55 protein-coding genes (2 of these 55 running past the window's edge) are annotated in these 57671 nt (G+C 45.4%); 17 read left to right on the top strand and 38 right to left on the bottom strand.

Annotation, left to right across the window (positions count from 1 at the left end):
• The 3 genes in view from C8N47_RS00935 to C8N47_RS00925 are tightly spaced (at most 19 nt apart) and all read left to right on the top strand, a layout consistent with a single transcriptional unit that may run on beyond the window.
• A protein-coding gene (locus C8N47_RS00935) for a glycoside hydrolase family 31 protein (protein WP_107820638.1) crosses the window boundary here: on the top strand, positions 1-946 show its end. The gene continues 1331 nt to the left of window position 1, outside the view; the window shows 946 of its 2277 coding nt (coding positions 1332-2277); its start codon lies beyond the left edge, outside the window; the stop codon is at positions 944-946.
• A gap of 15 nt (positions 947-961) precedes the next feature.
• The gene (locus tag C8N47_RS00930) at positions 962-2299 is read left to right on the top strand and encodes a SusF/SusE family outer membrane protein (protein WP_107820637.1); all 1338 of its coding nucleotides are present in this window, start codon (positions 962-964) and stop codon (positions 2297-2299) included.
• A 19-nt stretch (positions 2300-2318) separates the two neighbouring features.
• Positions 2319-4982, top strand: a complete 2664-nt coding sequence (locus C8N47_RS00925) for an alpha-L-rhamnosidase-related protein (protein WP_107820636.1) — start codon at positions 2319-2321, stop codon at positions 4980-4982.
• 108 nt (positions 4983-5090) lie between these two features.
• Here the strand turns inward: C8N47_RS00925 and C8N47_RS00920 are convergent, their stop codons facing one another.
• The 11 genes from C8N47_RS00920 to C8N47_RS00870 form a co-directional block, all read right to left on the bottom strand.
• Positions 5091-5966: a carbohydrate kinase family protein gene (locus tag C8N47_RS00920; RefSeq protein WP_107820635.1), complete on the bottom strand. Its 876-nt coding sequence runs from the start codon at positions 5964-5966 to the stop codon at positions 5091-5093.
• 7 nt (positions 5967-5973) lie between these two features.
• Positions 5974-7332 (bottom strand): sugar porter family MFS transporter, encoded by a 1359-nt coding sequence (locus C8N47_RS00915; protein ID WP_107820634.1) that lies wholly within the window; start codon positions 7330-7332, stop codon positions 5974-5976.
• A gap of 31 nt (positions 7333-7363) precedes the next feature.
• Positions 7364-8917, bottom strand: a complete 1554-nt coding sequence (locus C8N47_RS00910; RefSeq protein WP_107820633.1) for a glycoside hydrolase family 32 protein — start codon at positions 8915-8917, stop codon at positions 7364-7366.
• Between the two features lie 18 nt (positions 8918-8935).
• Entirely contained in the window at positions 8936-10486 is a 1551-nt protein-coding gene (locus C8N47_RS00905; RefSeq protein ID WP_107820632.1) for a glycoside hydrolase family 32 protein, read from the bottom strand.
• 130 nt (positions 10487-10616) lie between these two features.
• A complete protein-coding gene (locus tag C8N47_RS00900) occupies positions 10617-11777 on the bottom strand; it encodes a DUF4960 domain-containing protein (protein WP_107820631.1) in 1161 nt (386 codons plus the stop codon).
• Between the two features lie 33 nt (positions 11778-11810).
• Entirely contained in the window at positions 11811-13547 is a 1737-nt protein-coding gene (locus C8N47_RS00895) for a RagB/SusD family nutrient uptake outer membrane protein (protein ID WP_107820630.1), read from the bottom strand.
• A 12-nt stretch (positions 13548-13559) separates the two neighbouring features.
• Entirely contained in the window at positions 13560-16970 is a 3411-nt protein-coding gene (locus tag C8N47_RS00890) for a TonB-dependent receptor (protein ID WP_170111253.1), read from the bottom strand.
• 186 nt (positions 16971-17156) lie between these two features.
• A complete protein-coding gene (locus tag C8N47_RS00885) occupies positions 17157-18197 on the bottom strand; it encodes a FecR family protein (protein WP_107820628.1) in 1041 nt (346 codons plus the stop codon).
• Positions 18198-18334: 137 nt separating this feature from the next.
• Positions 18335-18961 carry an RNA polymerase sigma-70 factor gene (locus tag C8N47_RS00880; RefSeq protein WP_107820627.1) on the bottom strand — a complete coding sequence of 209 codons (627 nt, stop codon included), beginning with the start codon at positions 18959-18961 and terminating at the stop codon, positions 18335-18337.
• A 392-nt stretch (positions 18962-19353) separates the two neighbouring features.
• Positions 19354-20643, bottom strand: a complete 1290-nt coding sequence (locus C8N47_RS00875; RefSeq protein WP_107820626.1) for a DUF4861 domain-containing protein — start codon at positions 20641-20643, stop codon at positions 19354-19356.
• Positions 20644-20669: 26 nt separating this feature from the next.
• Complete coding sequence (locus C8N47_RS00870) at positions 20670-22220, bottom strand: glycoside hydrolase family 28 protein (protein ID WP_107820625.1); 1551 nt, start codon at positions 22218-22220, stop codon at positions 20670-20672.
• 421 nt (positions 22221-22641) lie between these two features.
• On the opposite strand from C8N47_RS00870, the gene rplM reads away from it, so the two are divergent.
• From rplM to tsf, 4 genes are all read left to right on the top strand, one after another.
• Positions 22642-23100, top strand: coding sequence for a 50S ribosomal protein L13 (rplM, locus tag C8N47_RS00865; RefSeq protein WP_107820624.1), 459 nt, complete (start codon positions 22642-22644; stop codon positions 23098-23100).
• A gap of 2 nt (positions 23101-23102) precedes the next feature.
• Positions 23103-23489, top strand: coding sequence for a 30S ribosomal protein S9 (gene rpsI / locus C8N47_RS00860; protein WP_107820623.1), 387 nt, complete (start codon positions 23103-23105; stop codon positions 23487-23489).
• Positions 23490-23600: 111 nt separating this feature from the next.
• Complete coding sequence (gene rpsB / locus C8N47_RS00855) at positions 23601-24425, top strand: 30S ribosomal protein S2 (protein ID WP_107820622.1); 825 nt, start codon at positions 23601-23603, stop codon at positions 24423-24425.
• A 34-nt stretch (positions 24426-24459) separates the two neighbouring features.
• Positions 24460-25287 carry a translation elongation factor Ts gene (gene tsf, locus C8N47_RS00850; protein ID WP_107820621.1) on the top strand — a complete coding sequence of 276 codons (828 nt, stop codon included), beginning with the start codon at positions 24460-24462 and terminating at the stop codon, positions 25285-25287.
• A gap of 501 nt (positions 25288-25788) precedes the next feature.
• Here tsf and atpG read toward each other — a convergent pair.
• The 18 genes from atpG to pyrH all read right to left on the bottom strand — a co-directional run bounded on the left by atpG (position 25789) and on the right by pyrH (position 40307).
• Entirely contained in the window at positions 25789-26667 is an 879-nt protein-coding gene (gene atpG / locus C8N47_RS00845) for an ATP synthase F1 subunit gamma (protein ID WP_107820620.1), read from the bottom strand.
• A 38-nt stretch (positions 26668-26705) separates the two neighbouring features.
• The gene (gene atpA / locus C8N47_RS00840; RefSeq protein WP_107820619.1) at positions 26706-28286 is read right to left on the bottom strand and encodes a F0F1 ATP synthase subunit alpha; all 1581 of its coding nucleotides are present in this window, start codon (positions 28284-28286) and stop codon (positions 26706-26708) included.
• A gap of 13 nt (positions 28287-28299) precedes the next feature.
• A complete protein-coding gene (gene atpH, locus C8N47_RS00835; protein ID WP_107820618.1) occupies positions 28300-28848 on the bottom strand; it encodes an ATP synthase F1 subunit delta in 549 nt (182 codons plus the stop codon).
• Positions 28849-28852: 4 nt separating this feature from the next.
• Positions 28853-29347, bottom strand: coding sequence for a F0F1 ATP synthase subunit B (gene atpF / locus C8N47_RS00830; protein ID WP_107820617.1), 495 nt, complete (start codon positions 29345-29347; stop codon positions 28853-28855).
• Between the two features lie 70 nt (positions 29348-29417).
• Positions 29418-29684, bottom strand: coding sequence for an ATP synthase F0 subunit C (gene atpE, locus C8N47_RS00825; RefSeq protein WP_107820616.1), 267 nt, complete (start codon positions 29682-29684; stop codon positions 29418-29420).
• A gap of 26 nt (positions 29685-29710) precedes the next feature.
• Positions 29711-30829, bottom strand: coding sequence for a F0F1 ATP synthase subunit A (gene atpB, locus C8N47_RS00820; RefSeq protein ID WP_107820615.1), 1119 nt, complete (start codon positions 30827-30829; stop codon positions 29711-29713).
• A 54-nt stretch (positions 30830-30883) separates the two neighbouring features.
• Positions 30884-31261: a hypothetical protein gene (locus C8N47_RS00815; protein WP_107820614.1), complete on the bottom strand. Its 378-nt coding sequence runs from the start codon at positions 31259-31261 to the stop codon at positions 30884-30886.
• A 1-nt stretch (position 31262) separates the two neighbouring features.
• Entirely contained in the window at positions 31263-31484 is a 222-nt protein-coding gene (locus C8N47_RS00810) for an AtpZ/AtpI family protein (protein WP_107820613.1), read from the bottom strand.
• A complete protein-coding gene (locus C8N47_RS00805; protein WP_107820612.1) occupies positions 31462-31836 on the bottom strand; it encodes a bactofilin family protein in 375 nt (124 codons plus the stop codon). The genes C8N47_RS00810 and C8N47_RS00805 overlap by 23 nt, the downstream gene beginning before the upstream one ends.
• Positions 31837-31946: 110 nt before the next feature.
• Positions 31947-32414 carry a MaoC family dehydratase gene (locus C8N47_RS00800; RefSeq protein WP_107820611.1) on the bottom strand — a complete coding sequence of 156 codons (468 nt, stop codon included), beginning with the start codon at positions 32412-32414 and terminating at the stop codon, positions 31947-31949.
• A gap of 24 nt (positions 32415-32438) precedes the next feature.
• A complete protein-coding gene (locus tag C8N47_RS00795; RefSeq protein WP_107820610.1) occupies positions 32439-33434 on the bottom strand; it encodes a beta-ketoacyl-ACP synthase III in 996 nt (331 codons plus the stop codon).
• A 241-nt stretch (positions 33435-33675) separates the two neighbouring features.
• The gene (gene rpmF, locus C8N47_RS00790; protein WP_107820609.1) at positions 33676-33861 is read right to left on the bottom strand and encodes a 50S ribosomal protein L32; all 186 of its coding nucleotides are present in this window, start codon (positions 33859-33861) and stop codon (positions 33676-33678) included.
• Positions 33862-33873: 12 nt separating this feature from the next.
• Positions 33874-34416 (bottom strand): YceD family protein, encoded by a 543-nt coding sequence (locus C8N47_RS00785; RefSeq protein ID WP_107820608.1) that lies wholly within the window; start codon positions 34414-34416, stop codon positions 33874-33876.
• Between the two features lie 122 nt (positions 34417-34538).
• On the bottom strand, positions 34539-35723 hold the full coding sequence (locus C8N47_RS00780; protein WP_107820607.1) for a sensor histidine kinase: 1185 nt from the start codon (positions 35721-35723) through the stop codon (positions 34539-34541).
• Between the two features lie 114 nt (positions 35724-35837).
• A complete protein-coding gene (dxs, locus tag C8N47_RS00775) occupies positions 35838-37742 on the bottom strand; it encodes a 1-deoxy-D-xylulose-5-phosphate synthase (protein ID WP_107820606.1) in 1905 nt (634 codons plus the stop codon).
• Between the two features lie 121 nt (positions 37743-37863).
• Positions 37864-38628 carry a histidinol-phosphatase gene (locus C8N47_RS00770; RefSeq protein WP_170111252.1) on the bottom strand — a complete coding sequence of 255 codons (765 nt, stop codon included), beginning with the start codon at positions 38626-38628 and terminating at the stop codon, positions 37864-37866.
• A 294-nt stretch (positions 38629-38922) separates the two neighbouring features.
• The gene (gene frr, locus C8N47_RS00765; RefSeq protein ID WP_107820604.1) at positions 38923-39486 is read right to left on the bottom strand and encodes a ribosome recycling factor; all 564 of its coding nucleotides are present in this window, start codon (positions 39484-39486) and stop codon (positions 38923-38925) included.
• 110 nt (positions 39487-39596) lie between these two features.
• Complete coding sequence (gene pyrH / locus C8N47_RS00760) at positions 39597-40307, bottom strand: UMP kinase (protein ID WP_107820603.1); 711 nt, start codon at positions 40305-40307, stop codon at positions 39597-39599.
• A 206-nt stretch (positions 40308-40513) separates the two neighbouring features.
• Here pyrH and C8N47_RS00755 point away from each other — a divergent pair, with 206 nt between their 5' ends.
• The 3 genes from C8N47_RS00755 to C8N47_RS00740 all read left to right on the top strand — a co-directional run bounded on the left by C8N47_RS00755 (position 40514) and on the right by C8N47_RS00740 (position 43278).
• Positions 40514-40750 carry a DUF4834 domain-containing protein gene (locus C8N47_RS00755; protein WP_146161396.1) on the top strand — a complete coding sequence of 79 codons (237 nt, stop codon included), beginning with the start codon at positions 40514-40516 and terminating at the stop codon, positions 40748-40750.
• Positions 40751-40818: 68 nt separating this feature from the next.
• Entirely contained in the window at positions 40819-42369 is a 1551-nt protein-coding gene (locus C8N47_RS00750) for a glycine--tRNA ligase (protein WP_107820601.1), read from the top strand.
• Positions 42370-42804: 435 nt separating this feature from the next.
• Positions 42805-43278 carry a hypothetical protein gene (locus C8N47_RS00740; RefSeq protein ID WP_107820599.1) on the top strand — a complete coding sequence of 158 codons (474 nt, stop codon included), beginning with the start codon at positions 42805-42807 and terminating at the stop codon, positions 43276-43278.
• 163 nt (positions 43279-43441) lie between these two features.
• Here the strand turns inward: C8N47_RS00740 and C8N47_RS00735 are convergent, their stop codons facing one another.
• The 4 genes from C8N47_RS00735 to C8N47_RS00720 are packed head-to-tail and all read right to left on the bottom strand — an operon-like array spanning position 43442 to position 47336.
• Complete coding sequence (locus C8N47_RS00735) at positions 43442-44371, bottom strand: Gfo/Idh/MocA family protein (protein WP_107820598.1); 930 nt, start codon at positions 44369-44371, stop codon at positions 43442-43444.
• A gap of 1 nt (position 44372) precedes the next feature.
• A complete protein-coding gene (locus C8N47_RS00730; protein WP_107820597.1) occupies positions 44373-45683 on the bottom strand; it encodes a nucleotide sugar dehydrogenase in 1311 nt (436 codons plus the stop codon).
• Positions 45680-46246 carry an acyltransferase gene (locus C8N47_RS00725; protein ID WP_107820596.1) on the bottom strand — a complete coding sequence of 189 codons (567 nt, stop codon included), beginning with the start codon at positions 46244-46246 and terminating at the stop codon, positions 45680-45682. The genes C8N47_RS00730 and C8N47_RS00725 overlap by 4 nt, the downstream gene beginning before the upstream one ends.
• Positions 46236-47336: a DegT/DnrJ/EryC1/StrS family aminotransferase gene (locus tag C8N47_RS00720; protein ID WP_107820595.1), complete on the bottom strand. Its 1101-nt coding sequence runs from the start codon at positions 47334-47336 to the stop codon at positions 46236-46238. Before C8N47_RS00720 ends, C8N47_RS00725 begins: the two co-directional genes overlap by 11 nt.
• Before the next feature lie 356 nt (positions 47337-47692).
• Here C8N47_RS00720 and C8N47_RS00715 point away from each other — a divergent pair, with 356 nt between their 5' ends.
• The 6 genes from C8N47_RS00715 (at position 47693) to C8N47_RS00690 (ending at position 52685) form a co-directional block, all read left to right on the top strand.
• Positions 47693-48829, top strand: a complete 1137-nt coding sequence (locus C8N47_RS00715; protein WP_107820594.1) for a glycosyltransferase — start codon at positions 47693-47695, stop codon at positions 48827-48829.
• Positions 48826-49860 (top strand): GHMP family kinase ATP-binding protein, encoded by a 1035-nt coding sequence (locus C8N47_RS00710; protein ID WP_107820593.1) that lies wholly within the window; start codon positions 48826-48828, stop codon positions 49858-49860. Before C8N47_RS00715 ends, C8N47_RS00710 begins: the two co-directional genes overlap by 4 nt.
• Positions 49842-50426, top strand: a complete 585-nt coding sequence (locus C8N47_RS00705; RefSeq protein ID WP_107820592.1) for a D-sedoheptulose-7-phosphate isomerase — start codon at positions 49842-49844, stop codon at positions 50424-50426. Before C8N47_RS00710 ends, C8N47_RS00705 begins: the two co-directional genes overlap by 19 nt.
• Positions 50426-51139, top strand: coding sequence for a nucleotidyltransferase family protein (locus C8N47_RS00700; RefSeq protein ID WP_107820591.1), 714 nt, complete (start codon positions 50426-50428; stop codon positions 51137-51139). Before C8N47_RS00705 ends, C8N47_RS00700 begins: the two co-directional genes overlap by 1 nt.
• Positions 51111-51677 (top strand): D-glycero-alpha-D-manno-heptose-1,7-bisphosphate 7-phosphatase, encoded by a 567-nt coding sequence (locus C8N47_RS00695; protein WP_107820590.1) that lies wholly within the window; start codon positions 51111-51113, stop codon positions 51675-51677. Before C8N47_RS00700 ends, C8N47_RS00695 begins: the two co-directional genes overlap by 29 nt.
• A gap of 105 nt (positions 51678-51782) precedes the next feature.
• Positions 51783-52685, top strand: coding sequence for a glycosyltransferase family 2 protein (locus tag C8N47_RS00690; protein WP_107820589.1), 903 nt, complete (start codon positions 51783-51785; stop codon positions 52683-52685).
• A 2-nt stretch (positions 52686-52687) separates the two neighbouring features.
• On the opposite strand, the gene C8N47_RS00685 is transcribed toward C8N47_RS00690, so the two are convergent.
• From C8N47_RS00685 to C8N47_RS00670, 4 genes are all read right to left on the bottom strand, one after another.
• The gene (locus C8N47_RS00685) at positions 52688-53497 is read right to left on the bottom strand and encodes a LicD family protein (RefSeq protein ID WP_107820588.1); all 810 of its coding nucleotides are present in this window, start codon (positions 53495-53497) and stop codon (positions 52688-52690) included.
• Entirely contained in the window at positions 53494-54540 is a 1047-nt protein-coding gene (locus tag C8N47_RS00680) for an NAD-dependent epimerase/dehydratase family protein (protein WP_107820587.1), read from the bottom strand. The genes C8N47_RS00685 and C8N47_RS00680 overlap by 4 nt, the downstream gene beginning before the upstream one ends.
• Before the next feature lie 6 nt (positions 54541-54546).
• On the bottom strand, positions 54547-55272 hold the full coding sequence (locus tag C8N47_RS00675) for an IspD/TarI family cytidylyltransferase (protein WP_107820586.1): 726 nt from the start codon (positions 55270-55272) through the stop codon (positions 54547-54549).
• A gap of 84 nt (positions 55273-55356) precedes the next feature.
• Entirely contained in the window at positions 55357-56574 is a 1218-nt protein-coding gene (locus tag C8N47_RS00670; protein WP_107820585.1) for a polysaccharide pyruvyl transferase family protein, read from the bottom strand.
• Between the two features lie 489 nt (positions 56575-57063).
• Here C8N47_RS00670 and C8N47_RS00665 point away from each other — a divergent pair, with 489 nt between their 5' ends.
• Positions 57064-57252 (top strand): hypothetical protein, encoded by a 189-nt coding sequence (locus C8N47_RS00665; RefSeq protein ID WP_107820584.1) that lies wholly within the window; start codon positions 57064-57066, stop codon positions 57250-57252.
• Positions 57253-57463: 211 nt separating this feature from the next.
• On the opposite strand, the gene C8N47_RS00660 is transcribed toward C8N47_RS00665, so the two are convergent.
• Positions 57464-57671 carry the end of an FkbM family methyltransferase gene (locus C8N47_RS00660; RefSeq protein ID WP_107820583.1) on the bottom strand. 542 nt of this gene lie beyond the right edge of the window, so the window shows 208 of its 750 coding nt (coding positions 543-750); its start codon lies beyond the right edge, outside the window; its stop codon occupies positions 57464-57466.

The raw sequence follows: 57671 nt of genomic DNA, 5'->3' as shown, positions 1-57671 counted from the left end.
TTTCACAGCTACAGCCGCTAATGTTGGATATGGTTACTGGAGTCATGATATTGGAGGACACATGAAAACGGCTGATTCAAATAATCCTGAACTATACCTTCGGTGGATCCAATACGGGGTTTTTTCGCCAATTCTGCGTACCCATGCTACTAATGATCCGTCAATTGAACGCCGCATCTGGGTGTACGACAATTTCCCGTTGATGCGTGAAGCTATTGAGTTGCGATATGCCCTGATCCCGTATATATATACTAATGCACGTTATTCTTACGATACCGGAATTTCGCTTTGCCGACCGATGTATTATGATTATCCTGAATCAGAGGAGGCTTACACTTTCGAAGGGGAATATATGTTTGGTAACGACATTCTGGCGGCTCCTGTTTGCAAGTCTGCTGAAGGCGAACCAACGGTTGACCAAACCATCTGGCTGCCGAGGGGGAAATGGTATGAAGTGGCAACCGATACCCTACTTGATGGTAACCAGGTTGTTACACGTCCATTTACAGAGGAACAGATTCCATATTATTATCGTGAAGGCGCTGTTATCCCACTGTACCCACCCATAAAACATCTTAGTGACAGGCCCACGAAGATTATTGTGCAGTTTGCCCCGGGAGAAAATGGTGAATGTTCGTTATACGAAGACGAGAACAACAACAGCAACTACGAGTCAGGGAGTTTTACCAAAACGCCTATTACACAAACAACAGTTGATGGAGTTAGTACTTACACGGTGAATGCACGTACCGGATCATTTGCCGGAATGCCTGATTCACGTTCGTTCCAATTCGAAATGCTCGGCAAAAATGAACCTGCAAGTGTAACCGTAAATGGAAGCGATGTAGCGTATGACTACGATCCGGACACTCGGAAAATTGTAGTTGAGGTTGAAGGTGTGCCGTATAGTTCATTACCATTACGTGTTGTAGTCGTCAATAACTAGTGAGAAGATAATCAAATGAAACGAATTATCTTATTCCTGTTGGCTACATGTGCTGTTTTTACGCTACAAGCTAAAAACTGGACCATTATCGGAGAAGCACTGGAAAATGACACTACGCTTTTGGAGCAAGATGCTACCAATACCAATGTGTATAAGTATATGGGCGAAATAACTACCGGGGAGTTTAAGCTTTCGGATGGAACTAATGTTTATGTCCCTGTCTGCGGTATAAATGATCCAATGGGGCAACAGATAGGAATGGAAATACAAGCGGACACGAGTCAGGTTGGTTTTGGTGTTAAATATGTAAGCCCGTCAAAAATTTACATAATGACAGTAGTCGATGGGCCCAATCCAACATTAGAAGTAGAATTGGCCGAAATTTATACGCATTTGTATCTGATAGGGGGACCGGTTAATACAACTGGTTCTGGCTGGCAACTCAGTGATGCGCTTGAATTGGAAAAAGATACAGCGGATCGTTTTGTTTTTTATTACCATGGGTTTTTAAAGTACAACAGTTCCGGCGATGAACCTGGCGCGATAAAATTTCTTACTTCAAAAAGTAGTTGGGACCCGGCCTTTCATCCCGCTGGCAATGTCAATCAAGCACTGATCCAGGCATCGAAAATGCGGCAGGAAGGGGCTGATACAAAATGGGAGATACCTGCTGACGGAAGCGGGAATGGATACTATGTTATTAAACTGAATACGCTCGATGAAACCATTGAAGTACAATTTACTCCATCTGATGCAGATTATCCTTCTGTCGTTTATTTAACTGGTGATGCCATGCCCTGTGGCTGGGTGAATGATTTCCCCGAAACAATGACTACGACCAATCTTTTGGAAGGTAAATACCAATGGACTGGAAATGTGGTGCCCGGAAAGTTCAAATTTTTGAAAGCAAAAAGTTACTGGGGAAGTTGTTATGTGTCAACAGTTGAAGATCAGCTGATTGAATCTGGGTGGTCATATCCTGTTATATACGAAGATTGGGGTGAAACATCAGTGAACGATTATAAGTTTGTATTCTCCGAACCAACAGCATGTACCATTTACCTGGACTTGTCTGAGATGAAAGTTCGGGTATCGTATGGGACAACAGTTGGTATAAATGACTTGGAGAATCAAACAGGACAATATAGCATTATCGGGTATAATGGAACGATAAAAGCAAGTAGCCCCGATTTATTGCCCATGAGAATTATTGTTTATAGCATTGATGGGCGAATGAAATACAGTAACAGTTTTGTGTCAAATACCGAATTTAGAATTCAGAAAGGTTTTTACATCGTCGTACTTACCGATCTTCAAAACCGAGTATGCAAAAAGGAGAAACTTATTCTGTAGCAAAAGCAAAATAACAAAAATGAAAAAATTAATTTGGATCGTATGCTTAGTTTTTGGGGCGAGTGCTTGCCAAAAGAAATCCCAGGTTTTGTACCAGTCCGATGAATTCACGGTTTATGCCGATAAAGTAGTTCAGGGAGATTATGAATCGAAAGTTATTACTCCCGATAAAATGGTGTCGAATTACCGAAGTACAGTCAGCGAGCAATATTCACGCCTGATTGGATTCAAATTCAGCATTAACGAGAAAGATAATGAGAAGATGTCGGGTCATGACCACTGGCTGATTATTGGTGACGGAGAACACGAATCGCCAATCATTCGATTTGGTCAGGATGATGAACCCAATCCGGGCGACCCGGGAACCAAATTGCCGGTCAACTATGAATATACCATTCGGTTGGATATGAACCCGGTTTTGGAGCAGTTCAAAGAAAAAGGTTACTACGAAGCTTTTGACGGAAGCCGTGTGTCCAAGGACGATTTTAAGCATGTTTACATCGCCGGCGGGTCGGAGCCTTTGACCTGGGATTTCTCCAACCTGGAAGAAAACGGACTGGCTTTACAAGATCCCGACGGTGATGGAATTTACGAGTTGAAGTTGGTTTTGAATCCTTACGATACCACTCAGGATGAGACTAAAACATGGACCTTGTCTGAGGATATTTCCATGAAGCCCAGCTATCATTCTGATCAGCCGCTGGTGGATGCACTTTTCAATATGTCGCTGGAAGAAGCCCGCAAAAATATTGAGCCCGACAGTACCCTGCGTACCGGCGCTAAATGGGGTGGCGTTTGGACCCGCGATGTGAATTACAGTACTTTGCTGGCCTTTGCTTATCACGAGCCGGAAGTGGCTAAAATCAGTTTGCTGAAAAAAGTAAAACGCGACCGCATCATTCAGGATACCGGTTCGGGTGGTGCATGGCCGGTTTCATCTGACCGCACAACCTGGGCGCTTGGCGCCTGGGAGATCTATAAAGTAACCGGTGATCAGAAATGGTTGGAAACTGCTTGTAGAGTTATTAAAAATACGCTGGATGACGATTATAAAACGTTGTGGGATGAAGAGACTGGAATGTACCATGGAGAGTCATCATTTTTGGATTGGCGTGAGCAAACCTATCCGAAATGGATGTCGAATATGGACATTTATGTATCGGAAAACCTTGGAACAAATGCGGTTCACTACCGGGCCCACATTATTCTGGCGAAAATGTTGGAGCTGTTAGGTAAGCCGTATCAGGAGTACCTCGACAGGGCCGGGATGATTAAAGAAGGAGTCAATAAGTACCTGTGGATGGCAGACAAAGGATATTACGGACAGTACCTTTATGGCCGTACTTATCTGGATGTTTCACCACGCTTTGAAGCTTTGGGTGAAGCATTGGCTGTTTTATTTGACGTGGCTGATGCGGACCAGGCGACTTCAATATTCGAAAAATCGCCGCTTACCCCATTCGGAACTACCTGTATTTACCCGCAAATCCCGGGAATTCCGCCATACCATAACAATGGAATCTGGCCATTTGTACAGTCGTACTGGAACCTGGCGGCAGCGAAAGCAGGAAATGAAACTGCTCTGTTACACGGGTTGGCTGCCATTTACCGTGCTGGTGGTTTATTCCTGACCAACTACGAAAATATGGTTGCCCAAACGGGTGATTATGTGGGAACAGAAATTAACTCTGATCGCATGTTATGGAGTATGGCCGGTAACCTGGCGATGGTGCACCGGGTGTTCATGGGTATTTCGTTTGATGTTGACGGCATTCGTTTCAGCCCGTTTATCCCGAAAGTGTACGGTGGTACAAAAACACTCACCAATTTCCATTACCGGCGGGCTGTGCTCGATATCCAGGTGAAAGGTTTTGGTAACCAGATCAAATCAATCACCATCGATGGTGAACCTTTGGAGAATGCTTTCTTCCCCGCAACAGTTAGCGGGAAGCACGAAATTAAGATCGTCATGATGGACAACGAGTTTGGACCAAACCCGGTTAACATGGTGCCAAATAAATTCTCGTTACCTAATCCGCAGGTTAGCCTGGCAGGTTCAACCTTACGCTGGGAGAGCATACCGGGAGCGGTTTCATATGCGGTTTATAAAAACGGAGTTGTGTTAAAAACAATCGACACCAACTCGTTTGAAGTGAGCGGAGATGATGCTTTTGCCGAATATAAGGTGACTGCAACTGATGCCGATGGATTTGAATCCTTCAGCAGCGAACCGATCATGGTTTACCCGAAATCGGGTGAGAAGATTCTGGAAATGGAAAATTATGCTCCCAAATCAAAATTACCGTATACCAATTTTTCCGGTAAAGGATTCGTGGGTGTTACCATGACTAAAAATACAGCAATCACGGTTCCGGTAAGCGTGGCTGCAGCAGGCAAATATTTGCTCGATGTGCGTTACTCAAACGGTACCGGCCCCTGGAATACCGATAATAATTGCGCTATCCGCAGTTTGTATGTGAATGATGCTTACCAAGGCGTATTGGTATTGCCACAGCGCGGACAGGACGAGTGGTCTGACTGGGGATTTTCAAACTCCCGGATTGTTGATCTCAAAAAAGGGAAAAATACAATCGAAATTAATTTCAACGACTGGAACATCAACATGGATGGTGAAATAAACGATGCGATGCTGGACTACCTGCGCGTCATCCGTATCGAGTAGTTTAGTTAACCTGTGCCAATTAAATATGTAAATCTCGCTTTGAAAAATGAAAAGCCGATCGAAAATGATCGGCTTTTTGCTCTAGGAGACTAACCAATCTGCATCTAACTAAAAAACCAATTCTCGATTATATTCTGGCATAGCCCCATGGTGGCTGCACACAAAGGCCGAAAGGTTCACCGCCATTTGATGGGTTTCCGGCAACGACTTGCCTGTCAGCAAACCAACGACCATGGCGGCCGTAAAGGAATCCCCTGCGCCAACCGTGTCCGCAACTTTTACTTTGGGTGTTTCCAGGAAGCTGGTTTCGTCTTTGGTGATTAAATAACTTCCCTCGGTCCCGCAAGTTAATGCGACCAGTTTCAAATTGAACCGACGAAGTAACTCTTCACAGTTTTCCTGGTCATCCCCCTGCAATCCAAAAAATCGAGCTACGATCTTAATTTCATCGTCGTTTATTTTTAAAACATTGCACTCCCCCAGTGATTCCTGAAGCAATTCTTTGGAGTAGAATTCCTGACGTAGGTTGATGTCGAAAATTTTCAAAGCCGAATCGGGCACCTGCCCCACAAAAGCACGGATGGTTGCCCGTGACACTTCGCCGCGTTGCGCCAGCGAGCCAAAGCAAACCGCCTTTGCCCCTTTCGCAATTTTGCTGTATTTCGGTTTCATGCCGATAAAGTCCCAGGCCACGGGTTGGCAGATTTCATACTGCGGAATGCCTTCGCCGGTGAGTGTAACCTGTACAATTCCGGTGATATGATCGACCTTTTGAATGTCGTAGTTTAATCCGACTGCATCGAGTTTTCGAATGATTTCGTCTCCCAGCTCATCATGACCAATGGCGCTGATGGCCAAACTATCGAGTCCCAATTTAGAGACATGGTATGCAAAATTACAGGGCGCTCCCCCCAGCTGTTTGTGATTCGGGAACACATCCCACAACAATTCGCCGATTCCGATTACCAATGATTTTTGTTCCATAATTCGTTTAAATAAGTCCTAGTTCTTTTTCAATTTGTTCCAGTGATTTTCCTTTAGTTTCGGGTATCCATATTTTCACAAAAACAAAGGCTAAAACACTGAATATTCCGAAGATCCCAAACAAGTAGCTCAACCCCAGTCCTCCCTGAATAACCGGGGCGAAGTAAACCGTCAGGAAGGTACACAGCCAACTAACTGCTGTCGAAAACGACATGGCCACCCCCTTAATGCGATTGGGGTAGATTTCAGAAATGATCACCCACATCACCGGGGCGAATGAGGCTGCAAAGAAGGAGATGTAAACCAGCAAAGCTACCAAAACGCCAACGCCGAACTGCTCGGGTTTAGCGAATTCCCAGGTTAGGTAAGCCAGCGAAACAATCATACCAACAGCCCCCCAAAGCAAAAGAGTCTTGCGTCCCTTTTTATCAACCAGCCAAAGTGCAATAATTGTCATCAGAAAGTTAACCAAGCCAACAACCATCGACATCATCATCGAGTCGTCCTTCGCAGCCCCGGCAGCCTTGAACATTTCCGGCGCAAACATGATCACCGCATTGATCCCGGTAATTTGCTGGAATGCTGCAATGAGCGTCCCGATTAAAACAATCTTACCTGTTTTACCCTTAAACAGTTCCGAGATGGCCAATCGCTTTTTCTTCTTCTCTTCGGCAATGGTTCGTTCGATCTCGGCAAGCTCACTTTTAACCAGCTGATCTCCGCCAATCCTGTGCATAATGCGCTCGGCTTCATCTTTGCGGTTATTGGCAACCAGCCAGCGGGGACTTTCCGGAAATGAGATCACGATAAAAATCAGGTACAGCAGACCGAAAAGGGCCGGCACGGCCAGCATGTAGCGCCAGCTGTCGTCACCCAAACCAATCAGCAGGTAGTCGAAGATGTAGGCCAGCACAATACCGATGGTAATGGCAAACTGGTTCATCGACACCAGCCGGCCGCGATTGTGAGCCGGTGATATTTCGGAAATGTACATGGGGCAAACCACCGAGGTGGCGCCTACAGCCAGGCCGGAAAGTACACGGAAGATAATCAGGATAGCCGATGAACCGGCCAAAGCGCAGCCCAGAGCTGAAATAATGTAAAGAATAGCTGTGCTCATCATTACTTTTTTACGGCCGTACTTTTTGGTGAAATTACCGGTAAACAAAGCACCGATTAAACAGCCGATGGTGAGCAAGGCAGCCACTGTTCCCAGACCACTATCGGTGAGTGAGAATTCGCCCTTCAACATATCGACCGCTCCGGATATACCAGCCATATTCAATCCAAAAAGTAATCCGCCATTGATGGCGACAAAGGTGGTCCAGTACAAAAAACCTGCGTGGGCTTGATTCGTCGTTTTCATTGATTTAGTTTTCTTGTGTTTTTAATTTCTATTACTTTTTATTCCAAATACTGCCTAACGGCCATATTTTACCCTCACTCAATGATACTTCACCATGTTCGGAGAAAAGACTGATTGACGTAAAAGGTTGCGTTGGGAAAAACTGCTCCGTCATAACCACCAACCCTCCTTTGGCAAACAATTCAACAGATGCGCGGTCAATAATGAGATGCATGTCCAGTATCGGATCATTATTGATGTATGGCGCGTAGTGAATTCCTGCGAAATCTTTATTCAGACTATCCCAGCCAGCATTTGTACGGTCAATAAAAAACAGCTTATTGAGGTTATCGTAGCCAATCAACAGTTTCTCGTTGTTTTCGTTTGATAGCGCAATGCCGAAACGCTCTGCAAAAGTGATTGTCGAAGAATTTTTGGTATCAAAATGAAGATTGATTTCCAGCGGGAGCTCGAATGCTTTTTTTATTTCCATCTCTCCCGAAATGGTTTCTGGGTTCAACTGTTCCTCGACTCCGCGCAAGTTTTGAAGTTCATCAACGGGTTTCGAAACCAGCAGATAATCATTGTAAACTTCTACCAGTTCCAGCTCGCGGGCTACAGTCATAGCTCCCCGCCATTTTCCTGTCGGAATTTGGTTAGCATATTGCCAGTTATTTAACCATCCCATGAACAGGCGGCGACCATCTTCACCCGGAACGTTCGACCACGTAACCCCGGCATAGTTATCTTTTCCGTAATCCACCCATTTTGTTTTTATTCCTTCCGGGGTAAACACATGTCCGTCGAAATCACCAACGAAATACTGCGTGGCAGAACCTCCGTTTGGCCCTCCCGGATTAATGCTGACGAGCATAACCCATTTAGTCGTATCTCCGGCTTGCATCGGGAATAAATCCGGGCATTCCCAGACCCCTCCGTGTGCACCGATTCCTTCACCGAAATCACTCTCAAAAGTCCAGTCAATGAGGTTCGGGGAAGAATAAATGCTTACATGATTCTGCACGGCTAAAATCATCATCCAACTTTCTGATGCTTCGTGCCAGAAAACCTTTGGATCGCGAAAATCGCGTATTCCCGGGTTAGGTAGTACCGGATTGTGCTCATATTTTGTCCAGCTGCGGCCTTTGTCGATGCTATAAGCTACCCCTTGATACTGGAAGGTATCAGAGCCTGAACGTTCAAGCTCCGGATTGTGATAGGTATAAATGGCCACCAATGGAGGATTTTCTGAAGTTCCCAATCCCGAAGTGTTTGCTACATCCGCCACCGCGCTGCCCGAGAATATCCAACCAAGAGAATCGGGATACAGAGCTACCGGCATGCGGTCCCAGTGGACCAAATCGGTGCTTATAGCGTGCCCCCAGTGCATCGGGCCCCAGATGGTGCTGTCGGGGTAGTATTGGTAAAATAGATGATACTCCCCGTCGTAATAGACCATTCCATTCGGATCATTCATCCACATGCTATCGGGGGTAAAATGAACCTGTGGGCGGTATTGTTCCTCGTTTTGTTCGGTTGTCTGTTGCTTTTTTGCGCAGCCCGAAGCCAAGATGGCCAGAACTGCAATGAACAAATATTTTTTCATTCTTATTTTGTTTAAATGTTATCGGATCATTGACTTCTTGAGTGCTTTTATCGTCAATGAGTTGACAAATTCATTCTGCGTGTTGCCATCCAGTCTAAAAAACTTATAATTGTACCTTGGGAAAAACAAGGTGGTCATAACCTTTTCTCCCTGATTGATAAACAATTCAACTGAATTTTGATCGACAAGTAATGTAAGAGGCAGGGTTGCCCCTGTAGCTTGGTAGTCGCAATGAATTTCGTGCATAAATAGATTATTGAAGGAGACATACCCCGAGTTACTACGGTCAATCGTGAATTCACCATCTGTTTTACTGTAACTGATCGTGAGATCTTCCAATTCATTCCCGATAGAAATGGTAAACTGATCTATCTCAGCAGGAATGATTTCCATTTCGACCTGATAGCTGCCCCCGGCGATAATTTCATGGTAATCCATATGAATTTGATTGGCCGGGGTTTCGGGTGCAATCGTCTTTTGCGGATCAACTAGTGTATTCAGCTCGTCCACCGGGGAGAAATGAAGAACGTAGCTATTGTCTTGCCTTTTCTTCAATTTGATTTCTCGCGGGACAGTCATTCCGCTGCGCCAGCCGGATTCAGGTACAACATTGGCATACGCCCAGTTGCTCATCCAACCAATAAACAGGCGCCGTCCGTCTATTTCGGGAATATTGCTCCAGGTGACACCTGCATAGTTATCGATACCATAATCGGCCCACAGGATTTCTTCATTTTCTGAAACAAAGGAACTCCCGTCGAACTCACCAATAAAATATTGGGTGGCGCTACCTCCGTTTGGTTCGCTGTTCTCGTTTCCTCCCAAACTAACCAGCATTACCCACTTTACGGTTCCTTGTTCATCCTTCAATGGAAATAAGTCAGGACATTCCCATACGCCCCCATGGTATCCCACATTTTTTCCAAACTCGCTTTCCAATTCCCAAGCTTTCAGGTTCGGCGATGAATAGATGCGAATGTGATCAAAAACGGCCAGCACCATGATCCATTTTTGGGAGGCTTCGTGCCAAATTACTTTTGGATCGCGAAAATCGGCAATGCCCGGATTGTCCAGTACCGGGTTGTTTTCATACTTGGTCCAAGTAGCCCCTTTATCGTTGCTGTAAGCGAGGCTTTGAACCTGCCTGCCGGTGATATTTTGATGATGGGTAAAAATGGCCACCAATGGCGTTTCGTTCCCGGTTTTAAATCCTGCCGTGTTGTTTAGATCGGCTACTGCGCTCCCTGAGAAGATATAACCCAACTCATCGGGATATAGCTTGATCCCCTGGTCTTCCCAATGAAACAAATCAGTACTGACGGTATGCGCCCAATGCATAGGCCCCCAGGTGGTTCCATACGGATAATACTGGTAAAAAAGGTGATATTTTCCGTCGTAATAGACCATCCCGTTAGGGTCGTTCATCCAGTTTGCCTGTGGTGTGTAATGATAGTAAGGCCTGAAATTGTGGTGATACATCACATCTGCACTGCTGTCCGTTTCTTCGTTATCGCCGCAGGCTCCCAACAGCAACATAAACATAAAAAATATAATTTTGGTCAATTTCATCTATTTCTGTTTTCCGTTTGTAAAAGTATACCTGTTCACTAAGGAAGAGGCAGGCTAAAAGCTGTTCCGCCAGACTGATCGTCCTACCAGACAACGGGTGCAACTTTTAAACCTCCCCAACTTTCGGTGATTAATTTTTTTGAGACAAATAGTTCAGTGAATTCTTTGTAATCAGGTTAATATTGGATTGATATGGATTAACTCCATCTGGGTTAAGTTCACCAGCAGCGTTTTGATTAAATTCAAAACCACCAATACCCTGATAAATTGCCTTACCCTGATACTCATCGGTTGGAAGCAGTTCCATAACGCCAGCCATAAAATAGTCGCGGATTCCGCCCCAAACACCAAGCCATCGAACCTTGTTTGCTGAAGTAAAAGCTGCATAGGCGTTTTCGTCTCCATTCCCGTAACCATGATACCCGGCTGCTTCAACAATCACATAATTATGATCCTCGCGGTAGCCTGGTCCAATGATCGGTACCCACTGATAGCCATCACCATCCTGATTAAAAGTTATCCCATTATAAATTGGATGAGAAGTCATATCGTGTGCTCCAATGGTTGCACCAATTGCCCAAGTATCGCCGTTTTCAAAACCGGCACCATCGCCAATCACCATGTTGTAATTGTTCGTGATTCGCCCCAAAGTCCACAAATAGGCGCAGGCGTGCCCATTAAAGAGCATGTTCCCACCATTTTTATAGAAGTTATTGATGGCATTAAGTACATCGTTATCCAGTGCAGTAGCAGGAAGATCACGGCCTGAATCATAGTACCACCAAAGCACCCGGAAGTCATTCACATCGACTGAGCCATTTTTGATGTCATCAAAACTCACGTAAACTCCGTTATCATAGTTTTCGAGGAACCATTCGGCAGCGGCTTTTTCATCGTCATCGACAATCGCTCCCGCATTAGGCGCTGTACCCAAAAAGCCGATATAAAACAGCTCTGAAACGGTTATAGTATATTTACTGAACACATCACCATTGACAACCATCACTTCCAGAGGATTCGAAAAATCCATATTACTTGAAATTGCAGGAGTAATCGTTGCGCCTTCTGCCAATTGAATCGTTGTGCTGAGGTTCGACAAATCAGTGCCATCTGGTACTGTAACCGAAATCGTCTTATTTTTTTCATTGATTACTCCTTCAACACCATCGACAGAAAAGGCTGAGATCGTAACATCTTTATCCAATACCAAGTTGGATTTGTAGTCTTCATCGCAAGAAATCAAGCCTGCAATAAATACGATTGCAAAAAGATTTAATATATGTTTTCTCATTTCTAATGTCTTTAACGTTTTAACACTTACTTTTTACCACCCATTGTTCTGCTGGTACAACCCTTTGCTAAAGTCAATTTGGTTTTGCGGAATAGCAAAGTACTCGTGTTTTCCTTTTGTAAACTGTCCATCCTTCAGGTATTCCCGCTTAACCGATTCTTCGGTAAAGTATTTGTTGATGTATTCAGAAGCAATTCCCCAGCGAACCAGATCATAAAATCGAATACCTTCCATGGCCAATTCAAGGCGACGTTCCCAACGCAGTGCCTGACGGGCAAAATCCTGATTCCAGGTACAATTTTCTCCGGGCTTGTAAATATCCATGCCGTAATTTGAAACTGGATTTCCATCCTTGTCCACAAGCATAGCTGTACTGTTGATAGCCCGCTGGCGCACATCATTAATAATGGGCAGGGCCTCGTCCTGCCGACCAAGTTCGATAAGGGCTTCAGCCTTCCACAACAGAACATCAGCAAAACGGATGATATCGGTATTTTTGGAACTAGCCATGAATGGCGGCACTTTTTCGAAGCAGGCACATTCGTAATGTTGATTTTCTTTCAGCGAAGAAAAGTGTCCATAAATCTGTGTTGCACGGGCCCAATCTTTTCGGTAAATAAAATCAGGATCATATTTCCACGGATGTCCTGGAATGGCTACGGTATGGTCCAGACGAACATCAAAGGTATTTTCCTGAAAATCGTTGCCTTCCAAAACGTCTGAATTATTAAAGGCATCGAATTGGGGAAGGCCGGTGGCATCCGTTTTAAACGAATTCACCAAATTTTGAGACGGAATGTGAAACCAGCAACAGCCGTATTCCGGGTTCATGGGATAATTAAGCGCATTTCCCCAGTCCAGGCGACCTGTAGGTGTGCCATCTTCGATAGACCGCTGAATAGAAAAAACCGATTCGGTGCTTCCTTCATCATGAGTCTGCAAAAAATTGTAGCCAAAATCTGCAAAAAGGGAATACTGCCCGGAGGCAATCACTTCATCAACCAGGTTAACCACTTCATTAAGTTTTGATGTATTGATATTGGTTACGCTGTTTTGTTCATTTTGCTCGTAGGCTTGATACAACTTGGTTTTTGCCAAATAGGCCAACGCGGCGTATTTGTTTGGCCGTCCTTTGTCGTTCTGGGTTTCGGGCAGATTATCAGCTGCAAACCGAAACTCGGCAGCAATTTTGTCCCACAATTCCTGATCGGAAAATTCTCTGTTTGACACTTCGTTGTAGGCGTTTCCTTCAATTGTTTCATCAATCCAAGAGATATACTTGAACATGGTTTTCAGGATGAAATAGTGGTGTGCCCGGAGGAAACGCATTTCAGCCTGACGAGCAAGTTTTTTGGGGTACTCCTCTGCCGATAGCTGATTGACAACTTTAAGCGCTTCGTTTGCACGCCCGATTCCGACATAGAGCCGGTACCATTTCTGATCAACCAACGGGTTATCTGTTGTGTTAAACGCAAATAATTCCAAGAAATTGAATTCCCAGATATCACCGGTTCCACCGCCTCCTTTATAGGAGTCACCGCTGGTAATATCGGCGTAAGGCCAGAGGGAATTCGGAGCGGTATAGTGGTCATTCCCTAATTCCGCGTAAGCAGAAATCACCATACTCTCTGCATTTTCGGGTGTTAAAAGCTGGTCGCTGCTAATAATGCTCTTTGGTGCCATTTCAAGAAACGAGTCCGAACAGGAAAATAGTAGTCCTGAGGCCATTATCAGGATCCAGGCGAATATATTGTTGCTTATCTTTTTCATTGTCTGTATTTTCTAGAATGTAACATTAATACCAATTGTGTAGCTAGATGGGATCGGGTAGGCAAATCCAGGAGATTCAGGATCAACACCAGTGAACTGATCGTTTCCTTTTCTATCCTTAATGGTGAAGACGTTCTGTCCCTGCAAATAGATCCGGGCAGAAGACATGCGTAAACTCTGGATTAATCGGGCCGGAATCTGGTATCCAATCTGAATATTTCTCAATTTCAGGTACGAACCATCTTCAATAAAATAAGAGGAAGTGCGACTTTCATTGTTCGTATCCGTACGGGTCAACATCGGAATCGTTGAATTTGGATTGTCGGGTGTCCATGCCTGCAGCGTCCGTGAACCAAAGTTGGTTCCCTGCCAAATCGAGGTAAAATCGGTCAGGTGTTTATATTCGTTGTACACATCGGCGCCATAAATCCCCTGAAAGAAAAGATTCAGATCGAATCCTTTGTATGCGAAACTGGCGTTCAGGCCGTAGATAAAATCGGGGTTCGGATCGCCAAGCCAGGTACGGTCAAGCGCATCTACAACGCCATCCGGCTGGTATACGAAATTACCTTCAGCATCCAATCCGCCAATATCCTTATAACGAATACGGCCAATGCCTTTTCCTGTTTGAGAAGCGTGAGCGTCCACTTCGTCCTGGCTCTTAAAGATGCCGTCAGCGATGTAACCAAAGTGAACCATGTCAGAATGCCCCAACACACTTTTCCCGGTTGATGGGTCTCCCGGATAGCCGGTGAGCACTTCATCCGGTAAAAACGTAACTTCACGTTTATAAGATGAAATATTTCCGGTCAGGTCAATTTCCAATCCGTTACTCAGTTTGGTATTGTATCCCAATACAAATTCCCAACCTTTATTTTCCAGTGTGGCGCCGTTCACCCATTGGTTGCCACCACCGCCTTTAACAGCCAGGTAAGGAGGCTCAAGCAAAATATCCTTGGTTTCTTTGAAGAAATAGTCGAAGCTACCATACAATTTCTGATGCATCAATCCAAAATCGATCCCTAAGTTAGTTTGTGTGGCTTCTTCCCATTTCAGGCCGGGATTTCCTTCGCGTATCTTACGAAAACCTGAAGGAAGGGTACCCGAGTCTGCCCCGGTAATATCATAGGCTGTTCCAGAATCAAAATCCCAGGTTGGGTCAATGCCATAATCCGAACGGTAGATGGAATAAATGGCTTCGTTGCTAATCTCCTGGTTACCGGTAATCCCCCAGCCAGCCCTGAATTTCAGGTTTGAAAACTGAGGCAAGGCTTCTTTAAAAAAGTCTTCTTCGCTTAACCGCCAACCAACAGAGAACGCGGGAAAAGTACCATACAAATTATCTTTACCAAAGCGAGAGGAACCGTCACGGCGAACAGTGACCGAAGCCAGATACTTTTGATCAAACACGTAGTTTACTTTTCCGAAATAAGAAAACAACGAGTTACCGGCACCACTTCCACCATTCAGGACTTTCTCGGTACCGGAATCCAGGAACATGTATTCCGGGTCTTCGATGACATATCCTTCGCGACTTCCATAGAAAGATTCGTATTCTGCCTTAACAGCTTCTGTACCTACAACAATGTCTGCATTGTGCTTGCCTCTTTCAAATTTGTAATTCAAGGTATTGGACCAGGTCCATGCTATATTATGCCATTGTGAAGTTGTCACCCGGCTGATATCACTGATTAGAAATCCGGATTCATAGGAATAATCCATCTTCCTGTAGTAATTCTCCGTATAATCAATACCAAAATTAGATCTGTAATTCAATCCTTTGATGATTTCGAGATCGGCATACATGTTTCCGAACACCCGCGCTGTGCGCGATTGATTTTGCTTATTTTGCTCAATTAAACGAACCGGATTGTGACGGTCGGTCATGCCCGGAGCAGGGCCTCCCCAACCTCCATCCACTGAATAAACCGGAACTACCGGTTGCTGAACCAAAGCCAGGTACATCACATCCCCCACAGGGATCTCTGCATTTTTCACCCGCGAAACAGTCAAGTTTTCGCCCACTTTTAGCTTGCCGTCCAGAAATCTGTAATCCGAATTGATACGAGCGGTTATTTTGTTGGAATTGGTTTCCTTGATGATTCCGTCGTGATCATAGTAATTCAACGAGAACAGCGTATTGCTCTTTTCATTTCCATTCGAGAATGTCAGGTTGTACGACTGGATTAGTGATTGCTGAGATACTTCGTCATACCATTTCGTGTCAGCTGGCCGCATTGTCTGTGCCGGATCAATAAACTCCGGAAGAAGAATCCGGTCCAGAATAGCTTTCCCGTTTTCATCGCGGTGCCAATCATAGGTATAAATAGCTGATGTTGGCGTATTTCCATCATTAATGGCGGCTTGCCAATTTACCAAACCTCTGTCGTAGGTGTTCAACACGTCCAGTTTATTGGCATAGTGTTGAATAGTAGCATACGAGCTGAATTCAACCTTACTGACACCTTGTTGTCCCTTTTTTGTTGTAATTAAGATAACCCCATTGTTCGCGCGAGAACCATAAATACTGGCAGACGAAGCATCTTTCAATACCTGCATCGACTCAATGTCGTTCGGATTAAGTTGTTCGATACCTCCTGTTGTCGGTACCCCGTCAATGATATATAAAGGATTGTTGTTCCCTGAACCCATGGTGCTCCCCCCGCGAATACGAACCGTAGCAAACGCGCCAGGGTTACCGTCGGTTGTGATGTACACCCCCGCAAGTCGTCCTTGCAATGCTTTGATAGCATTACCTGTTGGCATTTCTTTGATCTTATCCACTTCAACAACCCCCACTGCTCCGGTTAGGTCAGCTTTCCTTTGCGTCTGGTAGCCCGTTACAACAACCTGATCCAAACCAATGGATTCCTCTTGCATTGTTACATCAATAGTACCTTGATCTGCAACCTCAATTTCCTGAGTGCTCATCCCTATAAAAGAGAATACGAGAACTGCATCACCGGGAACATCAGGAATCAAATAATGTCCGTCGGCATCAGTAATAGTTCCCGTCGTTGTACCCTTAACCACAACTGTAACTCCAGGTAACGGAGCACCTGAATTATCAGTCACTTTCCCAGATACCTGGGATTGTTGTTGCAGCGACGTTTTCTGAACTCCAGATGCTGAAAGAATAATCTTGCGGTTATCTATTTTATATTGAATATTCTGACCTGCAAAGATTTGATCGAGCAGATCCGCAATAGACATATCTTTCGCACTGATACTAACTCTTTGATAGACGTCGACAAATTCATTATTATAAATAAAAAAGTATCCGCTTTGGTCTTCAACCTCTGCCAGAACATCCTTAATCAACGCATTCTCCCGGCTAATGGAAAATGTTTTAGACTGGGAAAAAGTCCCTGACGCTAATAGCGTAAAGGTGGACAAGAAGAAAAAGAAGGTCGTTAATTTCATAATAAACAGAACTTTAGTTCTTAGAATACGATGAAGTATTCCATTCATGTTTGATTTTTTCATAAATTCGAAATGTTTAATTTTTTAAACTCAATTTTAATGTCTGTTGGTAGCAGACATTTACCGGACAGGAGGGTGGTGGTACACCTTCCTGTTTTTTAAACTTTTGTTCAGCTAGGCGTTCATTTAATTTATTTTAAGTTTTATAATTCGTTTTGTATATCTTCCTTGGGAGTCTTGCTGGGCGGGAGTGATTTCATAGCTTAAAGGCGAGGTCAAACTCAGTGTCCGGAGAACTTCATCGACCGATTCATCAATAAATGTTCCGGTAAACCGGTATTTATTCAGCTTTTGATCCTCCAGGCGAATATCAACATTATACCAGTTTTCAAGTTTGAGCATCACCTCCTGAATCGGGTCATCCATAAATAAGAGCTTGCCATTGATCCATCCCACGTATTTCTCCAATTCATAGGTTTTTATTTTGCTTATCTTGTTTTCCTTTACATTGAAGTGTGCCATCTCATTGGGATCTAAAATTATTAGCGCTTTCCCGTCTGTTTTGTTGGCCGGGTTAATTGCCACTTTCCCCTCCAGCAAAGTGACCTCAATCGCCCGATCCTTGTTGTAAGCATCCACATTGAACTCGGTCCCCAACGCTTCTACTTCAATCGGTCCGGCCTTGACGATGAAGGGGTGTTTCGGGTCCTTGGCCACATCAAAATATGCCTCCCCTTCCAGTTCAAGGCGTCTCTGTTGTTTGGAAGTAAATTGATTTGAAAACCGAAGCGAACTTCCGGAGTTAAGATAAACCCTTGACCCATCCGGAAGATCAACATGAGTTCTTGTGCCGATTGCTGCAAAGACTTCTTCATAGTATTCGGAAGAAGAACCTCCTGTGGAGAAGAAATAGCTGTACGTACCTGCCAGCAAAACTGCCAGAACCAAAATGGCGGCCGCCTGGTAGAGCAAATTCAATCGGAATATCTTCGGTGATTTTATATCGGCGCGTTGATGCACCAAGTCCAACGCGACGTTTTGATCGATGCGTGATGGTATCTGAAACTCACCTGTCTTTTCCCAAAGAATTTGGATATCCTCAAACTCAATTTGGTTTCGAAGGCTCTTCGAAATCCATTCGTCCAGTATCTGATTTTCTTTGTTCGAAATTGTACCCGTTAGTTTCCGAGTTATGATTTCGTAAATTTGGTCTGACTTGACAGGCATTTTATTTCATTTTGCCCTACTGACTCTACTTAGCAATCAAAACCCTACATTGGAATGTGAATTTCTATGTCCTTTCTCGCTCAAAGACTCCTGACGAAGATTGTAAAATACTGTCAAAGAGCTATTTGTGTCGAATATTATTTACAAGAAAAATTTCGCGCTATTCGTAAAAAGAATAAGATCGGATTTTTAGAAGATATCTTCGAGGATGGCAAAAACTCGCTTAGTTCAACACGCAACAATTTTAATGACCGACCGATGAGGGCTTCAACTCCTTTGACAGAGATTTTCATCTTTACCGCGATTTCTTTGTTGCTCAAATTTTCGAAACGACTTAACTCGAACGCTTGTTTACATCGCGGCGGAAGTTTTGCCAACGAAATCGTTAACCTTTCTTCAAATTCTCTTCCCTGGATCTCATTTTCAGTCGAATAATCAGCAATGTTTGTATTGAATTCGGAATCAATCTGGTGTTTCTTGTAATCCGATATGTAATCTGCAATTTGATTTTTTACCATGACTGTCAGGTATCCGCCCAAATTACTGACTTTGTCCATGACGAACCTCCTCTCCCACAACTTAATAAATACATTCTGCACTAGATTCTGAGACGTGTCGGCATCGTGAATGAAAGAATAGCAAAGACGACAAAGGTTATCGTAGTATCGGCGAAAGATGAGATCAAACGCCTTGCTGTTGCCCTCCTTCAGTTCAAGGAGCAATACGTGATCCGGGCTGGATATATCGAATTTATGTTTAGGCATCGACGGCGCGCAAATTTATCCTGCAACGAAGGTACAATTTTGAGGGAAAAAGCAAACTCTTGCTACTGAAAGTTGAGTATTCTCTTTTGCAAATTGACAACAACTAGATTATATTACATGGAGCAACCCGGTTCCGGATTCAGGATTTACAATAAAACACGCATATCGTTGGCTAATTTGACGGATATCGCTAATTTTATATTCTGTATTGCTAGTCAAATTAGTACAAAATAATTGGTCTTGAGCGATACGGTGAGTTCTGAAAGGAACATTGAATTAAAATGCTGAAAAAAGAGCATTTTGAACGTTTAGTTCGAATCCAGTACAACCCACAAAAATAGCGCGCCGATCAGACGATCAACGCGCTATTTCTCATTTGCGTTATTTCTTTTTTATTGAATGCTCACATCAACTTTGGCAGATAGCTGTTGAACCAGGTTTTCAACATAACTCTTCCAGTAGTCGTGGCTTTTGAAGCGGTCGTCGCTCAATTCCCATCCTGCTGCTGCGTAATAGGTAACCGGCATGTCGTTTTCAACTTTCAGCTTAGCCAGGAAACTGTTTGTCAGCTTACCGGTTTGAGGAGCCTCGGTATAACCTTCGTAAAGCGCGCGTGGCACAATAATGGCAAGCCCCAACCACCATCCGCGGTTATAGGTTTGCATGTCATGCGTTAGCAGAACCATCCAGTCGTCATTCACTGCAATTTCTTCCATCGGATTCTGGTTGTTGATATTCACCAGTCCCACTACCAGGGTTTCGTCGCCCTGAAGTCCCGAAAATTTCACCGTATTTTGGTAGGCGTACATGCCTGGCCAGATGGCTGTTGTTTCGTCAACCTGGTAGCTGCGACCGGCCGGGTGCCAGTTTTCGTACCGGTAGCTGAGGGTTGATTTGACAGGTCCTTCGTTCGTGATGGCGAACTTGGTGGTCTCAACATTATTCAGGCTGTCGTTGGTGGTCACACCCAGGCGCATCAGGCTGTCGCCGGCCATCAGGGCATAGCCGCCGATGCCGACCGAGTTGCCAACGGCTAAAATATCGCGCCCCCAGTCGGCCATCACGTGGTAGTTGTCTTCAACAGCACCTTGGGCGTTAATTCCGACGTTCTCGGGCGACATGTACGATGCTTTTTTGCCAAAAAGGTCCTTCGAGTTACGGCCGTCCAGGTAGTGGCGGAAGCCAATTTTGTCGTTTTCCCATGAAGGGCCGTCGGTTTGGTAGCGTTGATAGCCCAACGCACGATGGATTTCGTTGGCCGGAAGCAGTTCGCTGGTTGCCGGTTCAACCGGACTGTCGGCTGAACTGCGTTTTCCAAAGCGGGCACTTGTACGAGGGGTGTATTCCGCTCGCTTTTCCACCCATTGCAGCGAGTATGTTTTGCTTGCTTTTGCATCGAGATTGCTTACAAAGAACAACTCGTCCCAGCTTTTGTCGCCATCCAGGTCGTTGAGTTGCGAGGGGATGGTGTCGCCGGTTGAGTTGGTGATTAAAGGGTAATTTTCGCCCTCGGGGATGTTGGGCAGTTGTTGCCGATCAATTGAGATGGCTTTGTCGGTCAGTGCCAGGTTGGTACTGTTCGAAAGCGTAATTTTGCTGGTCTTCGGAGCTGTCTGGCATTGGGTAAAAGCCAGTAAGCAGCTTGCAGCAGCGATTGTCCGTAATGCTGGTTTTTGCTTCATATTTTTTTGTATTAGTCCGTTTGCATTTATTGGTTTAGGCTTGATGTCCGGATTGGTTCCCGCACGAGCTTTAGAAAGTTGTTGCCCCAGATAACATCGCTTTGGTCAATCAGCAGAAAAATGTCGGCCGGAATCGGGAGATAGCAGTTATTTAAGAGTATGTTTTTCGATTCGCGAACAGCGACGATGGCGCTTTTTTCATGCGGTGTTTTAGTGCCAACATCATTTAGCACAACTCCGTTGCATTTTGTGAGTTCGAAGGAGGGGCCTTGCGCTGTTGTAACGGAAACCTTATCGAATCGAATATTCGTTGCCGCTTCGGCGGTAAATCCATCTTCAACGTCCAGGTTAATGTTGCTGAATGATAGTTCGCTGACGGGCATTTCCTCAATTCCGCGAATAAAGCCGGCGCACTTGATGTCGGTGCCCGTAACATTGGTTATATGGATATTTCGGAAAACAGGAGTTCGTTCAGTTACCGGCTCGGGCGTCGATGTTTTGTCGTAGAATAGGTTGACGATAAAGGCGTTCTTTTGGATATTCCGCATAACGATATTGTCAACACGGATGTTTTCAACAACACCACCGCGCCCGCGTGAGGCTTTCAGACGAATGCCGGCATCCGTTCCGTTGAACACGCAGTTGGAGATGGTCACATTTTTAACGCTGCCTGACATTTCGCTGCCAATTACTACACCGCCATGTCCTGCGAGCATCACACAGTTGGTCACGGTAATGTTCTCGCACGGTCGGCCATATTCACGCCCGTCGAAATCGCGACCCGACTTAATGGTGATGCAGTCGTCGCCAACGCTCACCAGACAGTCCGAAATGCGCAGGTTGGAGCAGGAGGATGGGTTGATGCCATCGGTGTTCCAGCCGTCGTCGGGATTGTTGATGGTAATGCCATGAATGCGCAGGCCGTTGCAGCCAACCGGGTTGATGGTCCAGAAAGGCGAATTTTGAATGGTGACACCTTCAATGGCAACCTTGTTGCATTCCTGAAACTGAATAAATGGCGGACGGAAGAAAAGATGTTGCAGTGATTTTTGGTAATAAGGCTCTACTTTGAGCGCTTTATTTTCGGCAAGCCAAAGCTGTTGGTATTTGTTCGGTTTTTTGATGGAGCCATCGTGCCAGAACGAATATTGTTGAAGTTTCACTTCTTCCCACCAGGCTTTTCCGTTGCCCTCCAATGTCCCTTCGCCCTTTATGGCAATGTTTTCGGCTTGCTTTGCATACAGCAACGGGGTGAAGCTGTTCATGAAAATGCCTTCCCAGCGAATCTGACGGAAGGGAAGGTAGTCGTCAAAGTCGGTGGAAAAGGAGAGCGTTGCACCGGCTTCGAGGTATAAGGTGATGTTACTTTTCAGGATGATAGCACCGGTCAGGTAGTTGCCCGCCGGGAAGTAAATCGTTCCCCCTCCCTTGTTCGATGCCTGTTCAATGGTGGCGTTGATCAAGTCGGTGCATTTCTCCCTCCCCGTGTTATCGGCGCCCAAAGTGTGCATGTCGTAGGTTTTTGCCGAAAGGCTGTGTGCCAGGCATAAAAAAAGCAGGATTAAGGTCGTTTTCATTCTATTTGTTTGCAGTTTGTTTTCATTCGGAAGTCTCAAAGTTAGGCTATTATCGAAATAATTGCTAAAAAATCCCGAAAGAATACAATCGATTGCATCCGGCCCTTTGCCGCCTTGCAGCGGCGAGGGGGCGCCGGATTGCGGGAGATGCTGCGATCGACGGTCGGATTGAAAGCATTAATTCCTATAAATCTTTGTGTTAAAATTTGATTTCACCAATTGATAGTGCTTGTTATTTCAAAAAAAAGAAATACTTTTGCAGTCCCGATTATTGTCCGTACTTGCATTTCTTATAATTGATTGAAAATGTTGTGGATAGAAAAGTTATCAACGAGCCCGATGTTAATAATTTGGATGTTTGCAACAGATTGAGAAGTAAGTTTTTGCAACTTTTAGTGTTTAATTTAAAAAATTAGAGCAAGTGGATACTTTATCTTACAAAACCGTATCGGCCAACAGTGCCACGGTAAACAAAGAATGGGTAGTTGTTGATGCAGCCGGTATGCCGTTGGGTCGTTTGGCCAGCGCTGTTGCCAAGTTGTTGCGTGGAAAACACAAACCCAATTTTACTCCTCACGTAGATTGTGGAGACAATGTAATTGTTATCAATGCTGAAAAAGTGAAGCTGACTGGTAACAAGTTGAACGACAAAGTTTATTTGCGTTACACCGGTTATCCGGGGGGACAACGCAGCCAAACTCCGGCGGAAATCATGAGTAAATACCCCGAACGTTTGGTTCAAAAAGCAGTAAAAGGTATGTTGCCTAAAAATCGTCTGGGACGTGCTATCCAAGGTAACATGAGAGTGTATGTCGGTGCTGAGCACAATCAAGAAGCTCAAAACCCGAAAGTTATTGATTTGAATACAATTAAATTGTAACCATGGAAGTAGTAAACACCTTAGGACGTAGAAAGACAGCCGTTGCCCGCGTTTATGTTAGCGAGGGTAAAGGTAACATCACCATTAACAACCGGGAGTTAAACGAATACTTCCCGAATGGTACTCTTCAGTATATCGTAAAGCAGCCTTTAAACATTTTAGGCGTTGCTGATCAGTACGATATCAAAATAAACCTTGACGGTGGTGGTATTAAAGGACAAGCCGAAGCGGCTCGTTTGGGTATTGCCCGCGCAATGGTTGAAATTAATGCCGAAAACAAGCCGGAACTGAAACATGCAGGCTTAATGACCCGTGACCCACGCGAAGTGGAACGTAAAAAACCAGGTCAACCAAAAGCACGCAAACGCTTCCAGTTCTCAAAACGTTAATATATTTTTTAAACCGAATAACTGTGGATCTGAAACCACTGAGACTCCCCGGCATCGACGAGGGACTACTCAGAGGTTGCTTTTCGACAAATTATTACAAAAGTTAACAAGATGCCAAGAACAAATTTTCAAGAATTATTGGATGCAGGTGTACACTTTGGTCACCTGAAAAGAAAGTGGAATCCAAACATGGCTCCATACATTTTTATGGAGAAAAACGGTATCCACATCATCGACCTGCAAAAAACGGTTGCTAAGGTTGATGAAGCCGCTGCCGCCATCAAACAGATTGCCAAATCGGGACGCAAAGTTTTATTTGTGGCTACAAAAAAACAAGCCAAAGAGCTTGTTGCTGAAGCTGTTGGTAATGTGAATATGCCTTACGTTGTAGAACGCTGGCCTGGTGGTATGTTGACAAACTTCCCTACAATTCGTAAAGCTGTTAAGAAAATGATTTCCATCGATAAGATGATGAAAGACAACAGCTGGGATAACTTGTCAAAACGCGAAAAGTTGCAAATTACGCGTCAACGCGCTAAGTTGGATAAAGTATTAGGTTCAATCTCAGACTTAACTCGTCTGCCTGCTGCTTTATTTGTTGTTGACGTACTGAAAGAAAAAATCGCGGTGCGTGAAGCTCAAAAATTGGGTATCCCCGTATTTGCGATGGTTGATACAAACTCTAATCCGGAAGGAATCGATTTCGTTATTCCTGCCAACGACGATGCTTCTCAATCAATCCGCCTGGTAACCCGCATCATGTGCGATGCCATTGCTGAAGGTTTGAACGAACGCAAAGTTGAACGCGAAAAAGATAGCGACGACGCTCCTAAAAAAGCAAAGTCAGCTAAAAAAGAAGCGGCCAAAGCAATCGTTTCTGATGATAGCGAAGACGATGTAGATGTTGATCTGGACAATGACGATTCAGAAGAATAATTGCTCATTATAACTAAATAAATAAAAAAAAGATATGGCAATTTCTGCTGCAGATGTAATGAAGTTGCGTAAAGCAACCGGCGCTGGTATGATGGATTGTAAAAATGCTTTGACAGAAGCAGAAGGCAATTTTGACCGCGCTGTAGAAATTATCCGCGAAAAAGGTAAACTGGTAGCCAGCAAACGTTCTGACCGCGACGCGTCGGAAGGTGCTGCTTTAGCTAAAACAAGTGCTGACGGTAAATTCGGTGCCATTGTAGTTGTAAACTGCGAGACTGACTTCGTAGCTAAAAACGAAGGTTTCGTAGCTTTGACTCAAAGCTTTCTGGATGTTGCTGTAGCCAACAAACCAGCTGACCTGGACGCTCTGAAAGCGTTAAGCCTGGATGGTCGTACATTGGCTGATCATGTTACGGAACAAACCGGTGTTATCGGTGAAAAAATCGATTTGTCGGCTTACGGATGCATCGAAGCCGAGTCGGTAATCGCTTATATTCACCCGGGTAACCAATTGGCTACTATCGTTGGTTTCAACCAGGAAAATGTTGATCAACAAGTAGCGAAGGACGTTGCAATGCAAGTTGCTGCAATGAATCCGGTTGCTGTTGACAAAGATTTCGTTTCTCAGGAAGTTATTGAGAAAGAATTGGAAATCGCGAAAGAAAAATTCCGTCAGGAAGGTAAACCTGAAGCAATGTTAGATAAGATTGCTCAAGGCTCTTTGAACAAATTCTTCAAAGAAAATACCTTGTTGAACCAAGCTTTTGTGAAAGATAACAAGGTGTCTGTAAAAGAATACCTGAACAACTCAAGCAAAGGTTTGTCGGTAACAAACTTCATCCGATTCACTTTGGGTGCATAATTAGCTTAGACTTTTTATACGATATATTAAGAGGTCATCCCGCGGGATGACCTCTTTTTTTATGTCTAAGCGATACCAATTATTTTTCGGAGCGAGGCTTAAGCGAAACGCTGAAATTCGACCGATATGCAGCTTAATTTACAAGCCGAAACATTCAGATTTAATGCCGATAGACAGTTGAAAATCAATTAAAGAGGACGTGAATTTGAGGCTAAATTCAATTGCTGGTTGGTATAAATGCGCCGGGGGCAACAGCCGTAAAATAGGGCAGAAGATGTAGCGATCGGAAAGTGGGGGCTGTCGTGGTCCGTAAAGGCGATAAAACCGCTCCATGGAACCGCAGTCGCCTCGCAATGGAGGAGATGATCTGCTCGTCTGCGGACACTTCAAAAGCTGAACTTTGCTTCGTACGAGCCGGGCTTTGGGGATTGTATAAAAAAGCCTGCCGGTTTTGAAAACGGCAGGCTTGGTGTGCTTAATGTTTAAGGTCGATGACCTATTTTATCCGTTCAGCGCTTCGGCGCCGTTGGTAACTTCCAGAATCTCGTTGGTGATCGCAGTCTGACGAGCTTTGTTGAAGGTCAGGGTCAATTCTTTGATCAACTCCGAGGCGTTGTCGGTCGCTTTGTGCATTGCAGTCATCCGCGCCCCATGTTCTGCTGCATTTGAGTCCAAAAAGGCCTTAAAAAGCTGAATTTTTAAGGAGTGCGGAATCAGTTCATGTACGATTTCTTCCATACTTGGCTCGAAAATGAAATTCTGATTTCCCACCGATTTGTTGCCGGACTCCTGTTCGACCGGTAGAAACTGTTCCGTTCGGCAAAATTGCACTGCCGCGTTTTTAAATTCGTTATAAACCAATTCAATACGGTCGTATTTTCCGCTGGTGAAATCGTCCATCAGTTTTTGTGCAAACACCGATACCGATTCGTAGCTGAGGTCCTCGAACAAGCCATTGGCCTGTTCGCCAACAGGATAGTTTCGGGCTTTCAGGTATTTTTCGCCCTGTTTACCAACCGTCAGAAAGCTCAGCTTCTTTTGGCGTAGTTGCCTGCTGTAACGTGCTTCAACCATCTCGATCGCGATCTTGGAAATCGATGAGTTGAATCCGCCGCAAAGGCCTCTGTTTGAGGTGACCAAGACCACAAGAACATTATCGGGCTCTCGTTGCAAGGTGTAAACAGACTCTTCCATATCCTCCAGCGAGCTGCTCAAGGTTTGCATGATCCCATGTAACTTATCGGCATACGGACGAAAGTGAATGATTGCGTCCTGCGCTTTTTTAAGTTTTGCGGCCGACACCATCTTCATGGCACTGGTCACCTGTCGGGTGGTTTTTACCGAGCTAATTCGGGTACGTATTTCTTTTAAACTGGCCATTTTAGTCTTTGTTTCATGCCGGAACTTCCACCGACCGTTTACGATTTAAAGCGCGATGCAACCTCGGCTGCTGCTTTTTCGATCGCCGCAATTCCTTTGTCTGTCAAATTTCCTGTTCTCAGTTCGTTTAAGGTTGAGCGGTATTGAGCTTCCATCAGTTCGATGAACTCTTGTTCGAACTCTTTCACCTTTTCAACCGGAACTGCTCGCAGTAACTCTTTTGTGCCACAGTAGATAATGGCAATTTGATGCTCCACCTTCTTCGGCTCATACTGCCCTTGTTTCAGGATTTCCACGTTTTTACGTCCTTTATCCAGTACACGCATGGTTGCTGCATCGAGGTCGGAACCAAACTTCGAGAAGGCCTCCAGTTCGCGGAATTGTGCCTGGTCGAGTTTCAGGGTTCCGGCAATTTTTTTCATCGCCTTGACCTGTGCATTACCCCCTACGCGCGATACCGAGATTCCCACGTTGATGGCCGGGCGAACACCGGATAGGAATAAGTTGGACTCGAGGAAAATTTGCCCGTCGGTAATTGAAATGACGTTGGTGGGGATATAGGCCGATACGTCCGATGCCTGTGTTTCGATAATAGGCAGGGCCGTCAAGGAACCACCGCCTTTTACCTTTGCTTTCAGACATTCGGGCAGGTCGTTCATCTCCGAGGCAATTTCGTCCGAGTCGATGATCTTCGCTGCGCGTTCCAGCAAGCGGGAGTGTAAATAAAACACGTCACCCGGGTAGGCTTCGCGGCCCGGTGGACGGCGGAGCAATAAGGAAACCTCGCGGTACGAAACAGCTTGTTTCGACAGGTCATCGTAGATGATTAGCGCATCGCGGCCTGTGTCGCGGAAATATTCGCCAATAGCAGCACCTGCATAAGGAGCGTAAAACTGAAGGGCTGCCGGATCGGATGCTGTTGCCGAAACGATAACGGTATAGTCCATTGCTCCGTGTTTTTCCAGGGTCGATGCAATATTGGCAACCGTTGAGCCTTTTTGCCCAATAGCAACATAGATACAATATACCGGGGTTCCCTGTTCAAAGTTTTCGCGTTGGTTGATGATGGTATCGATGGCCACGGCTGTTTTACCCGTTTGGCGGTCACCAATGATCAACTCGCGCTGCCCACGGCCGATTGGAATCATCGCGTCGATTGCTTTGATACCAGTTTGCAAGGGTTGTTTTACCGGTTGGCGATAAATAACCCCGGGGGCTTTGCGTTCCAGTGGCATTTCGAATTTTTCGCCGGTGATAGCTCCTTTCCCGTCCAGGGGAATACCAATGGTGTTGATGACACGTCCTAAAACGCCTTCGCCAACTTCAATCGAAGCAATGCGGCGCATCCGTCTCACGGTGTCACCTTCTTTAATTTCTTCCGAAGAACCTAATAATACGGCACCTACGTTGTCCTCTTCAAGGTTCAGGACGATACCTTTGACTCCGCTGTCGAACTCAATCATTTCATTCGATTCAACGTTCGATAAGCCGTAGATGCGGGCAATACCATCGCCCACCGTTAAAACGGTGCCGACTTCTTCCAGTTCGGCTTCCGATTTAAATCCTTCCAGTTGTTGTTGGAGTATCGCAGATACTTCAGCAGGTTTTATATCAGCCATGGTTATCTTTTTTCTATTTAATTTCCGATTGTAATAATGTTTCTCTTACTTTTTGAAGCTGACGGGCGATGCTGGCATCAACTTGCTGATCTTCGACGCGCAAGATGAATCCTCCGACCAGTGCGGGATCAACTTTTTGGCTCAGCTCGATTTGTGCCTGAAACTGGGCCTCGAGCTTTTTCTGTATATCAGCGATAAGGGCAGGATCCAGGTCGACAGCTGTTGTTAGAAGAGCCGTTTTTACGCCCTGTTCCTGGCGGTAAAGAGTCAGAAGATTTCGGCAAATGCCGGCTAACTGGGCTTCCCGTTTATTGGTGGTCACCAACTCGAGGAAGTTCAGGCTGAGGGGGGCTATTTTTTTTTCGAAAATAGCTTTCAGCAGTTTTGTTTTTTGGGAAGTTTTAACGATTGGACTTTCCAGTAAAATTCTGAAGTCGGCACTTTCGTTGCATAAAGTATAAATCAGCTCAATATCTTTTCGAAGGGTATCAAGTTGTTTTTTTTCTTTGGCAAGGTTGAAAAAAGCTTTCGAGTAGCGAACTGTTACTTTACTTTGATTCATAATCCTAGTTGAATTTCAGATCCTTGATCAGCTTTTCGACCAGTTTTTCCTGGTTCTTGTCTGTTTTAAATTCTTGTTGGATAATCTTTTCAGCTACCAGAACCGAAAGGTCAACAAGTTGTTTTTTCATCTCGGTGATGGCGGCGGTTTTCTCGGCTTCAATCTGGAGTCGGGCGGTTTCAACAATTTTCAGACCTTCAGCGTGAGCGGTTGTCTTTGCTTCGTCGATAATTTTGGTCTTCAGCTCGCGGGCTTCTTTCAGGATCTCGTTTTTCTCTTTGCGGGCTTCATCCAGGATCGCTTCCTGGTTTGTTTTCATCTTGGCAACTTCCTTCCGGGCCTTGTCGGCTGAAGCAAGTGCCTCGGCGATGTTGTTCTCACGATCCTTCAAAGCGGTCAGGATTGGTCGCCAGGCAAATTTTTTGAGGATAAACAGTGTGATCCCAAAAATGATGACCATCCAAAATATTGTTCCGTAATCCGGTGTAACAAATCCCATAATTCTAATTGTTTAAATGTTGCCAAAGCTTCCGGCAACCCCGGAAGCCGGCAACGAGCAATACAAAGTCTTAAATGAAAAGAATCAATGCACAAATGATCACAGCGAAGAAGGCTACCCCTTCGACCAATGCCGCTGATACGATCATGTTCGAGCGAATGTCGCCACTGGCTTCCGGCTGACGGGCAATCGCTTCCATGGCACTTGCACCAATACGGCCAATACCAATACCAGCGGCTATCGCTGCTAAACCAGCACCAAAGCCGGCACCGATTTCAGCTAAACCAAAACCAATGTTGCCAATTGATTCTTGTAAAAGAACGAATAATGTACTCATAATTGTTCGAATTTATATTAAGTAACTCAATGATGATCTGAGGTTGCCATGCCAAAATACAAAGCCGAAAGCAAGGTGAACACGTAAGCTTGTATGAACGATACCAAAACGTCCAACAGCAAAATGAATACCGAGAATGCAATGGATACGGGGCTTACTGCGCCGCCCAAAGCCGGTCCCCCGATTTGCCCGAAAATGAATATTAAGCTTACGAAAACGGTCACAATCATGTGGCCCGCCATCATGTTGGCAAATAAACGCACCATCAATACAAATGGTTTAGTAAATACACCGGTAAGCTCAACAATGGGCATTAGTGGCAGCGGATATTTGAGCCACCAGGGAACATCGGGGTTGTAAATTTCTTTCCAGTAGTGTTTATTGCCTGAGAATGTTGTGATTACAAAAGTGAACAATGCTAATACCATTGTTACCCCGATATTGCCGGTTACGTTTGCACCAAAAGGGAATATCGGAATTAGTCCCACCAGGTTTTCAATTAGGATGAAAAAGAACAGGGTCAGCAGGTAGGGTAAGAATCTTTCAGACTTGTCTTTTCCCAAAGTAGGCAATGCTACTTCGTCGCGGATGAACAGGATGATGGGTTCCAGTAGGTTTTGTATGCCTGTCGGGGCTCTGCCAGTTGAGCTTGTGGCCGATTTGGCGACCTTTAAAAAGATGAAAATCAGAATAAAAACGCTGATAAATATGCCCGCCACTGTTTTGGTGATCGATAGATCGATGGGTAAGCCTACAACTGCTCCAGCTTCATTAAGTTCGACAATTTTTCCGGCATGTTCGCCTTCTTCTTCAATGCGGAAGTTGTGGTAGCTGGCATGTCCGTGTTCGAATTTGGAGGACCAGAAGATATTTAAACCGGAATTGTTGCTGTAAAGGATGATGGGGAGCGGAATGCTGATGTGGTGTTGCTTGTAGGTTAAGATGTGCCATTCGAAGGCGTCGGACACGTGTTCAATGACAAATTTACCCGCCTCGAACTGCTCTTGGTGCGGAGCGATTTGCTCCGCGGGTTCGTGGACTTCTTCAGCTAGGATGCTTTGCGAGGCTAGCCCCAATGAAACGAAAACAATCAGGAAAGCAAGGTAGTTGGCTTTCTCCGATAGTTTTAATTTGAGATTCACCATGATGTGTATGTTCTTTTGAAAGGAGGCGGCAAATTAGTAAATAAATTTAGAAGTTCACGATTTTTTTTGGTTTACTATTTTGGTGATGCTTGTAATTTCGATTACCGTAAAACAGATGTAGGTGATAATTAGGCAGATTAGGAATACTTTGGCGTGTTCGCGGTGGAACCACAGGTAGCCGATGGCAAAAAAGATGTAGAGAAACATCTTGGACATGTTAATACCTAAGAACCACGGGTTAAATTGGCGGATATTGGTTGAAATAATTTTAACAAGCTTGTAGTGAATCAGGTTGGTGACCGTGTAAAAGAAGAGGACAATAAGTTCGAAATGCGGGATACCCGAGCCGGCAAAGATGGTGTTAGTCAATAAATATTCGATGGCAATGAGGCAGATTGCCAATATTCCGGACTTGATAAGAAATGCTTTCATATTACTTTTTTTTTATGAAATTTTTGATGGCATGGAAGATGGCGCCAATCACCGAGAGGATCATCAATATAAGCGTAAAGACCGGAAAATTTAGATTCAGCCAGGCATCGATTTTTATTCCTGCAAACACCCCCAGTGCCATAATCACCATCATCTCGAAGGCCAGGCTCGAGTACTGGATAAACCGATTATAGTCGTCTTTAGGCGTTTTTGGCTTTTTCATTTTGTGCCTGGTTTTCCATTGTGCAATTGCCCGAGAAAACCGCTCCCGGCTCAATGCTGAGCTTGTCGGTGGCTATTTCACCCAGAACGGTCGAGGTCGCTTTCAGGGTAATCAACTGCTCGATGATTATCTTTCCTTTAACGTATCCGGCAAGCTCGCAGTTCTTGCAGCTAACTTCTCCGGTCACTTTGCCGGTATGGCCAATCACTACGCGGCCGTTGCTCGTGATGTTTCCGTTGAGCTCTCCGTCGATGCGCATATCGCCTTCCGATTTAATGTCGCCGGTGATAACCGTACCTTTGCCAATCAGGTTAATGAGTTGATTGTTTGTTTCTTGAGATGTTTTTGCCATGGATTATTCTGTTTTAAGCGTGATCAAATATAGCAAAGGTTTCATTTTGTTGAAAAATGAAACCTTTCTATTTTTTTGCAGCAACGCTTCCCGGGCGGCTGTGTTGGCTTTTAGTTGTTGAAATGGTAAAGGAAGGTTACCTCTCCGTCGAAAGCCGGTTTTTTATTCCCTTCGATCTCCATTTGCACCCGCAGCTGAACTTTGCTGATTCCTCGCAGGTTGGCAATTGATTTAAGCCATACGTGGGTTCTGATGCGGCTGTCGACCAAAACAGGCTGGCCGAATTTGAAATTGTCGATCCCGTAGTTAACCAGCATTTTGAAGTTTTCCACGGTGAGCACCTCTTCCCACATAACCGGAAGTAAGGAGAGTGTCAGGTAGCCGTGTGCTATCGTCTTGCCAAAGGCTCCTTCGGTTTTCGCCCGCTCGGGGTCGGTGTGAATCCATTGGTAATCGAGCGTTGCATCGGCAAACTTGTTAATTTGCTCCTGGGTTACGGTATGATATTCCGAAACCCCCAGTTTTTCGCCCACGTGTTGCTCAAATTCCTCGTGACTTTTAATGATCAGTCGACTCATGTTTTTATGTTTTTTCAGATTAGATTACGAATTATAGGCCCATTTCAGGTAAAGAGCTCCCCAGGTGAAACCGGCTCCGAAAGCTGCCAGAATGATGTTGTCGCCTTTTTTTAGTTGCTTTTCGTAGTCCCATAAGCACAACGGAATGGTGGCGGCAGTGGTGTTCCCGTATTTCTGGATGTTGATCATCACCTGCTCTTTGCTGATATCCATGCGCCGGGCAACAGCATCGATGATGCGCATGTTGGCCTGGTGCGGAACCAGCCAGGCAAGATTCTCGGGGGTGATTTCATTCTTCTGCATCAGTTCAACGGCCACATCGGCCATGCGCGAGACAGCATATTTAAAAACCGTTTGTCCGTCCTGATGGACAAAATGTTCGCGATTTTCGATGGTCTCAACCGATGCGGGTCTTTTCGATCCTCCGGCTTTTATGTGCAGGTAGTGGCGGCCTTTGCCGTCGGTATAGTTGCGGTGATCCATCACACCAAGCTCTTCGGTGGTTGGCTCCAGCAGAACCGCTGCTGCTCCATCGCCAAAAAGCGGGCAAGTCGTACGATCGGTATAGTCGGTGATGGAGCTCATCATATCGGCAGCAACAACGATCACTTTTTTATAGCGTCCGGCCTCGATAAAGCTGGCGGCTGTGGTCAGGGCAAACAAAAAGCCCGAACAGGCGGCACTGATGTCGTAGCTCCAGGCATTGTGCATACCGGCTTTACGACTGATAATGTTGGCAGTTGCCGGGAAAGGCCGGTCGGGTGTAATTGTTGCACATATAACCAGCTCGATTTCTTCGGCTGCGGTATTGGTTTTTTGGAGCAGTTCCTGCACTGCCCGAACGCCCATATCTGAAGTTGCTTTGCCCGTTTCTTTGAAGATCCGTCGCTCCTTGATCCCTATCCGCTGCATGATCCACTCGTCATTCGTGTCGACCATCGTACTTAACTCTTCATTTGTCAGCCTGTACTCAGGCAAAAATGCTCCAATGCCAGTTATTGCTGCATGGACTTTTCCCATAATTTATAATTTTAAACAACAACCTTTAATCGTAAGAGGTTGGATTTCAGGTTATATACGAGATTTTATAAAAGCTAAAAAAATGAGCCGAAAGATAGGAGGAAATTATTGAAGCGCAAAAGAAAAGATGGGCAAATGTGCGCTAAGTCGTTTTAAAACAATTAATTAAAACGTTCGAAAATTTAAGGAAAGGGCAAAAAAAAAGATCAGAAGAATAGTCTTCTGATCATCTTATCGTGAATTAAACTGTTACGTTCTTTTCAATTGCAAGTTTACCTCTGTAGTAACCGCATTCGCCGCATACAGTGTGGTATTTTACAGTTGCGCCACAATTAGAGCAAGTTGCCAATGTAGCAATAGCAGCTTTGTGATGAGATCTTCTTTTGTCTCTTCTAGCTTTTGATGTTTTGTGCTTTGGATGTGCCATTTTCTAAAATCTTTATTCGTTTTCTAATAATTTTTTCAAATCGTCCCAGCGCGAATCGCTTTGCTCTTCCTGATCCGCACTATTGCTGTTATAACTTAGTTCTTTTAGTTTTTTCAACATTTCCGGGTTGCAGGCGCGTTTGCCGTTTTTATCCTTCGGGTGCACCTGTCTGATGGGGAGCGCCAGCATGATAAAGTCGTAAAGCATTTGTGCAATATTAACCTGATGCTCATTAACATCAACCCAAATTACATCGTCACCATCTTCGAAGCTGTCTTCTCCGTATTTGATGAAAACCCGGTTTTCCGATGCAACCGCCTGATCGTACATATCCAGGCATCGGTCGCACTGAACTTTTACCGTTCCGGAAATATGAAACCAAAGAACTATCAGTGCACTTTGTTTTTCGAGGATGACTTTTGCCTGAACGTCACCGTCTTCGGCAATTCCGCCATCGAAATGGTCGAAAAATTTCTTATCAATCTGAAAGTCAAACTCATGGCTGCCCATAGCGAGACCTTTAAATGCGATATTATAAGTTGATAATCCGGCCATTGCTTCGAAAAAAGTGTTGCAAAAGTATAAAAAATATAGAAACGAAGAAAATTATCTGATTTTTTTAACAGGGAAAAATCAATTGCCGGTGACGAAAGGACAACCGGCAGTTTTACAGTTGGTTAATATTTTAAGTTTTTGTTGAAAAATACCGGTTTCCGCAGGATGATCCTAAAGGTTGTGCCTTTGCCAATTTCGGACTGTTTGATGAAGATTTTTCCCTGGTGATAGATTTCGATAATTCGCTTGGTGAGCGATAAGCCGAGTCCCCATCCGCGTTTTTTGGTGGTAAAGCCAGGGGTGAAAATACTTTTGAATTGTGTTTTGGGAATCCCTTTGCCATTGTCGCTAACATCGAAATAGATGTATTTATCGTCGTCGTGCAGGCTTAGGCTAATGTTGCCGGCATTGCTCATGGCGTCGATGGCATTTTTGCACAGGTTTTCGATGACCCAGCTTATCAAGGCGGGGTTGTGGGGGGTGTTGAAGCTTTTATCGTCGGGAAACCGCATCTCGAAGCGCACTTTCTGCGATGTGCGGCGTTGCAGGTAGGTGACCGTCGATACGATGGTTTTGCGCAGATCCTCGGTTGACAGTTCGGGTTTGGAGCCGATTTTGGAGAAACGCTCGGTAATTTTCTCCAGCCGGTTGATGTCCTTTTCAAACTCACGAATAAGTTCCGGGTCAATGTCCTGCGTTTTTAACAGTTCAATCCAGGCCATCAGCGAGGAGATGGGAGTTCCCAGCTGGTGTGCTGTTTCTTTCGACATACCTACCCAAACCTGGTTTTGCTCAGCTTTTCGCGAGGCGTTGAAAATAAAGTAGGCTACCACAATGAAAAGTGCGATAACGCTGATTTGAATCAGCGGGAAGTACTTAAGGTTTTGCAGTGTCTTCGAGTCGCGGTAATAAATGTATTGTGTTTCGGTCTCCGACAGAATGATTTCAATGGGCTCCTTTTCGCTGATCATCTTCTGCAGTTCCTCCTGCAGGTTTTGCGCTTTGCGTGCTTCGGTGTAATCGATATTGGCTGATGCCAGGATGTTGAGGGTGCTGTCGGTCAGGATGATCGGAATGTCGCTGTTCGATTCTACAATGTGGGAGAGAAAGGAAATGTTATCGTCGGGCGTGTCGATTGGCGAACTCAAACGGCGCGTTGCTTCGGCCCACAGGGCAACGCTTCGGTGTTCTTCTTCGGCCATTTTGCGAGCCAGCCAGTTGGTATAAATGAAGGAAGCAGCACCAATGATGATGGCAACCAATACAAGAAGTAATTTCCAGCGGCGATTTCGTTGATAGAATTCCAAGGTTTGTTGTTTTGTTTATCCTGATAGCCTCAATGACAAATTTGTTTTCCGCTGTCAGGGAAGTTACGATTTTATCAACGAAAGAGCAGTGGAAAAAGTATCGGCAGCCCGCAATTATCCTTTGAGCAGGTCGAGGCTTGCTTTTTGAATGCCTTTTTGGTCGTAGCCACATTCCCGCATCAGTTCTTCCTGGCTGCCATGTTCGATAAACCGGTCGGGTACCCCCAGGCGAACCACTTTGGCTGTGTACTGATGGTCGGCCATAAATTCGATCACTGCCGAGCCGAATCCACCTTGTATCGTACCGTCTTCGATGGTGATAATTTTATCGAACTGGTTAAAAATGCGGTGAAGTAGCTCTTCGTCCAGTGGCTTTACAAAGCGCATATCGTAGTGGGCAATCTCGAAGCCTTCTTTTTCAATGGCTTTAATGGCGCGCGAAGCATTAATGCCGGTGGTTCCGATGGACAGTATTGCCAAATCTTTGCCCTGCTTCAGTGTCCGGCCTTTGCCAATTGGAATTGGCTCGAATGCTTGCTTCCAATCAATCTGGCAGCCACAGCCTCTGGGGTATCGGATCGAAAACGGACCCCTGTTTTCCTGCTGAGCTGTGAACATCAGGTTGCGCAGTTCAATCTCATCCATCGGAGCCGAAACAATCATGTTCGGGATATGGCGCATGTAAGCGATATCGTAAACGCCGTGGTGCGTAGCTCCATCTGCCCCAACCAGTCCGGCACGATCCAGGCAGAATACCACATTTAGATTCTGGATGGCCACGTCGTGAATTATCTGGTCGTAGGCGCGCTGCATGAAGGTTGAGTAAATATTGCAAAACGGAACCATTCCCCGAATTGCCATGCCGGCAGAAAAGGTTACAGCATGTTGCTCGGCGATGCCTACGTCGAAGGCCCGATGGGGCATCTTTTCCATCATGATGTTTAAGGAGCTGCCACTTGGCATTGCCGGTGTTACCCCAACAATTTTTTCGTTTTTCTCAGCAAGTTCAACCAGGCTGTTGCCGAAGACGTTCTGAAACTTTGGTGGTTTATTCATGACGCACTCGCAGTCGAGTAGCTCGCCGGTAAGCTTGTTGAATTTCCCCGGAGCATGAAACTCGGTTTGGTTGAGCTCGGCCTGCTTAAAGCCTTTGCCCTTTTTGGTGAGTACATGTAGTAGCTTGGGGCCGGGAATATGCCTTAGATCCTGAAGCACCTTGGTCAGGTATTGGATGTCGTGTCCGTCAATAGGACCAAAGTAGCGGATTCCCAAACTCTCAAACAGGTTCGACTCTTTGAGCAAGGCCGATTTCAGGGCTCCTTCGGTTTTTTGAACCAGGCGACGTGCTTTGGGGCCAAAGCCGTTGAGCTTGCCCAGGCCGTCCCAAATTTCTTGTTTGAGCTTGTTGTACGACTTCGACTTGGAGATGTTTAGCAGGTAGTTGCTAACCCCGCCCACGTTTGGGTCGATAGCCATGTTGTTGTCGTTCAGTATAATCAGAACGTCGGAGTTGTTGACAACAGCATTGTTCAGCCCTTCGAAGGCCATTCCGCCGGTCATGGAGCCATCGCCGATAACGGCAACGATCTTGCGTTCCTTATCGTGCTGGATGTCGGCTGCTACAGCCATGCCCAGTGCAGCCGATATGGAGGTGCTGGCATGGCCAACACCAAAGGTGTCGTATACGCTTTCCGAGGGCTTGGGAAAGCCACTCAGCCCGTTATATTTTCGGTTGGTGTGAAACTGTTTCCTGCGGCCGGTTAATATCTTGTGCCCGTAAGCTTGGTGACCAACGTCCCAAACCAGCAAATCGTAAGGTGTTTTGTAAACGTAGTGAAGAGCAACAGTGAGCTCGACAACACCGAGACTGGCGCCAAAATGCCCCGGGTTTGTTGAAACCTCATCGATGATGAACTGTCTGAGTTCCGAACAGACGTTGGGTAATTCATCAATTTTCAGTTTCCGTAAGTCTTCCGGAGTGTTAATATTTTCCAGCAGTTTCACTGCACCTTCTTCCATGTTGCCAAAATTTGAGAGCCCACAAATATACGATTTATCGTTAATGGGAGCACTTTTAAATGTCGAAGATCCGTTAATCGGGTGGATTGGTTGTTGTTTGGGCGCTCCTGTTTTATAACCGTTACGTATGCCTTTGTCTGTTGGTGAATCGAACTAAATCCTGATATCCGACGGTTCGGAGAAGTTCTGCGGCTGAGTCGAAATGTCGTGCTACATGGCTCGTCCGGTGGGCGTCCGATGTTAAGGTGACGGGAATTTGATGGTGAAAACAGCGTTCAATAATGGTGGGTGAGGGGGTGAACTCGGCGCAGGGGCGGTCGTAACCTCCGGTGTTAAGTTCGACCACCAGATCGTGATTCTTAATAATCCGCAGGGTTTCGTCAATCAGTGCCGATTGATCCGTTTCCGGATAGATGCGAAATTTTTTGATAATATCCAGATGTCCGATAATGTCGAACAGGCCCGATTGAGCTGCTTTCTGAATGAGCCCGAAATAGCGCTGGTAAAGATGGTTGTTCGACCACTTGCCGTAAAGAGATTTGTCGGTGTCGAAATTCCAGTCGTCAATAAAATGAACCGAGCCGATGACGTAGTCCAGCGGCAATGAACTTAGTAATTGAGCAATTTCCGTCTCCCGGCCTTCCAGATAGTCAACCTCGGCTCCCAGTTTGATGGTAATCTGGTCGCGGTATTTATCGCGCAGCAGCTGCACTTGTTCAACCATCACCGGCAAGTCAACCCGGGCGATTGACCAGTCAACCGGGTTCAGACAGATATGATCGCTAAAGCCAATTTCGTCGAGCCCTTTGTCAATGGCTGCCTGAATCATTTCTTCATGCGTGTTCTTGCCGTCCGAAAGGATACTGTGTATATGGTAATCTGTCATTCCTATCATTGGAGTTTCTGTTATAGTTCTTTTGTTCGGACGATAAATTTAGTCAATGAAAATTCAAAATGAAAGCCCAAAGGACGAGCCGTGGTTTTTGGATGTTCTGTTGTCGTTGTTTTCAACAGTTGTCGGGTTGTCATCCCACATCTAATTAAAACCAGTTATTGACAATTGCGCCTTGGTGGCTTTGCGTGGTAGACTTTCCGACAAAAAAAAAGGCAGCTTAAATAAGCTGCCTCAAAGCCATGAAAACAATTAAACAATGTTCAGAAAACAGAAAACTAGAAACAATTATATTGTAAAAATCTCTTGTGTCTTTTTCTCCAGCAAGCTTTCAACACTCTTGGCAAAGTCGTTGGTCATGTTCTGAACGGTTGTTTCAGCATCTTTTTCCAAGTCCTCTGATAAGCCTGTTTTTAAAAGCTTTTTTAAGGCATCGTTCGCTTCCTTGCGGGCCGAACGAATCGCAACTTTTGCATTTTCGCCTTCTGTGTTAGCTTGCTTCGATAGTGACTTACGGCGTTCTTCGGTTAATGGTGGAACATTAATTCGAATAAGCTCGCCGTTGTTCTCCGGGTTGAAACCTAAATTGGCATTAATAATTGCTTTTTCAATTTCGGGAATCAATTGTTTTTCCCAGGGTTGAACGGCAATTGTTCGTGCATCGGGTGTGTTGATGTTCGAAACCTGCGCCAAAGGTGTCATACTTCCGTAGTAGTCAACGGTTACTCCGTCAAGCATTCGGGGCGAAGCCTTTCCTGCACGAATATGAACTAATTCCTTCTCCAAATGTTCGATGGCGGCTGCCATCCTTTCCTTACATAAATCTAATATCAGTTCTACTTCCTCTTCCATAAAATTTATATGGTCAGTTCATGTTTTTCTGTGCTGACAGCAAATATAGAAAAAATTAAAGAATATTGAAATTCGCGAAAAAAAAGTCATAAAAAATTGAAGGCGCAATCTTATAGGTGCACCAGAGTGCCAATGTTTTCGCCGGTTACAACTTTTTTCAAATTTCCTTTTTGGTCCATGTTGAAAACAATGATGGGCAGGTTGTTTTCCTTACACATGGTTGTTGCCGTAAGATCCATCACCTTCAATCCACGATTGTAAATCTCGTCGAACGAAATGTTATCGAACTTTTGGGCGGTGGGATCTTTTTCGGGATCAGCCGTGTAAATGCCGTCAACGCGTGTTCCTTTCAACATGACATCGGCTTCAATTTCGATGCCGCGCAGCGACGAGCCGGTGTCGGTCGTAAAATAAGGGTTGCCGGTGCCCGCCGAAAAGATGGCTACTTCGCCCCGTTCCAGGCTTTCAATGGCTTTGTCCTTCGAGTAAAACTCGCCAACAGGCTCCATCCGTATTGCCGTTAGTACCCGCGATTTGACGCCCACGGCTGTTAAGGCCGAATTTAAGGCCAGCGAGTTGATCACTGTTGCCAGCATGCCCATCTGGTCGCCTTTCACCCGGTCGAAGCCATTGGCCGCGCCGCTTAGTCCCCGGAAAATGTTTCCGCCGCCAATCACAATGCCGACTTGCACCCCCTGTTCATTAATTTCTTTGATCTGCTCGGCGTAGTCCTTCAGCATCGCTTGATCGATTCCGTATTCTTGTTGCCCCATCAGCGACTCGCCGCTTAGTTTGAGCAGTATGCGTTTGTATGTTACCATGATCGTATTTTTTTTGCAAAAGTATGAAAATTGAAAAGAACCGGGCCTGTTTCGTTTTTAACTTTCGGGGCAGCCGGCTTGCAATATGGCTACATCGTTAAGCCTGACAGATAATAATAGGGGAGAATTTCCATTTCGCAATTAATTATTACTTTTACAGCCGCTGATTTTCAAGAGTTATGACATTAAGCGTGATTTTATTTTTGATGGGATTTTTTAGAACGCTCTTTTTAGTTGTTATATTTTATTACCTCTTTCGGTTTATCGTGAAATTGCTGGCTCCGGTGTTCGGTTTTCAGCAAGTGAACCGAAAACAGCAGCAACAAAACCGACAAAAAGAGCAGCGAGTAGAAGGAGATGTGCGGGTGGAAAACCTGAAAGCTCAAAAGCCACATTACGCAAAAGATGAGGGCGAATATGTCGATTTTGAAGAGGTCGACTAGTTGAAAGTAGATAGACAGATAATAAACCAAAAATTAATATTCAACAGCAATTAACGCAATAGATTAATATGGCTCAGGAAGATATTTTTAAAAAGCTGGTTGCCCATTGCAAGGAGTACGGCTATGTGTTTCAGTCGAGTGAAATTTACGACGGATTGGGAGCGGTTTACGACTACGGCCAGAATGGTGTAGAACTGAAAAACAACATTAAAAAATATTGGTGGGACAGCATGGTGCTGTTGCACGAAAATGTGGTCGGTATTGATTCGGCTATTTTTATGCACCCAACCATTTGGAAAGCATCGGGCCATGTTGACGCCTTCAACGATCCGTTGATTGATAATAAGGATTCGAAAAAACGCTATCGTGCTGATGTGTTGATTGAAGAACAACTGGCTAAGTACGAAGAAAAAATGGATAAGGAAGTTGCCAAGGCTCAGAAGCGTTTTGGTGATGCTTTCGACGAAAAGCAGTTTCGCGAAACAAACCCACGGGTGCTGGCCAACCAGGAAAAATGGAATGCCCTGCATGCGCGCTTTTCCGATGCTCTGAATGCGTCGGATTTGGCTGAATTGAAGCAGATTATCGAGGATGAAGGTATTGTGTGCCCCATTAGTGGTAGCCGCAACTGGACAGATGTACGCCAGTTTAACCTGATGTTCTCAACTGATATGGGATCGACTGCCGACGGTGCATTGAAAATTTATTTGCGCCCCGAAACGGCTCAGGGGATTTTTGTGAACTACCTGAATGTGCAGAAAACCGGCCGTATGAAACTTCCCTTTGGGATTGCCCAAATTGGAAAGGCTTTCCGCAACGAGATTGTTGCCCGTCAGTTTATTTTCCGGATGCGCGAATTTGAACAGATGGAAATGCAGTTTTTTGTGAAGCCCGGAACCGAGCTCGACTGGTTTGACAAATGGAAAGAAACCCGCATTAACTGGCACCGTGCTCTTGGCTTTGGCGATGAGAACTATCGCTTCCACGTACACGAAAAACTGGCGCACTACGCCAATGCCGCCGTCGATGTGGAATATAAATTCCCCTTCGGCTTTAAAGAGGTTGAGGGGATCCACTCGCGTACCGATTTCGACTTGTCGCAACATCAAAAATATTCGGGAAAGAAAATTCAGTATTTCGATCCTGAGTTGGGCGAATCGTATGTGCCTTACGTAGTGGAAACCTCGATTGGCGTTGACCGGATGTTCCTCCAGGTTGTCGCTGCTTCGTACTGCGAAGAAGAGGTGGAAAGCAACGGCAAGAAGGATACCCGCGTGGTGATGAAGTTACCTCCGGTGTTGGCTCCGGTGAAATTGGCGGTTATGCCTTTGGTGAAAAAAGATGGCCTGCCCGAGAAAGCACGTGAAATCATCGACGATCTGAAATTCGATTTCAATTGCCAGTACGATGAGAAAGACAGTATTGGTAAGCGCTATCGTCGTCAGGATGCTATCGGAACGCCGTTTTGTGTAACGGTTGATCACCAAACGCTGGAAGACCAGACGGTGACGATCCGTTTCCGCGACACGATGGAACAAGAACGTGTGGCAATTGCCGAATTGAAAAACATGATTGCAGATCAAGTGAGCTTTAAAAAGCTTTTTGCAAAGCTTAAGTAGTTAAAACGAACAATAATATTTGGAAAGGCTCCCTTGTGGAGCCTTTTTTCTGTCTGGGAAGGTCGGTATGCTTACGAATTGAAAGTGGTCTTATGTCTCTTTTTTGTTGCTGGGTATCTATTGGGAATATTGACTGCTATTCATTTGGGTTTAGATTGATGTTGTTATGTAATTGCCATGCAGTTAGTGTGTTGTGGTCTATTATGTTGAAGAGCATAAAGATTATTTTTTGTAATTTTCTTCTATGTTTTGATCGGTTTTAATTGGTGTTTTCTTGATATTATCACAAAAAATAAACCTATAATCGGGTTTTTGCTTTCAATTTGAAAGTTGTTTGTTTTTAACAAAAATAAAACCTGCGTTTTGTCATCTTTCAGCTGTTGGCGGCGATGTACTTTTGCTAGTGTTATCAGAAACCAATTAAAACAAGATGACATGAAAACAAATCGTATTTTTTTAAGCTTGATCGTGGTTGCAATAATCGGGTTTGCAACAAATTTATATGCTTCTTCGAATGAGGCTTTCAACGACAACTATAAAATCTCGACGGTAGACCTTAGCTCGTCCGGTGTCAATGCGGTTCAGTGCTGGGATATTGTTTACGGCGATTCAAGTCGGCCGGTAAAGGTATTCTTAAAGCAAACGAAAAAGGGCGACGAGTACATTGTTCGGACCAACTACTTTGAGGTGAAGTATGTAAACGGGTCGAAAGGATTTGGCGTGCGTGAATTAAGCGGTAGTGAGCAGCGTGTGCCTGCCGACTTAAATTACAAAGTGATCAATTTGAACAGTTTTAATAGTCAGAAAATTATCAGTGGCTCACCAATTGAGCGGGAAAGAGCTTTGGAGATGATTGCCAGCTTTTTACCCGACTTGGTGAATGAGCAGTACAAAACAATACTAAACTAATAATTTTAATTTTTAAACAGCATTTTTGGAAGCCGTCACGTCCCCCCGTGGCGGCTTTTCTGATTTCATGGAGTTGGAGCACTCGGGTTCCAGTAAAAGTTGCTGTTTGTATCAAATTGAATGTTTGCAGCAATTCGCAAATCCCGGGATTATCGCTTGTTTTTTAATGTGCTTTTTCCAAAAAAGGGTGGTGGTCTTCGGAAAACCGGAAGGCCGGAGTGTTGGTTATTTCGTGCGTGAGCAGGATGGATGGTCTGGCCTCATGGGGACCGAATCCCTTGCCTGCCAGAATTTGCTGATAGCTTAGCGTGTGCAGATCGGTAAATCCGTCACTAAATTCAAAATTCTCACCGTTCAGCTGAAGCGATCGGTAGGTGCGTTGTCCTTTTTGCCGGATTTTTTGAGGGATATCATTTTCATCGAGACTTAAAAACCACCGCACCCGGGCATTTTTGAGTTCAAGAATCCCCGAGGCTTTGTCAACCTGGTTTAGCTGTACGTCGCTTTTTTGTACATCGCCAAAAATCCAGATCAGCATATCAAAAAAATGGATGCCAATATTGCAGACTACGCCTCCCGATTTCAGATCGTCGCCTTTCCAGCTTTCAAAATACCACTTTCCGCGCGAGGTAATGTAGGTGAGCTCAATGTCGAACAGACGATCCTTTGGTGCATGGGCAATTTTTTCTTTCAGAGCAATAATTGCAGGGTGCAGCCGAAGTTGAAGGATGTTGAAAACCTTTTTGCCGCTTTGTTCCTGCGCTTTGTCAATAGCCTCCAGTTCGCCGGGGTTCAGCACCATCGGTTTTTCACAAATAACATCGGTATCGGCATGTAGTGCCGTTTGTATGTGCATGGCATGCAGGTAGTTTGGGGTGCAGATGCTGGTGAAATCAATCGGGCGGCTGCTGATGTAGTGCTCGAACTGTTGGAAATCGGTAAAAAACTCCGAATCCGGGAAGTAGTTATCCAGGCGGCCAACCACATCGAAAGGATCGGTTGCAACAAGCAGGCGGTTTTCGGTGTCTTTGATTGCTCTGAGGTGTCGTTCTGCGACAAATCCGGCCGCGCCGATGAGGGCAAAGTTCTTCATTTTAAAGTTTGTATACTTTATCTGACTGTTCGTCAATTGCGTTCCTCAAATCTACAATCAACTGGGAGTTATTCAAAATAAAATTGGGATCGAATGCATCGTGATTCGTTGTGATGACCACACAATCGGCTGTTTTTAATAGATTTTCAGTGAGTTGAACCGCGCTTGTTTTTGTGTCTCCGCAGATGCTGATTGTCGGGATCAGGGGATCGTGATAGCAAAGCTCACCTCCTTTTTTCGCCACTTCTTCCATGATTTTCAGGGCGGGCGACTCGCGATAGTCGTTGATGTTGGCTTTGTAGGCTACCCCCAGAAAAAGAATCTTGCTTCCGTTGATTGCTTTTCTGTGTCGGTTCAGAGCCGAGGTGATCTTGATGGTCATGCGGTGAGCCATCATGTTGTTGATATGTCCGGCGGTGTGAATCAGGCTGAGGTCGAAATCGAATTTTTTGGCGATGTGCTCCAGGTAGAACGGATCGAGCGGTATGCAGTGTCCGCCAATGCCCGGGCCCGGGTAGAAAGGCTGAAAACCATAAGGCTTGGTTTTGGCCGCTTCAATGACCTCCCAGATGTCGATGTCCATTTTTCCGCACAACAGGGCTAACTCGTTAACCAGGCTGATGTTGACCAGCCGGTAGGTGTTTTCCATGATTTTCACCATCTCGGCTACACGCGGTGAGCTCACCGGGTGAACGTGGTCGACAATTTTCCGGTAAAGTTGCATGCCGATTTCCAGTCCCTCATCGGAGAGCGCGCCAATAACTTTGGGCGTGTTTCGCGTGTGAAACTGTTGGTTGCCCGGATCGACACGCTCGGGCGAATAGGCCAGCCAAAAGTCCCTCCCATGGATGAATTGCGAACGTTCTTTGAAGATGGGGAGCAGGAAATCCTCGGTTGTTGTGGGGTAGGTGGTGCTTTCCAGACAGATGAATGTGCCGGCGGTCATGTTGTCGGCAATAGCCGAGCAGGCTTGCTCAATATAGCTCATGTCGGGCTTCTTGAAGGCATCGAGCGGCGTGGGAACACAAATAAAGATGGCATCGGCATTGGCAAGTTGCGAAAAATCGCTGCTTGCTTTTAGCTTGCCACTGCTGACAAGTTGTTCAATTTTATCGGTCGCCAAATCGCGCACATAGTTCCGGCCGGCATTGATGGCTTCCACCCGTTCGTCATAAGTATCCAGGCCGGTTACTGCAAGTCCCTCGGCAGCGAAGGCCACCGCCAGGCGCAGGCCAATTTCACCCAGGCCAATAACGGCAATTTTTACATCCGAGGATGCAATTTTTTGTACTATCTGGTCTTTCAGGTTCATGCTTTTAAAACTAATTCACCATTTACAAGTTGATATTGTTCGCCGGTCTCGGGGCAGCAAAGCGACTTGTTTAGCCGCAGCCCGGCACGGCTAACCCAGCCGGTTTGTGTGGCCGGATTTCCGGTCATCAGTGCGTGTGCTTTCACATTTTTGGTGACCACGGCTCCCGCGCCAATCAACGCATAGGCGCCAATGGTCAGCCCGCAAACGATGGTGGCGTTGGCTCCGATTGTAGCGCCACGCCTGACCGTTGTTGTGGAAAACTCCGACTTGCGTTCAATGAAAGCTCGTGGATTTTTTACATTGGTAAATACACAGCCGGGGCCGCAGAAAACATCATCTTCCAAGACCACGGAGTCGTAAATACTAACGTTATTCTGAATTTTGACCCCATTCCCAATTTGGGCTTCCCCGCCGACAAAAACGTTTTGCCCCAGGATGCAGTTGTTCCCAACGCGGGCGCCACCCATGAGGTGGCAGAAGTGCCATATTTTTGTGTCGGCACCAATTTGTGCCCCGTCATCGACACAGGCCGAGGGGTGAATGAAATGCTCACTTTTCATGCTTGAGAAAATCTTGAAGGCTTTGTGCAATGTACCGAATTTCTTCGATTGTCAGAAATGCATGCATGGGCAGCGACAGGACGGTCTCGGACAGTAGTGAGGCAACTTCGAAACTATCGGCCCCTTCGCCGATACCCGCAAAGGCCTCCTGAAACGGAAGCGGTACCGGGTAATGAATGTTGGTGGGGATGCCTCGCTTGTCAAGGTATTCTTTAGCTTGATCGCGGTTGGGCAGGCCAATGGTATACTGTGCCCACACGCTTTCGTGCGCGGCAGCCACTTCGGGTAAAAAAATGCCTTGGGGAAGCAGTTGTTTGTAGATGCCGGCAATCTCCTGACGTGCTTTAATCTCCTCGTCCAGATGTTTGAGTTTTACCCGCAATACCGCCGCCTGAATGGTGTCCAGCCGCGAGTTTAACCCAATGAGCTGGTGGTGGTAACGCATGGTTTGTCCGTGCGCTTTCAGGGCGCGAAGTTTCTCGGCCAATACGTCATTGTTGGTGAAAATGGCGCCCCCATCGCCATAGCAGCCCAGTGGTTTAGCCGGGAAAAAGCTGGTGGTTGCCAAATCGGTTAAAGAGCCCGACTTTTGGCTCTGAAAATCTGCGCCGAACGACTGAGCCCCGTCTTCGATGGTCCACAAGCCGTGCTGCTCGGCCAGCGCGTTGATGGCTTCGAAGTTGGCACATTGCCCGAACAGCGATACGCCGATGATGGCTTTGGTGCGGCTGGTGATCTTGGCTTCAATCTTCTCCACATCAATATTGAAATCCAGCGGCGAAACATCAACAAACACCGGTGTGGCTGCCAGCAGTCGTGTCATGCTGGCGGGCGAGATGAAACTGAAAGCCGGGCAGATCACTTCCTCGCCGGGTTGCAAGTCCAGCGCCATCAGGCTAAGCAACAGTGCATCGGTGCCCGAGGCGCAGCTGATGGTGTGTTTTACCCCAACATAGGCCGACAGCTCCGCTTCCAGTAAGGCTACCTCTTCGCCGTTGATGTATCTGGACGAGTTAAGCACTTGCTGAATCGCTTCGTCGATCTCATTTTTATAGGCGTTGTATTGTCGTTGCAGGTCGTTAAATTGCATGCTGTGATTATTTTGTTTTTGCCACGAAATTGAAATCTAAAAGTAACGGAATTTGCCTGTTTTATCTGCCAATCGGAGCGAAAAGATTGGCTATTGCCGGTTTCGGGCTCCGGCAATGGGCACACCATGGTTGGTTGAGGGAGCTGTTTTTGAAAAACGACGTTTGTTTGTGCCCGAATTTTGAGAATATTTCCCGGTAGGAAAAATAAACATATTGTCGTTAAGCTGATTTTTGTACTTTTAGTTCACGAATAAAGAATGGTAATTCCGGGTTTCCGGCGGCGATGTGTTTGGCTCCCGGGAACAAGGTGTAGATCCGGGCATTTCATCCGGATTTCGACTAAAATTCACAGTTCATGAAAATTGTACTCATAGGGGCGGCCCACCCGTACCGGGGAGGGCTGGCGTCATATAACGAGCGCCTGGCAAAAGAGTTGCAGAAGCAGGGGCACGATGTGCATATCTGTACGTTTACGGTTCAGTATCCGTCGTTTTTGTTTCCCGGGAAAACACAGTACTCGGCAGAACCGGCTCCCGAAGGATTGTCGATTGAACGTTGCGTAAACTCGGTGAACCCGATTAATTGGATGACCGTGGGGAGACGCATCGCGAAGATGGAGCCCGATCTGGTACTTGTTAAATATTGGTTGCCTTTGATGGGGCCTTGCTTTGGCACAATTTTGCGGCAAATACGGCGCCGGTCGCGAGCGAAGATCATTACTATCGTTGACAATATGATTCCGCACGAACCCCGGCCGGGAGATATCCCTTTTACCCGGTATTTTGCCCGTGCTGTCGATGGTTTTGTAGCCATGTCGAAGACGGTACTGGCCGATATCGATCAGTTTGATCAGACGAAAGCACGCATGCTGTCGCCTCACCCTATTTTCGACAATTTTGGAGCGGCAGAGGCTCGCGAAAAAGCACTGGAGCAGCTCAAGCTGGATCCGCACTATCGCTATGTGTTGTTCTTTGGCTTGATTCGGGGCTATAAAGGGCTTGATCTGGCGCTGGAAGCTTTTCGTGATCAACGACTCAAAGAGCGGGGTATCAGGCTGATTGTGGCCGGCGAACATTACGGCGACCGAAAAGTATATGATGAAATTATTGCCCGGTATGCTTTGTCCGACCTTATTGTCGAGTTCCCTCGGTTTATACAGGACTCGGAAGTAACGCATTTTTTCAGTGCTGCCGATTTGGTTGTTCAGCCCTATAAGTCGGCTACGCAGAGTGGTGTGACACAGATAGCCTATCATTTTAATAAACCCATGGTGGTGACCAATGTTGGTGGACTACCCGAAATGTGCCCGCACGGGCGGGTAGGCTATGTGGTGGAGACCAATGCCGGGGAAATTGCCAACGCGATTGTGCAGTTCTTTGAACAGGGAAAAGGGCCGGAAATGGCTGCTAATATCCGCGACGAAAAGAAGAGGTACAGCTGGGCAATCCTGGCCGAAAACATCCTGAAACTGACTCAAACGATTCAAAAATGATTTATAGAAGCAAGGCTCCGCTGCGAATTGGCCTGGCCGGAGGAGGAACCGATGTAAGTCCGTTTACCGACCTGCATGGTGGAGCTATCCTGAATGCCACCATCAACCTGTATGCTTATGCCTCCATTGTTCCGCGCCACGACGGAAAAATCGTCATTCATGCCGCCGATAAGGCGAAACGAGTTGAATACGATTCGGAGGAACATGTTGATGTTGCTCGCTGCCGGGATATTTGCCTGCAACTGGGGGTTTATAATCGCATTGTGAAAGATTTTGCGAAAAAGCCGCTCGCTTTCGAATTGACCACGTCCATTGATGTGGCTGCCGGTTCAGGACTGGGGACTTCTTCAACCCTGGTGGTGGCAATTATCGGTGCTTTTGTCGAGTGGCTGAAGCTGCCCTTGGGTGAATATGATATGGCTCGACTGGCTTACTCAATCGAACGGGAAGATCTGGCAATGAGTGGCGGACGGCAGGATCAGTATGCGGCGACCTTTGGCGGGGTGAACTTTATGGAGTTTTATGCCGACGAGAAGGTGGTGGTCAATCCCCTGCGAATCCGCAACGGCATTCTTCATAATCTCGAATATCACCTGCCCTTGTTTTATACCCGGACCACCCGCGAGTCGGCCAGCATTATCGATGAGCAAAAGCAAAACGTTGGGCAAAATAAGCAGGATGCCATTCAGGCAACACTGAAGCTGAAAGAGCAGTCGTTTTGGATGAAGGAAGCGCTCCTGAAGGGCAATATCTCCGAGATGGGCGAGATCCTGAACCACGGCTGGAACTCCAAGAAAAAGATGGCCCGAAATATTACCAATCCCTATATCGATCAGTTGTACGATACGGCTATGGAGGCCGGAGCGTCCGGTGGAAAAATATCGGGTGCCGGCGGTGGAGGCTTTATGTTTTTTTATTGCCCGGCCGAGACCAAACATCAGGTCATAAAAGCGCTGGCAAGTGTCGGCGCCGATTATTACCGGTATAACTTTGTAAAGGAAGGAGTGTTGACATGGACAAGCAAGGAATAATAACGAGTAACCTGCGAGCAGCTCTTCTGGTTAAAGAGAAAATGCTGAACGATTCGCCTTTTCAGCAGGATATAGCAAAGGCCGTTGATGTAATTGTGGATTGTTTCCGCAAAGGCGGGAAGGTGCTCTTTTGCGGCAATGGCGGAAGTGCTGCCGATGCGCAACATCTGGCGGCCGAGCTGTCGGGTCGCTACTATTACGACCGGCCTCCCTTGTTTGCGGAGGCTTTGCATGTGAATACCTCGTATTTAACAGCGGTTTCCAACGACTATTCCTTCGATATATCTTACCTCCGGCTGGTGAAAGCTTTCGTCTCCCGCGGCGATGTGCTGGTTTCTTTGTCAACCTCGGGGAACTCCAAAAATATTGTTAATGCTGTGCGGGAGGCCAATGCTATGGGCGCTTACACCATTGGCCTTACCGGCGAGGGGGGCGGCCAACTGGCCGGCTTGTGCCAGATGGTATTTAAAGTGCCCTCGGACGATACCCCGCGTATCCAGGAAGGACAGATGTTTGTCGGGCACACGATATGCGAGATGGTTGAACGAATTATTTTTCCGCAGTGATGAGTAAAATAAGTGAAGCTTTAATTCTGGCTGGTGGCCTCGGAACCCGTTTACGTTCGGTTTCCGAAGGCAATCCAAAAGCCTTGGTCGGGATCGCCGGGAAGCCTTTTCTGGAATATTTGCTCGACTATCTGATCCATTGCGGAATTGAACGATTTGTTTTCTCGGTGGGCTATAAGGCTGCAAATGTGCAGGCGCACTTTGGCAAGTCGTATTCGGGGAAGCCAATTGAATATGCTGTTGAGGCTAAGCCGCTGGGTACAGGTGGGGCAATCGTCAATTCGTTGAGCTTTACCACTTCGGACCATGTTTTGGTGGTTAATGGCGACTCTATTTTCCTGACCGATATTCAGCAGCAGTTTCGGGAACACCTACGCCGCAAGGCCGATGTAACCTTAGCGCTGAAAAAGATGCAATCGTTCGATCGCTACGGCAGCGTTGTTGTCGCGGACGATCAGCGGATCGTGGCTTTTAAGGAAAAAGAATTTACGGAAGAAGGCTTGATCAATGGCGGAGTTTATATTGTTGATGTGGCGAAGTTTAAAGTGAATGATTTTCCTGAAAAGTTTTCAATTGAGAACGATTATTTTCAGAAGAAGGTTTTAGAACGCAAGTTTTACGGCGTTGAAAGTGACGGCTATTTTATCGACATCGGCGTGCCGGACGACTTTAGAAAAGCACAGCATGAGTTTAGAAGATTTACAAATCGATAAGCGTTGGACGCTTTTTCTGGATCGCGATGGAGTGATCAATCAGAAAATTGATGGCGACTACGTTCGTAACCTCGATCAGTTTGTGGTGCTCGATGGTGTTGTTGAGGCTCTTGCTCGTTTAAGCGAAGTCTTTGGACGCATCATTGTGGTTACCAACCAGCAAAGAGTTGGTAAAGGCCTGATGAGCATGGCCGAAGTTGAGGCGATTCACGCCAGCCTGAGCCGGGAGCTTGAGCAGGCCGGCGGACGCATTGACCGCTTTTATGTAGCGCCGCAGCTGAAGTCGGCGAACTCCGAATTTCGCAAACCACAAACCGGCATGGCGCTGTCCGCCCGAACCGACTTCCCCGAAATTGATTTCGCGAAAAGTATCATGGTTGGCGACTCGGCCAGCGATATCGAATTTGGACACCGCCTGGGGATGGTCACTTGTCTGGTTGGCAATTTATCCGCTAGCACAAGGGCCGATTTTCAGCTGCATTCGTTAGCCGATTTGCCGGATTTAATTTTGCCGACAGCTAATGCCGATTCGAACTAAGGGGTTGGCCCGACGGTGACTTTTATCGCTGTTTTGCAGGCTGCTTGTTCTGCCGATCCATTTAGAATCGTATTTTTAGGGCTAATTTTCTTTTAGCATCCTGTAATGATCGAGATTTCAGCTATTATTTCAACCTATAACCGGGCGCAGTATTTAGATGGATTGTTTGCTTCTATCCTGCAACAAACCATCGACCCGGCATGTTACGAGGTGGTTATTGTTAATAATAATTGTACCGACAACACCGAGCAGAAATGCCGGCAGTTTATGGCCGAAAACCCGGGTTTGCGGATTGTGTACTGTGTCGAGCATCAGCAGGGACTGTCGTTTGGCCGTAACCGGGGGATTCGCGAGTCGTCGGGGCGTTATGTTACATTTCTGGACGACGATGCGGTACTGACCGATGATTTTTTTGAACAGACCATCGCCTTTTTTAAAAGTCATCCCCAGGTGTCAGCCATTGGGGGCAAAATTTTGTTGAAATATCTGGATCGAAAGCCGAAGTGGTATAACCCGTATTTGGCGTCCTTGTTGGGCTATTTCAATAAGGGCGATCGCGAAATGCCTTTCAGCAACGACTATTTTCGCGGATCGAATATGTCGTTTCATCGAAGCTTATTCGATAAATACGAGGGATTTAACACTTCGCTGGGGCGTGTTGGACGACAGTTGTACGGCAACGAGGAAAAAGAGCTTTTCTACCGCTTGAAAGAACGTGGCGAAGAAATGTGGTACGTTCCGTCGGCCGTTGTCTTACATCTGGTTCCCATTGAGCGAACTTACTCTGAGTTCATCAAACGCCAGGCGCTCGGAACCGGCAAAAGCCAGCGCCAACATGCCCAGGTGCAAGGCAAAACAGCCATACTGCTAAGCGTGGTGAAAGAGTTGCTCAAATGGGGAGCCACCCTGGCTTTAGCCCTTGGATACCTGCTGCAAGCAAAAGCCCGCGTTGCCCAAATGCTAATCTTGTTCCGCTGGTGGGTGAGCCGGGGAATGTTGGAAGGATAAGTTTAGCTCGATTGGTCTGGTTTTAAATAGAACGCATGCAGGTTGTGCGTTATCCGTTGATCTTCAGGTGGTAGTTCCATGTAATTGCCGTAGTGTTTACTGAGGTATTCCCGATAGCCGCTGATACAATGAAACGAGGCATCCTCGAAAGTCAGGGAGACCGTATTTTCAAAATAGCTTTTCTCCATCTTTTCTTTCATGCCGTAAACACCTCCGGCAATCACGCCGGCGTAGTCCGACTTCTCATAGCGATGAAGGAAAATCAGCGTCTGGTAAAGCTTGTCGATGAATGTGACCGGGCATAAGGCGGAAGCGAATCTCCAAATAAACTGATAGCGCGATTTCTTCCCGAAATAAGCGTTGCCATGGATTTTAAAAGACCGGAGGCTCCACAATAATGTTGCACACTTTATTTTGATTTTTGAGAGACGATCGCTTTTCGGAAAACCATCAATGGGAAAGATATCGATAAAAATTCCGGTCCGGATTAATTGATCGGATAGTTGGGTTTTTGTATTGATTATTTTCGCATAAGGGTACGGAAGTGTAGGGTGTGTTTTAAACTCTTGGAGTTCCAGCTCCGGCGTACTGTTGACTTGGGCAAACAGGCTTATTAGCCGTTCATAATCAGCTCGTGGCATCATGATGTCAATGTCGTCGTCCCAAGGGATAAATCCTTTATGGCGAACAGCGCCCAGTAGTGTTCCTCCTCCCAGCGAATATCTGAGATTGTTTTCAACACAAATCGAATGAACGGCCTTCAGGATATCCAGTTCGATGGTTTTAATTTCATCCAGTGAGATTTGTTTCATCGACAGAAGCTTTTAAGTGTTCTTCTAATCCCCTCGTTGAGGCTAATGGCTGGTTTCCAGCCCAGTTCTTCAACCTTTCGGGTATCGAGTTGAGTCCGTTCGTAGTTACAATATCCTTTCGGGGTCTGGTCTTGCGGAGGAATGAGAACGGGTTGGTGGTTTCCCGAGACTTTTTGTAATAAGCGGGCGAGGTCGGCAATTCGGATGGGTTCCGACTCGTTGGCGATGTTGTAGGCGTGGTTGTCTTGTCCCTGCAGCAAGATCCTGAAAACAGCCTGCAGTGTATCTGTAAGGTAACAAAATGCTCGTTCTGCGGTGCCTGATGCGTGCAGTTGGATAGGCTGTTTGTTCAGAATTGAGTTGAAGAAGTCGGCCATTACCCGGCCATCATTATGGGTTCGCATACCGGGACCGTAAGTGTGAGCAATTCGCAAACTGTTAAACGAGATGCCGTATTGTAATGAATAGCTCTTTAAAAGCGATTCTGCAATCCGCTTGCTTTCCGGATAGCAGGATCTTTCGTCCAGGGGATCGAGAACTCCCATTTCATTTTCGTTAATTTTATTCGTATTCGTCACTTTTCCGTAAACCTCGCGGGTGGACGTAAAGAGTATCTTTTGTGTATTTTTCGATCGTGCTAATTCCAGTACATTTAAAGTGCCGATTGTGTTGGCTTTGATAATTCCTGTGGGGTCGTTGTTTATCTGATATGGGCTTGCTGCTCCGGCGGCATGAAATATATAGTCGACCTCAGCATGAAGCTCGATTGGGCTGCAAACGTCCTGAATCAGAAAATTAATCGCGTGATCTGGCTGTCCAAAAAGCTGCTTCAGCTTTTGTTTGTTACGTGCCAGCAGGAATAAACGGATGTTGTAGTTGTATTTTTCGTTTAGGAAAAGAAACATGAATGACAGGTAGGAGGCGAGCATACCTGTAGCCCCGGTTATCAAAACGGTTTTGTTTTGTAAGGGCTCCCAGTTTATCGAAGTTTCGTAAAGTTCTTCTAAGTCGTGTTGAATAATTGGATGCTGAAAGTTTATCATGACAGTTTACTCTTCGAGGCCATAAATCTGGTTGTTTTCGCGAGCCTCATAAATTGCCCTAAAGATAAAATAATCAGTTGGAGTTGTGATTTTAATGTTTTCAACAGGCCCCTCCACCAAGGTGAGCGGTTTGTGATACATGCTCATGAGGGTGCAGGAGTCGATGGAGTCGAATATCTGATCCTTCTGTGCCTGTTGGTGCACTGCCAGAATATCAGCCAGAATAAAACTTTGAGGCGCTTTGGCAAGTTTTGACAATGCGCGTTTCGGGATTTCAGTCACCGAGTAGTTTTCGTCGATCACAACAAAGGTTTCTACTGTTGGCGCAGTGGTGATTGCGCTGCCCGACTTCTTGACCTGCCGGATGTTGTCTGAGATGATCTGCTTATTGATTAGTGGTCGAACGCCATCGTGTATTAAGACAACTGAATCTGATGGAAAGTGTTTTTCGGCCGCACTTAACCCGTTATAGATTGACATTTGTCCGGTTTCGCCTCCAGGAACAATATCCACCACCTTTTTGATGTTAAATTTATCGAGGAGTTCCTTGAGATAATCGATCCACTCTGCAACACAGGAGATCACAATACCGTCAATTCCCGGGTGGTTTTCAAATAACTCAATGGTGTGGATAATGATTGCTTTCCCGTGAAGTTCGAGAAATTGCTTGGGCTTGGCTTTGGTATTCATGCGCGAACCAACCCCTCCCGCGAAAATTATGGCGATATTCATAAAAGTTTATTTTAAGGCAGATTAATAAATTTGTTTTCAAATCATTAATAATACTCCTCATTTAAGATGGTGAAAGCAATATTGTTAGTTCATGAATGAAAAGCTTTCATTGATTGAGTTAAAAACGGAGTCCTTCATAAGTGAAATATGTTTCTGGTCGTGTCCCTCTTTTATGGCTTCTTCAAGACTTTCTACAATTTTAAGGGGATCTAGTTGATCAAAATCAAAAAATCTATTAGGATATTTTATCTCTTTCCCCCAATATAATAATTTGTCGTTCCAGGCGATTCCTATTGCAGGAATATCCAAACTATATGCAACGATACAAGCGTGTAACCGATTTGCTACTATTCCCTTGAAATTCGAGATGTTATTTACTAGTTCAAACTGGTTATTTGGGACAGGAGTTAATTTATCTTCGTCAAGATCACAAAAAGCAATTATTTCTCTTGCAAATAATTCATCATCGGCTAAACCATGCGTAAACAACCTAAATTCATATTGTTTATCATCAAGAATTTGAATTACCTGGGACCAAAAGGACAGAAGAGTTTGTTTAGTTATATCTTTACCATAGTCAGTAAAGCGAGAGGGGGTGATCACGTTCAAGCCTATAATTTTTGAATTTGGGGCTTTTTGAACAGAAAACGCTTCACTTGCCCATACTCCAGTATCAGATATTTTCATAAAATTTGCATGTTCATTGTCCTTATAATATTCCTCAAGGACATCGATCCTGTCTCTTGTAGTACACATTTTAACAATGGGATTATTTAAAACATTTTTAAATGTGGTAAAGTCATTATCTTTACTATTATGACGACCTTCAATCCCTATTGCATTAATTATCACAGGAATATTTAAATCAGTAGCAGTTTGTATTATGTCCTTGAAAATTGGAGAAAAGTTAGCTCTTACACTATATTTCAATATCCCACCTCCAGCTATGACTATCATATCTGATCCTATAAATTTCGAATAATAGTATTCACGCAGATGTTTTTGCCCAATATATTCTCTATTGATCAATAACCGAAGTGATTTGGAAGATACAATTGAATGAACTACACTCTTAAATGTTTTCTTTATAAAATGAAGAGATCCATGTTTGTGTTTCGATAATTTTATGGTGTTGTCTATCTTGTTTTTGGCAAACATGTCGCATATAACAAAATCAAATTGTATGTTCTTTTTGTTCCCAATAGTGTAATACAAATACTTTAAGCAATCAAACAATAGAGCGTCCCCATGACTTTGTTCATAGTATGTTCCGACGAGTACTATTTTCTTTTTTTTATCCATTTATATTGACTTTTTCTCACTATATGACAAAACATAAACGTCGGATTGTCAGAAAGATGAGTGTTAAGGTGTTTGATTAAAACTCCGGATATCGGGACTTTGCGAAAGATTGCCACATCATTCAGTAAGAGAGATGACATCCAGAGTTGAGTGTAAAAGTAGTGAATTAGTCTCCATTTTCCATGAACAGTTGGGTTGGAACTTGGCACGGGTTGAGTTCTTTGTTTTAATGATTAGCACGCTGTGGAAAGTTCTGACTTTAGGTTTCTGGAAGTTGGCTTCAGCATTCGATAGCCATGCCAGTCCCAGTTCGTCACACCGAAGAATGCAATGTTTTATGGCTAACTTTCTTTTAGATATAGATTTGATCGCAAGGCGGATATTCAGGCTGTTGCCACACAAACCACCTTTCCGCCTCGAAATGGATAGGACAAATTAGAAGTTTGGACCGCAGAATGTCAATGTATAAATAATCGCAGTTGTTTATCAATGCGTCGCTTCCCGTTGCTGTTTAGGCTGTTGCCTAAATTTGGCAATTCAAACACCAACGAGCGGATTGAATTGATCCAGCGCTACATGCATCTGTTTGGCCATGAAGCACTGGATTGTTTGACAGCAGATCGCGAGTTTGTAGGAGAACGCTGTATCAAATACCTGAATGATAATCGGATCCGTTAATATATCCGTATATGCGAATACTTTTGGGTTGTGCAGCCTCATAATGGTAAACAAATAAAAGCCAGTTGGATTTTTGCCGATTTATCAATGAACGGGTGCTGGGTGAACCATCGGGTTGTTTATTCTCTAAAGTCCATTTTTCATATTACAATGCAATTCCTTGATTTATATCGGGGCTGGTCGATGCTTGAAAACTTACTCCGGGGTAAAGCTATACTAAATCCTTGTTCGTGAAAATCAGAAAGTCGCTTTTGACGGATAAATTGAAATTTTTCTTGCTGATTTCCCTTAAAACGGGCGTAGAACTTCCGGGTACAATCCGATCGTGTGTCTCAATTATGAGTACTTTGGTTTTGGACAGCCATCGTGCAGCTTGGTTGTCGAATAAGATCTTTTCAGTTCCCTCAACGTCAATTTTT

The organism is Mangrovibacterium marinum (genome assembly GCF_003046625.1).
GTDB lineage: Bacteria > Bacteroidota > Bacteroidia > Bacteroidales > Prolixibacteraceae > Mangrovibacterium > Mangrovibacterium marinum.
This window is presented reverse-complemented; position numbering and strand designations above follow the sequence as displayed.

Excerpts from the sequence above, each read along its gene's own strand:
- C8N47_RS00930 (WP_107820637.1), top strand. The coding sequence starts at position 962 with ATGAAACGAATTATCTTATTCCTGTTGGCTACATGTGCTGTTTTTACG.
- C8N47_RS00925 (WP_107820636.1), top strand. The coding sequence starts at position 2,319 with ATGAAAAAATTAATTTGGATCGTATGCTTAGTTTTTGGGGCGAGTGCT.
- C8N47_RS00920 (WP_107820635.1), bottom strand. The coding sequence starts at position 5,966 with ATGGAACAAAAATCATTGGTAATCGGAATCGGCGAATTGTTGTGGGAT.
- C8N47_RS00915 (WP_107820634.1), bottom strand. The coding sequence starts at position 7,332 with ATGAAAACGACGAATCAAGCCCACGCAGGTTTTTTGTACTGGACCACC.
- C8N47_RS00910 (WP_107820633.1), bottom strand. The coding sequence starts at position 8,917 with ATGAAAAAATATTTGTTCATTGCAGTTCTGGCCATCTTGGCTTCGGGC.
- C8N47_RS00905 (WP_107820632.1), bottom strand. The coding sequence starts at position 10,486 with ATGAAATTGACCAAAATTATATTTTTTATGTTTATGTTGCTGTTGGGA.
- C8N47_RS00900 (WP_107820631.1), bottom strand. The coding sequence starts at position 11,777 with ATGAGAAAACATATATTAAATCTTTTTGCAATCGTATTTATTGCAGGC.
- C8N47_RS00895 (WP_107820630.1), bottom strand. The coding sequence starts at position 13,547 with ATGAAAAAGATAAGCAACAATATATTCGCCTGGATCCTGATAATGGCC.
- C8N47_RS00890 (WP_170111253.1), bottom strand. The coding sequence starts at position 16,970 with ATGAAATTAACGACCTTCTTTTTCTTCTTGTCCACCTTTACGCTATTA.
- C8N47_RS00885 (WP_107820628.1), bottom strand. The coding sequence starts at position 18,197 with ATGCCTGTCAAGTCAGACCAAATTTACGAAATCATAACTCGGAAACTA.
- C8N47_RS00880 (WP_107820627.1), bottom strand. The coding sequence starts at position 18,961 with ATGCCTAAACATAAATTCGATATATCCAGCCCGGATCACGTATTGCTC.
- C8N47_RS00875 (WP_107820626.1), bottom strand. The coding sequence starts at position 20,643 with ATGAAGCAAAAACCAGCATTACGGACAATCGCTGCTGCAAGCTGCTTA.
- C8N47_RS00870 (WP_107820625.1), bottom strand. The coding sequence starts at position 22,220 with ATGAAAACGACCTTAATCCTGCTTTTTTTATGCCTGGCACACAGCCTT.
- rpsI (WP_107820623.1), top strand. The coding sequence starts at position 23,103 with ATGGAAGTAGTAAACACCTTAGGACGTAGAAAGACAGCCGTTGCCCGC.
- rpsB (WP_107820622.1), top strand. The coding sequence starts at position 23,601 with ATGCCAAGAACAAATTTTCAAGAATTATTGGATGCAGGTGTACACTTT.
- tsf (WP_107820621.1), top strand. The coding sequence starts at position 24,460 with ATGGCAATTTCTGCTGCAGATGTAATGAAGTTGCGTAAAGCAACCGGC.
- atpG (WP_107820620.1), bottom strand. The coding sequence starts at position 26,667 with ATGGCCAGTTTAAAAGAAATACGTACCCGAATTAGCTCGGTAAAAACC.
- atpA (WP_107820619.1), bottom strand. The coding sequence starts at position 28,286 with ATGGCTGATATAAAACCTGCTGAAGTATCTGCGATACTCCAACAACAA.
- atpH (WP_107820618.1), bottom strand. The coding sequence starts at position 28,848 with ATGAATCAAAGTAAAGTAACAGTTCGCTACTCGAAAGCTTTTTTCAAC.
- atpF (WP_107820617.1), bottom strand. The coding sequence starts at position 29,347 with ATGGGATTTGTTACACCGGATTACGGAACAATATTTTGGATGGTCATC.
- atpE (WP_107820616.1), bottom strand. The coding sequence starts at position 29,684 with ATGAGTACATTATTCGTTCTTTTACAAGAATCAATTGGCAACATTGGT.
- atpB (WP_107820615.1), bottom strand. The coding sequence starts at position 30,829 with ATGGTGAATCTCAAATTAAAACTATCGGAGAAAGCCAACTACCTTGCT.
- C8N47_RS00815 (WP_107820614.1), bottom strand. The coding sequence starts at position 31,261 with ATGAAAGCATTTCTTATCAAGTCCGGAATATTGGCAATCTGCCTCATT.
- C8N47_RS00810 (WP_107820613.1), bottom strand. The coding sequence starts at position 31,484 with ATGAAAAAGCCAAAAACGCCTAAAGACGACTATAATCGGTTTATCCAG.
- C8N47_RS00805 (WP_107820612.1), bottom strand. The coding sequence starts at position 31,836 with ATGGCAAAAACATCTCAAGAAACAAACAATCAACTCATTAACCTGATT.
- C8N47_RS00800 (WP_107820611.1), bottom strand. The coding sequence starts at position 32,414 with ATGAGTCGACTGATCATTAAAAGTCACGAGGAATTTGAGCAACACGTG.
- C8N47_RS00795 (WP_107820610.1), bottom strand. The coding sequence starts at position 33,434 with ATGGGAAAAGTCCATGCAGCAATAACTGGCATTGGAGCATTTTTGCCT.
- rpmF (WP_107820609.1), bottom strand. The coding sequence starts at position 33,861 with ATGGCACATCCAAAGCACAAAACATCAAAAGCTAGAAGAGACAAAAGA.
- C8N47_RS00785 (WP_107820608.1), bottom strand. The coding sequence starts at position 34,416 with ATGGCCGGATTATCAACTTATAATATCGCATTTAAAGGTCTCGCTATG.
- dxs (WP_107820606.1), bottom strand. The coding sequence starts at position 37,742 with ATGGAAGAAGGTGCAGTGAAACTGCTGGAAAATATTAACACTCCGGAA.
- C8N47_RS00770 (WP_170111252.1), bottom strand. The coding sequence starts at position 38,628 with ATGACAGATTACCATATACACAGTATCCTTTCGGACGGCAAGAACACG.
- frr (WP_107820604.1), bottom strand. The coding sequence starts at position 39,486 with ATGGAAGAGGAAGTAGAACTGATATTAGATTTATGTAAGGAAAGGATG.
- pyrH (WP_107820603.1), bottom strand. The coding sequence starts at position 40,307 with ATGGTAACATACAAACGCATACTGCTCAAACTAAGCGGCGAGTCGCTG.
- C8N47_RS00755 (WP_146161396.1), top strand. The coding sequence starts at position 40,514 with ATGGGATTTTTTAGAACGCTCTTTTTAGTTGTTATATTTTATTACCTC.
- C8N47_RS00750 (WP_107820601.1), top strand. The coding sequence starts at position 40,819 with ATGGCTCAGGAAGATATTTTTAAAAAGCTGGTTGCCCATTGCAAGGAG.
- C8N47_RS00740 (WP_107820599.1), top strand. The coding sequence starts at position 42,805 with ATGAAAACAAATCGTATTTTTTTAAGCTTGATCGTGGTTGCAATAATC.
- C8N47_RS00735 (WP_107820598.1), bottom strand. The coding sequence starts at position 44,371 with ATGAAGAACTTTGCCCTCATCGGCGCGGCCGGATTTGTCGCAGAACGA.
- C8N47_RS00730 (WP_107820597.1), bottom strand. The coding sequence starts at position 45,683 with ATGAACCTGAAAGACCAGATAGTACAAAAAATTGCATCCTCGGATGTA.
- C8N47_RS00725 (WP_107820596.1), bottom strand. The coding sequence starts at position 46,246 with ATGAAAAGTGAGCATTTCATTCACCCCTCGGCCTGTGTCGATGACGGG.
- C8N47_RS00720 (WP_107820595.1), bottom strand. The coding sequence starts at position 47,336 with ATGCAATTTAACGACCTGCAACGACAATACAACGCCTATAAAAATGAG.
- C8N47_RS00715 (WP_107820594.1), top strand. The coding sequence starts at position 47,693 with ATGAAAATTGTACTCATAGGGGCGGCCCACCCGTACCGGGGAGGGCTG.
- C8N47_RS00710 (WP_107820593.1), top strand. The coding sequence starts at position 48,826 with ATGATTTATAGAAGCAAGGCTCCGCTGCGAATTGGCCTGGCCGGAGGA.
- C8N47_RS00705 (WP_107820592.1), top strand. The coding sequence starts at position 49,842 with ATGGACAAGCAAGGAATAATAACGAGTAACCTGCGAGCAGCTCTTCTG.
- C8N47_RS00700 (WP_107820591.1), top strand. The coding sequence starts at position 50,426 with ATGAGTAAAATAAGTGAAGCTTTAATTCTGGCTGGTGGCCTCGGAACC.
- C8N47_RS00695 (WP_107820590.1), top strand. The coding sequence starts at position 51,111 with ATGAGTTTAGAAGATTTACAAATCGATAAGCGTTGGACGCTTTTTCTG.
- C8N47_RS00690 (WP_107820589.1), top strand. The coding sequence starts at position 51,783 with ATGATCGAGATTTCAGCTATTATTTCAACCTATAACCGGGCGCAGTAT.
- C8N47_RS00685 (WP_107820588.1), bottom strand. The coding sequence starts at position 53,497 with ATGAAACAAATCTCACTGGATGAAATTAAAACCATCGAACTGGATATC.
- C8N47_RS00680 (WP_107820587.1), bottom strand. The coding sequence starts at position 54,540 with ATGATAAACTTTCAGCATCCAATTATTCAACACGACTTAGAAGAACTT.
- C8N47_RS00675 (WP_107820586.1), bottom strand. The coding sequence starts at position 55,272 with ATGAATATCGCCATAATTTTCGCGGGAGGGGTTGGTTCGCGCATGAAT.
- C8N47_RS00670 (WP_107820585.1), bottom strand. The coding sequence starts at position 56,574 with ATGGATAAAAAAAAGAAAATAGTACTCGTCGGAACATACTATGAACAA.
- C8N47_RS00665 (WP_107820584.1), top strand. The coding sequence starts at position 57,064 with ATGCGTCGCTTCCCGTTGCTGTTTAGGCTGTTGCCTAAATTTGGCAAT.